General features: G+C 65.2%; 58 protein-coding genes (2 of these 58 running past the window's edge). 12 read left to right on the top strand and 46 right to left on the bottom strand.

What is annotated here, in order from left to right:
• Positions 1-804, top strand: the 3' portion of a protein-coding gene (locus NX068_RS08710) for a polysaccharide deacetylase family protein (protein ID WP_263460874.1). The gene continues 159 nt to the left of window position 1, outside the view; the window shows 804 of its 963 coding nt (coding positions 160-963); its start codon lies off the left edge, out of view; its stop codon occupies positions 802-804.
• Positions 805-819: 15 nt separating this feature from the next.
• Positions 820-2,049 carry a carboxylate--amine ligase gene (locus NX068_RS08705; RefSeq protein WP_263460873.1) on the top strand — a complete coding sequence of 410 codons (1,230 nt, stop codon included), beginning with the start codon at positions 820-822 and terminating at the stop codon, positions 2,047-2,049.
• On the opposite strand, the gene NX068_RS08700 is transcribed toward NX068_RS08705, so the two are convergent.
• The 17 genes from NX068_RS08700 to NX068_RS08620 all read right to left on the bottom strand — a co-directional run bounded on the left by NX068_RS08700 (position 2,029) and on the right by NX068_RS08620 (position 22,168).
• The gene (locus NX068_RS08700; RefSeq protein ID WP_263460872.1) at positions 2,029-3,366 is read right to left on the bottom strand and encodes a putative O-glycosylation ligase, exosortase A system-associated; all 1,338 of its coding nucleotides are present in this window, start codon (positions 3,364-3,366) and stop codon (positions 2,029-2,031) included. The genes NX068_RS08705 and NX068_RS08700 overlap by 21 nt on opposite strands.
• Before the next feature lie 22 nt (positions 3,367-3,388).
• A complete protein-coding gene (locus tag NX068_RS08695) occupies positions 3,389-4,507 on the bottom strand; it encodes a glycosyltransferase family 4 protein (protein ID WP_263460871.1) in 1,119 nt (372 codons plus the stop codon).
• Between the two features lie 11 nt (positions 4,508-4,518).
• Complete coding sequence (locus tag NX068_RS08690; RefSeq protein WP_263460870.1) at positions 4,519-5,754, bottom strand: TIGR03087 family PEP-CTERM/XrtA system glycosyltransferase; 1,236 nt, start codon at positions 5,752-5,754, stop codon at positions 4,519-4,521.
• Entirely contained in the window at positions 5,751-6,953 is a 1,203-nt protein-coding gene (locus NX068_RS08685; protein WP_263460869.1) for a TIGR04063 family PEP-CTERM/XrtA system glycosyltransferase, read from the bottom strand. The genes NX068_RS08690 and NX068_RS08685 overlap by 4 nt, the downstream gene beginning before the upstream one ends.
• Positions 6,954-7,126: 173 nt before the next feature.
• Positions 7,127-8,131: an acyltransferase family protein gene (locus NX068_RS08680; protein WP_263460868.1), complete on the bottom strand. Its 1,005-nt coding sequence runs from the start codon at positions 8,129-8,131 to the stop codon at positions 7,127-7,129.
• Between the two features lie 46 nt (positions 8,132-8,177).
• Positions 8,178-8,453, bottom strand: coding sequence for a hypothetical protein (locus NX068_RS08675; RefSeq protein WP_263460867.1), 276 nt, complete (start codon positions 8,451-8,453; stop codon positions 8,178-8,180).
• Positions 8,454-8,671: 218 nt separating this feature from the next.
• On the bottom strand, positions 8,672-10,609 hold the full coding sequence (locus NX068_RS08670) for an XrtA/PEP-CTERM system amidotransferase (protein WP_263460866.1): 1,938 nt from the start codon (positions 10,607-10,609) through the stop codon (positions 8,672-8,674).
• 16 nt (positions 10,610-10,625) lie between these two features.
• Entirely contained in the window at positions 10,626-11,759 is a 1,134-nt protein-coding gene (locus tag NX068_RS08665; RefSeq protein ID WP_268740104.1) for a TIGR03088 family PEP-CTERM/XrtA system glycosyltransferase, read from the bottom strand.
• 20 nt (positions 11,760-11,779) lie between these two features.
• Complete coding sequence (gene xrtA / locus NX068_RS08660; protein WP_263460864.1) at positions 11,780-13,342, bottom strand: exosortase A; 1,563 nt, start codon at positions 13,340-13,342, stop codon at positions 11,780-11,782.
• Positions 13,343-13,353: 11 nt separating this feature from the next.
• Entirely contained in the window at positions 13,354-14,397 is a 1,044-nt protein-coding gene (locus NX068_RS08655; protein ID WP_268740087.1) for a FemAB family XrtA/PEP-CTERM system-associated protein, read from the bottom strand.
• Positions 14,398-14,422: 25 nt separating this feature from the next.
• Positions 14,423-15,262, bottom strand: coding sequence for an XrtA system polysaccharide deacetylase (locus NX068_RS08650; protein ID WP_263460862.1), 840 nt, complete (start codon positions 15,260-15,262; stop codon positions 14,423-14,425).
• A gap of 1 nt (position 15,263) precedes the next feature.
• The gene (gene wecB / locus NX068_RS08645; RefSeq protein ID WP_263460861.1) at positions 15,264-16,424 is read right to left on the bottom strand and encodes a non-hydrolyzing UDP-N-acetylglucosamine 2-epimerase; all 1,161 of its coding nucleotides are present in this window, start codon (positions 16,422-16,424) and stop codon (positions 15,264-15,266) included.
• Positions 16,421-17,491 (bottom strand): XrtA/PEP-CTERM system-associated ATPase, encoded by a 1,071-nt coding sequence (locus NX068_RS08640; RefSeq protein WP_263460860.1) that lies wholly within the window; start codon positions 17,489-17,491, stop codon positions 16,421-16,423. Before NX068_RS08640 ends, wecB begins: the two co-directional genes overlap by 4 nt.
• Before the next feature lie 11 nt (positions 17,492-17,502).
• Entirely contained in the window at positions 17,503-18,996 is a 1,494-nt protein-coding gene (locus tag NX068_RS08635; RefSeq protein ID WP_263460859.1) for a TIGR03016 family PEP-CTERM system-associated outer membrane protein, read from the bottom strand.
• Between the two features lie 7 nt (positions 18,997-19,003).
• Positions 19,004-19,942, bottom strand: a complete 939-nt coding sequence (locus tag NX068_RS08630; protein ID WP_263460858.1) for an XrtA-associated tyrosine autokinase — start codon at positions 19,940-19,942, stop codon at positions 19,004-19,006.
• Positions 19,943-19,956: 14 nt separating this feature from the next.
• The gene (locus NX068_RS08625) at positions 19,957-21,510 is read right to left on the bottom strand and encodes an XrtA system polysaccharide chain length determinant (RefSeq protein ID WP_263460857.1); all 1,554 of its coding nucleotides are present in this window, start codon (positions 21,508-21,510) and stop codon (positions 19,957-19,959) included.
• A 79-nt stretch (positions 21,511-21,589) separates the two neighbouring features.
• Positions 21,590-22,168 (bottom strand): XrtA/PEP-CTERM system exopolysaccharide export protein, encoded by a 579-nt coding sequence (locus NX068_RS08620; protein WP_263460973.1) that lies wholly within the window; start codon positions 22,166-22,168, stop codon positions 21,590-21,592.
• Between the two features lie 287 nt (positions 22,169-22,455).
• Here NX068_RS08620 and NX068_RS08615 point away from each other — a divergent pair, with 287 nt between their 5' ends.
• A complete protein-coding gene (locus NX068_RS08615; RefSeq protein WP_263460856.1) occupies positions 22,456-23,277 on the top strand; it encodes an N-acyl amino acid synthase FeeM domain-containing protein in 822 nt (273 codons plus the stop codon).
• Here the strand turns inward: NX068_RS08615 and NX068_RS08610 are convergent.
• Positions 23,250-24,575, bottom strand: a complete 1,326-nt coding sequence (locus NX068_RS08610) for a DUF1302 family protein (RefSeq protein ID WP_263460855.1) — start codon at positions 24,573-24,575, stop codon at positions 23,250-23,252. The two genes, NX068_RS08615 and NX068_RS08610, sit on opposite strands and share 28 nt — an antisense overlap.
• A gap of 8 nt (positions 24,576-24,583) precedes the next feature.
• Positions 24,584-25,333, bottom strand: coding sequence for an ABC transporter ATP-binding protein (locus NX068_RS08605; RefSeq protein ID WP_263460854.1), 750 nt, complete (start codon positions 25,331-25,333; stop codon positions 24,584-24,586).
• Positions 25,334-25,390: 57 nt separating this feature from the next.
• Here NX068_RS08605 and NX068_RS08600 point away from each other — a divergent pair, with 57 nt between their 5' ends.
• Positions 25,391-26,182 (top strand): outer membrane lipoprotein-sorting protein, encoded by a 792-nt coding sequence (locus tag NX068_RS08600; protein WP_263460853.1) that lies wholly within the window; start codon positions 25,391-25,393, stop codon positions 26,180-26,182.
• 66 nt (positions 26,183-26,248) lie between these two features.
• The gene (locus NX068_RS08595; protein ID WP_263460852.1) at positions 26,249-27,658 is read left to right on the top strand and encodes an MBL fold metallo-hydrolase RNA specificity domain-containing protein; all 1,410 of its coding nucleotides are present in this window, start codon (positions 26,249-26,251) and stop codon (positions 27,656-27,658) included.
• A gap of 3 nt (positions 27,659-27,661) precedes the next feature.
• Here NX068_RS08595 and NX068_RS08590 read toward each other — a convergent pair whose 3' ends face one another.
• From NX068_RS08590 to NX068_RS08580, 3 genes are read right to left on the bottom strand one after another with little or no spacing between them, the layout of a single operon-like run.
• Positions 27,662-29,068 (bottom strand): sigma-54-dependent transcriptional regulator, encoded by a 1,407-nt coding sequence (locus NX068_RS08590; protein WP_263460851.1) that lies wholly within the window; start codon positions 29,066-29,068, stop codon positions 27,662-27,664.
• Complete coding sequence (locus tag NX068_RS08585; RefSeq protein WP_263460850.1) at positions 29,065-30,633, bottom strand: sensor histidine kinase; 1,569 nt, start codon at positions 30,631-30,633, stop codon at positions 29,065-29,067. The genes NX068_RS08590 and NX068_RS08585 overlap by 4 nt, the downstream gene beginning before the upstream one ends.
• 1 nt (position 30,634) lies before the next feature.
• Positions 30,635-31,162, bottom strand: coding sequence for a PP0621 family protein (locus NX068_RS08580; protein ID WP_263460849.1), 528 nt, complete (start codon positions 31,160-31,162; stop codon positions 30,635-30,637).
• Between NX068_RS08580 and NX068_RS08575 the strand changes: the two genes are divergently transcribed.
• Genes NX068_RS08575 through NX068_RS08565 form a run of 3 tightly spaced genes read left to right on the top strand, consistent with a single transcriptional unit; the run spans position 31,095 to position 34,042 of the window.
• Entirely contained in the window at positions 31,095-32,264 is a 1,170-nt protein-coding gene (locus NX068_RS08575; protein ID WP_263460848.1) for a pyridoxal phosphate-dependent aminotransferase, read from the top strand. The genes NX068_RS08580 and NX068_RS08575 overlap by 68 nt on opposite strands.
• Before the next feature lie 24 nt (positions 32,265-32,288).
• Positions 32,289-33,356, top strand: coding sequence for an S-methyl-5-thioribose-1-phosphate isomerase (gene mtnA, locus NX068_RS08570; protein ID WP_263460847.1), 1,068 nt, complete (start codon positions 32,289-32,291; stop codon positions 33,354-33,356).
• Positions 33,353-34,042, top strand: coding sequence for a class II aldolase/adducin family protein (locus tag NX068_RS08565; protein WP_263460846.1), 690 nt, complete (start codon positions 33,353-33,355; stop codon positions 34,040-34,042). Before mtnA ends, NX068_RS08565 begins: the two co-directional genes overlap by 4 nt.
• Positions 34,043-34,080: 38 nt before the next feature.
• Here the strand turns inward: NX068_RS08565 and NX068_RS08560 are convergent, their stop codons facing one another.
• Positions 34,081-34,950 (bottom strand): NAD(P)-dependent oxidoreductase, encoded by an 870-nt coding sequence (locus tag NX068_RS08560; RefSeq protein WP_263460845.1) that lies wholly within the window; start codon positions 34,948-34,950, stop codon positions 34,081-34,083.
• 10 nt (positions 34,951-34,960) lie between these two features.
• Positions 34,961-35,842: an NAD(P)-dependent oxidoreductase gene (locus NX068_RS08555; RefSeq protein WP_263460844.1), complete on the bottom strand. Its 882-nt coding sequence runs from the start codon at positions 35,840-35,842 to the stop codon at positions 34,961-34,963.
• A 76-nt stretch (positions 35,843-35,918) separates the two neighbouring features.
• On the opposite strand from NX068_RS08555, the gene ybiB reads away from it, so the two are divergent.
• Positions 35,919-36,872: a DNA-binding protein YbiB gene (gene ybiB / locus NX068_RS08550; RefSeq protein WP_263460843.1), complete on the top strand. Its 954-nt coding sequence runs from the start codon at positions 35,919-35,921 to the stop codon at positions 36,870-36,872.
• A 40-nt stretch (positions 36,873-36,912) separates the two neighbouring features.
• Here the strand turns inward: ybiB and NX068_RS08545 are convergent, their stop codons facing one another.
• Both NX068_RS08545 and NX068_RS08540 read right to left on the bottom strand, forming a co-directional pair.
• Entirely contained in the window at positions 36,913-37,788 is an 876-nt protein-coding gene (locus NX068_RS08545; RefSeq protein ID WP_263460842.1) for a pirin family protein, read from the bottom strand.
• 122 nt (positions 37,789-37,910) lie between these two features.
• Entirely contained in the window at positions 37,911-38,510 is a 600-nt protein-coding gene (locus tag NX068_RS08540) for an FMN-dependent NADH-azoreductase (RefSeq protein WP_263460841.1), read from the bottom strand.
• A 170-nt stretch (positions 38,511-38,680) separates the two neighbouring features.
• Here NX068_RS08540 and NX068_RS08535 point away from each other — a divergent pair, with 170 nt between their 5' ends.
• Complete coding sequence (locus NX068_RS08535) at positions 38,681-39,577, top strand: LysR family transcriptional regulator (protein WP_263460840.1); 897 nt, start codon at positions 38,681-38,683, stop codon at positions 39,575-39,577.
• Between the two features lie 67 nt (positions 39,578-39,644).
• A complete protein-coding gene (locus NX068_RS08530) occupies positions 39,645-40,160 on the top strand; it encodes a disulfide bond formation protein B (protein WP_263460839.1) in 516 nt (171 codons plus the stop codon).
• Between the two features lie 144 nt (positions 40,161-40,304).
• Here the strand turns inward: NX068_RS08530 and NX068_RS08525 are convergent, their stop codons facing one another.
• The 6 genes from NX068_RS08525 to NX068_RS08500 all read right to left on the bottom strand — a co-directional run bounded on the left by NX068_RS08525 (position 40,305) and on the right by NX068_RS08500 (position 44,796).
• Positions 40,305-40,619 (bottom strand): PilZ domain-containing protein, encoded by a 315-nt coding sequence (locus NX068_RS08525; RefSeq protein WP_263460838.1) that lies wholly within the window; start codon positions 40,617-40,619, stop codon positions 40,305-40,307.
• 136 nt (positions 40,620-40,755) lie between these two features.
• A complete protein-coding gene (locus NX068_RS08520) occupies positions 40,756-41,127 on the bottom strand; it encodes a sirohydrochlorin chelatase (protein WP_263460837.1) in 372 nt (123 codons plus the stop codon).
• Entirely contained in the window at positions 41,124-41,996 is an 873-nt protein-coding gene (locus NX068_RS08515) for a tRNA threonylcarbamoyladenosine dehydratase (protein WP_263460836.1), read from the bottom strand. Before NX068_RS08515 ends, NX068_RS08520 begins: the two co-directional genes overlap by 4 nt.
• A gap of 10 nt (positions 41,997-42,006) precedes the next feature.
• Complete coding sequence (locus NX068_RS08510) at positions 42,007-42,972, bottom strand: MBL fold metallo-hydrolase (RefSeq protein WP_263460835.1); 966 nt, start codon at positions 42,970-42,972, stop codon at positions 42,007-42,009.
• A gap of 115 nt (positions 42,973-43,087) precedes the next feature.
• On the bottom strand, positions 43,088-43,579 hold the full coding sequence (gene ssb / locus NX068_RS08505; RefSeq protein ID WP_263460834.1) for a single-stranded DNA-binding protein: 492 nt from the start codon (positions 43,577-43,579) through the stop codon (positions 43,088-43,090).
• Positions 43,580-43,614: 35 nt separating this feature from the next.
• Entirely contained in the window at positions 43,615-44,796 is a 1,182-nt protein-coding gene (locus NX068_RS08500) for an MFS transporter (RefSeq protein ID WP_263460833.1), read from the bottom strand.
• Between the two features lie 172 nt (positions 44,797-44,968).
• Between NX068_RS08500 and uvrA the strand changes: the two genes are divergently transcribed.
• Positions 44,969-47,800 carry an excinuclease ABC subunit UvrA gene (gene uvrA / locus NX068_RS08495; protein ID WP_263460832.1) on the top strand — a complete coding sequence of 944 codons (2,832 nt, stop codon included), beginning with the start codon at positions 44,969-44,971 and terminating at the stop codon, positions 47,798-47,800.
• A gap of 160 nt (positions 47,801-47,960) precedes the next feature.
• Here uvrA and galE read toward each other — a convergent pair whose 3' ends face one another.
• The 14 genes from galE to rplF all read right to left on the bottom strand — a co-directional run.
• Positions 47,961-48,980, bottom strand: a complete 1,020-nt coding sequence (gene galE / locus NX068_RS08490) for a UDP-glucose 4-epimerase GalE (RefSeq protein WP_263460831.1) — start codon at positions 48,978-48,980, stop codon at positions 47,961-47,963.
• A 79-nt stretch (positions 48,981-49,059) separates the two neighbouring features.
• Positions 49,060-49,452, bottom strand: coding sequence for a 50S ribosomal protein L17 (rplQ, locus tag NX068_RS08485; RefSeq protein ID WP_068638413.1), 393 nt, complete (start codon positions 49,450-49,452; stop codon positions 49,060-49,062).
• 25 nt (positions 49,453-49,477) lie between these two features.
• The gene (locus NX068_RS08480) at positions 49,478-50,458 is read right to left on the bottom strand and encodes a DNA-directed RNA polymerase subunit alpha (RefSeq protein ID WP_442806714.1); all 981 of its coding nucleotides are present in this window, start codon (positions 50,456-50,458) and stop codon (positions 49,478-49,480) included.
• 39 nt (positions 50,459-50,497) lie between these two features.
• Positions 50,498-51,127 (bottom strand): 30S ribosomal protein S4, encoded by a 630-nt coding sequence (gene rpsD / locus NX068_RS08475; protein ID WP_263460829.1) that lies wholly within the window; start codon positions 51,125-51,127, stop codon positions 50,498-50,500.
• Positions 51,128-51,141: 14 nt separating this feature from the next.
• A complete protein-coding gene (gene rpsK, locus NX068_RS08470) occupies positions 51,142-51,531 on the bottom strand; it encodes a 30S ribosomal protein S11 (RefSeq protein WP_068638411.1) in 390 nt (129 codons plus the stop codon).
• 12 nt (positions 51,532-51,543) lie between these two features.
• Positions 51,544-51,906, bottom strand: a complete 363-nt coding sequence (rpsM, locus tag NX068_RS08465; protein ID WP_263460828.1) for a 30S ribosomal protein S13 — start codon at positions 51,904-51,906, stop codon at positions 51,544-51,546.
• Between the two features lie 53 nt (positions 51,907-51,959).
• On the bottom strand, positions 51,960-52,073 hold the full coding sequence (gene rpmJ / locus NX068_RS08460) for a 50S ribosomal protein L36 (protein WP_004258276.1): 114 nt from the start codon (positions 52,071-52,073) through the stop codon (positions 51,960-51,962).
• 24 nt (positions 52,074-52,097) lie between these two features.
• Positions 52,098-52,316, bottom strand: coding sequence for a translation initiation factor IF-1 (gene infA / locus NX068_RS08455; protein ID WP_002931617.1), 219 nt, complete (start codon positions 52,314-52,316; stop codon positions 52,098-52,100).
• A 1-nt stretch (position 52,317) separates the two neighbouring features.
• Positions 52,318-53,643, bottom strand: a complete 1,326-nt coding sequence (gene secY, locus NX068_RS08450) for a preprotein translocase subunit SecY (protein ID WP_068638409.1) — start codon at positions 53,641-53,643, stop codon at positions 52,318-52,320.
• A gap of 14 nt (positions 53,644-53,657) precedes the next feature.
• The gene (rplO, locus tag NX068_RS08445) at positions 53,658-54,095 is read right to left on the bottom strand and encodes a 50S ribosomal protein L15 (protein WP_068638408.1); all 438 of its coding nucleotides are present in this window, start codon (positions 54,093-54,095) and stop codon (positions 53,658-53,660) included.
• A gap of 1 nt (position 54,096) precedes the next feature.
• Positions 54,097-54,279, bottom strand: a complete 183-nt coding sequence (gene rpmD, locus NX068_RS08440; RefSeq protein ID WP_004332362.1) for a 50S ribosomal protein L30 — start codon at positions 54,277-54,279, stop codon at positions 54,097-54,099.
• Between the two features lie 3 nt (positions 54,280-54,282).
• The gene (gene rpsE / locus NX068_RS08435; protein WP_004332363.1) at positions 54,283-54,807 is read right to left on the bottom strand and encodes a 30S ribosomal protein S5; all 525 of its coding nucleotides are present in this window, start codon (positions 54,805-54,807) and stop codon (positions 54,283-54,285) included.
• Between the two features lie 12 nt (positions 54,808-54,819).
• A complete protein-coding gene (rplR, locus tag NX068_RS08430; protein WP_263460827.1) occupies positions 54,820-55,173 on the bottom strand; it encodes a 50S ribosomal protein L18 in 354 nt (117 codons plus the stop codon).
• Positions 55,174-55,184: 11 nt separating this feature from the next.
• Positions 55,185-55,246 carry the end of a 50S ribosomal protein L6 gene (gene rplF / locus NX068_RS08425; protein ID WP_263460826.1) on the bottom strand. 472 nt of this gene lie beyond the right edge of the window, so the window shows 62 of its 534 coding nt (coding positions 473-534); its start codon lies beyond the right edge, outside the window — the gene reads right to left on this strand; it ends in the stop codon at positions 55,185-55,187.

Here is a 55,246-nt window from a genome sequence, read left to right as displayed (position 1 = left end):
CTGCAGGGCGTGTTCTTCGTCGAGCCGCTCTTCGCCGCGCGCTTTGGTGTCGAGCATCTCGCGGAAGTCACCGCCTTGATTCGCGATGCGGGCCAGGAGGTGCAGATGCATCTGCACCCTGAATGGACCGACGAGATCAGCCCGCCGGTCTTCCCCGACAAACCCTTCAAGCGCCAGCACCTGATCCATTATTCGCGCGAAGAGCAGACCGAGTTGATGCGCCGTGGCCTGGCCCTGCTTGCCGCAGCGGGAAACCCGGAGATCACCGCTTTTCGGGCCGGCAGCTTCGCGGCCAACGCCGACACGCTGGCTGCGGTAAAAGCATGCGGCCTCGGTGTGGATTCGAGCCTCAACATGCTCTATGCCTATTCCGGCCAGGATGTTCGCACGGAAGGGGATTTCTACTTCCCGTATGAGCGGGACGGGCTGCAACTGCTGCCGATGAGCATCTTTCGCGATGGCAGGGGACGGCTGCGCCATGCCCAGGTGGGTGCCTGCGGCGTTGCCGAGCTTTGTCAAGCAATCGAACGCTCGGCCGAACACGGCCACCCCTGCTTCACGATCTTGTCCCACAACTTCGAGATGCTGCGCGCCGGTGCAAGCCAGCCGGACCGCATCGTCGCAGGCCGCTTCGAAAGGCTATGCCGGTTCCTCGGCGCGAACCGGGACGATTTCCCGACTGCCGGGCTCCGGTCGGTGCCGGCCTTCGGCAAGGCGCCGGCGAATGCGCCCCTTGCCGAGGCAGGACGGCTCGCCACCCTTCGCCGCCTTGCCGGACAGGCGGCCCGGCGGCTGCCGATCTGACAGACAAGAACACTGATGAGCGAAACATCCATAACGAACGATCCGCCCTGCTTCGTACTCGGCATCGAAACCCAGATCGGCGTCGGCGTGATCCGCGAACTGGCCCGGGCGGGCGTTCGCGTCATCGGCCTCGCCAGCCGCGAGCGCTCGATCGGGCTCGCTTCGCGCCACCTCGAGCGCGGCGTGGTGGTCGGGCCGGCCCGCAACGATGCCCTCGTCCAGTGCATCCGCGCACTTGGCGAGGAATACGGCGGCGCCATCCTGCTGGGCATTTCGGAGACCGACCTGCAGTGGCTCATGACGCACCGCGACACCTTCGGCCCCGTCAAGGTGATCGCCCCACAGCCTGACACTTTCGCCCGCGTGCTCGACAAGGCCCGGACCCTGGCGCTGGCAGAAAGCGTGGGGATCCGCGTGCCCCGCACCCGCGCTGCCGAAAGCCTGGAGGAATGGGAGGCAGCCTGCGCGGAACTGAACTATCCGGTGGTGGTGAAGTGGGCAGACCCGATTGCCGCCATGCCCCGCCTGCGCGAGCATGGCCTCGCTTTGCAGAAGCTCGAATATGCTACCGATGCGCCGAGCCTGCGCCGGATCGGCGAGCGCTTCGCCGTTGCCGGGATCTGGCCGCTGATCCAGGAATACTGCCCGGGGCGCGGTCTCGGCCAGTTCTTCTTCATGCACGAGGGTCAGGTGGTCCGCCGCTTCCAGCACCTGCGCATCGCCGAATGGCCGCCGGAGGGCGGCTTCTCCAGCGTCTGCGACGTGGTGCCGCTGTCGCAGCATCAGGCGCTGCAGGAGCGCTCGATCGCCCTCCTGCGGGCGATCGGCTGGGAAGGTTGCGCCATGGTGGAGTACCGCCTGGATGAAGCCACCGGCGAGGCGGCGCTGATGGAGATCAACGGCCGCTTCTGGGGCAGCTTTCCGCTCGCGGTGCAGGCCGGTGCCAGCTTCGCCAGCCTCGCCTACCACCTCCAGGGACTCGGCCGCACACCGGCGCTGCCGCCGCTGCGCGAGACCTTGCGCTGCCGCATGGTATCGACCGAAGTGAAGCGCCTGGTGCGCCTCCTCTTCCAGCCCGGCAGGATCCGCGACCCTTTCTTCGACATCCAGCCGGGACGGGAGCTGTGGCGCTTCGCCCGCGACTTCCTCCGTCCGAACACTTGCTACTACCTCTGGGATCGGCGCGATCCCGGCCCCTTTCTCGCCGATATGCGCAACTACGCGCTACGCCTGTCCAAGTCTTGAGCCCTGCGGTGTGACGAGACGATCGCCGAGAAAGAGCGGGATGCCGAAAATACGCCGCTCGGGCACAACGGTGGGTTCACTCTGCCACCCCTTGCTCGCCACCCACACCCGCGCCGCCACGGCGAGCGCCAGCAGGTTGTAGGGCAAGTCGAAATAGGCGAGGCTGAGAAAGGCACCGCCGATGGCGAAACCAACCAGGGACACCTGAATCATCGAGCCGAGCTGTACGCACCATTCGGTTTCGGCTTGCGCGCGGCCATGCTTGCGCAACCAGCCAGCGGTCCTCCAGGTGGACAGCCACAGGCAGAGGTAGATGATCAGGCCCACGAAACCATGCTCGCCGAGGATGTGGAAGTAGATGCTGTGGGCCGACACGATCATCGTCGGATCGGGTGCATACAAACCATAGACGAACTGGTTGTAGATGCTGAAACCGCCGCCGAAGAAATTCTCCTTGGCAATGTTGAACGCCATCCACCAGGCGTTGAGGCGTCCCATCGCCGAACGATCCTCCTCGTAGGTCCGGAGGGTGCCCATACGATCCCACCAGGTGTCGGGCATGAAGGACAAGAAGACCACTCCGCACAACAGCATGACGACCGCCGTAGCGAATTTGTTTTTGCCCCGCCACCAGAGCAGCATCAGCATCGCGCTGACCCCAAGCAAAGCGCCACGCGATTGCGAGCCCAGAATCGACACCCCGCAGAGCACCATCGCGACCGTCATCGCGTGCTTGTGCCAGGCCTTGTGCAGCGTGGTCTGGAGGAAGCGGAGCAAGGGCAAGGTCATGATCAGCGCCACCGCCAGCGAGTTGTTCTCCTCGATGTAAGACCCCGAAGGCCCGCGCACATGGAACGCCCCACCGGTAGACAAGGTGAAGATGCCGCCCTTGACGCCGAAAAAAGCCACCGAGAGCGCGAGCACCCACGCAAACACCATCATTTCCCGCTTGGTCCGGACCAGCATCAGGGTGACAAGGACCATCAGATCGATCTTCAGCACCTTCTCGAGCATGCCCAGGCTCGCCGCAGTATCGAAGGCGAACACCGTGGTGATGCACATCCAGCCGATCAGGATCACCAGCCAGGTCACCGGAGCTCCGATGAAAGGGTTGCGCTTCTCCTTCGACGCAAACAGCCCGACCAGGGTGCAGACGGCGATGAACATCGCCACCGGCGCATTGAACATGAAACCCCAGGACAAACGGTGCGGGTTCATGATGCTGAACCAGGTCCACATCATGGCGCCGACGAAGGGATGCCGGAGCGCCAGCAGCCCCCCCGGAACGACGATCATCAGCAGGATCAGGTCACGCATTCGAACTCATCCTCGAATCGATTCAGCCGCGGCCGCGGCGTGCAACCGCGCGGTAAAGACGAAGCCACTGCTCGCGTACGGCAGGCCATGCGTAAGCGCCGGTCGCCTCCCTTCCGGCTGCGCGCAGCCGGCCGGCGAGTGCGGGATCGCGCAATACATCGACTGCCGCCCGGCCCATGGCCTCGACATCGGCCACAGGCACCAGCAGGCCGGACACACCCCGCTCGACCACGTCAGGAATGCCCCCGGCGTCGGTGCTGACGACCGGCACGCCGCTGGCGAAAGCCTCCAGAATCGAGATCGGCATGTTGTCGACGGTACTCGGGTTGAGCATGCAGTCGGCCGCATCGTAAAGGGAGGGAATGTCGGCATTATCCACCCGGCCGCAGAAATCGACGCTGGACGCGAGGCCGAGTTCCGCCACCAGGGCCTGCAGCCGCGCCAGCTCCGGCCCGCTGCCGGCGACCGTGAGGCGGGCGCCGGGAAAGGCTTCGCGAACGATGGCAAAGGCCCGGATCGCGGTCGGAATGTCGTAGATCGGCTCGAGGTTGCGGGTGACGATCAGGTGGGGCGCATCGCCGAAGGGCGGGCGCTCGCGCAGATGAAAGCGGGACAGGTCGACGATGTTCGGGACGATCGTCGCCTCGAGCCCGTAGCGGGCGAAAACGCGCTGCAGGAAGCCCGAGGGCGTGACCCGCGCATCCGCCCGGGCAAGCGTGGCCAGGACGTGACGCGGTGCATTGGCAAAGAAGCGGTCGGCATTGCCGCCCCGGTAGTTGATGATCACGCCGGCGCCCCGGGCACGGCCGATCCAGGCTGCGGGCGCGGCGAAAAGATGCCAGGCCCAGCCGGAATTGGCGAGGATGTGCATGACCTCGACCCGCCCCGCCGCCGCCCATAGCTGCCACAGGTAGGGAAGGAGGCGGAAAAGCGCACGCAGCACTGGGACACGGCCGACCCACTGCGGCCGATAGGGCGGATTGTGGCGCACGAGTTCGACCTCGAGCCCATCACCGCGGAGCAGGCGAACGAGCTGTTCGCACTGGTTTGCCATGCCTCCGGACGGCGGCGGCAGCGGCCCAACGACACACACCGTGGGCATGGCTTCGCCTGCGGCCATGGACGAGGAAACTTCAGACATCCTGGGCTGCGTCATGCCGCCCCTCCGGCAGCCGCAGCCGCTCCCTCGGCGAGGACTTCGTCGAGCAGGCCGAGATGGGCCTGCCAGCTGTAGTGCTTCAGTACGCATTCGCGCGCCGCACGCCCCATGTCCTGCCGCCCGCTGGCGTCGGCCAGCAGGCCGACCACGCCTTCGGCGAATGCCTCTGCGTCCTCGGCCACCACGCAGTCCCAGCCGTCCTCCGCGGCGAGCCCCACCGCAGGTGCTGCAGACAGCACCACCGGGCGTGCCATCGCCATCGCCTCGAGCACCTTGTTCTGGATACCGCGCGCGATGCGCAGCGGCGCCACCACGACATCGGCGTGGGCCAGGTAGGGACGCACGTCCGGAACAGTGCCGGTGACGGTGACCGCCTCGCCCGCCAGTTCGAGTACCGCCGGCGCCGGGTTCATGCCGACGATCCAGAAGCGGACCTCACCGATCCGGGAGCGCGCCAGGGGCAGGATCTCCTTGGCGAACCAGCTCACCGCGTCGATGTTCGGCCAGTAATCCATTGCCCCGGTAAACAACAGCACCGGTCCACCGGGCGGATAGGGTGAGGCAAAGCCGACATCGGGCGAAAAATAGCTGGAATCGACCCCGTTCTGCATCACGCGAACCCTGTCCCCAGCTTCCGGGGCCGCGCGCCGGAACAGCGCAGCCTCGGCTTCGGTGACGAACAGACTGCGGTCGGCCCGGCGCGCGGCGGCGCGCTCGAAGGCGAGCAGCCGTGCCCCCTCGCGCCGGTAGAGCCAGGACAAGGGCCAGGGACGCTCGGCCGCATATTGGGTCCATTTGGCGGAATCGACGTCGCAGAAATCGACCACCGTGCGCTCGAGCCGCAGCGGCTTGAGGTACTGTGCCATCGGCCCCGAGAAGGTGACCGCCCGGGCGATGCGCTCGCGGTTCACGGTGGCGCGCACCCACTCGGCGAGACGCGCATCCCGATAATAGGGCAGGCTCAATGCCTCACTGCCGAGCAGCGCAGGCAGGCTCGCGATGCGCTTCCAGCGCGGGTTCAGCTCGATGGCGCAGACATCCTCGCACCATTCCTTAAGCCGCTCGACATGCACGCGGTCATCGGGATGATCGACGAAGGTGCCGAGGAAGACCCGGTGCCGCTGCGCGAGCTGGCGCAGGATATTGAAGGAGCGCACCTTGTCGCCCTTGTTCGGCGGATAGGGGATGCGGTGTACCAGATAGAGAATGGGCGGGCGCACGTCACTCATCCCTGCCCCCGGGCGAGTCGACGATAGACCGGTACGTAGTTGGCCACGCTGTTCTTCCAGTTGCGCACATTCTCGACGAAAGCACGGCCTGCGGTACGCATCCCGGGCCAGCGTTCGCGATGGGCAAGCATGTCGTCGATCCCCGCGGCCAGGGCATCGGCAGAACCCGCCTTGAACAGCTTGCCGGTCTCGCCATCGCTGATCAGTTCCTTGTGGCCACCGACATCGGAAGCCACGAACAAGCGGCCCTGTGCCATCGCCTCCAGCGGCTTGAGCGGCGTGACCAGTTCGGTCAGGCGCATCGAATGACGCGGATAAGCCAGCAGATCGATCTGATCGTAGTAGCGGCTGACCTCGCTGTGCGGCACGCGACCGGTGAATACCACCTTGTCAGCGACACCGAGCTGCTGTGCCTGAGCCTTGAGATTGGCGTCCTGCGGCCCCCCGCCGACCAGCAGCAGGCGCAGATCAGGGCGCTTCTGCAGCAACGCGGGGAAAGCATCGAGCAGCAGGTCAAGGCCTTCGTAGGCATAGAAGGAGCCGACGAAGCCCACCGTGGTGCAACCTTCCAGGCCGAGTTGGCGGCGCAGCTCGGGGTCGGCTTCGCCGGAGAGCTGGAAGCCTTCGACATCGACCGCGTTGGGAATCACGGTGACCTTGCTTGCCGGATTGCCGCGCGCCACGATGTCGGCCCGCAGGCCTTCGCAGATGGTGAAAGCATGATCGACGCGCTTGAGCGCCCAGCTTTCCAGCGCCCGCGTGGCACGGTAGCGCAGGCTGCCTTCGAGGGTCGTGCCGTGATCGACGGCGGCGTCTTCCCAGAAGGCACGAATCTCATACACCACCGGAATACCCAGCCGCCTGCCAACCCGGATCGCCGGAATGGCATTGAGCACCGGCGAATGGGCGTGCAGCACATTCGGTTTGAGTTCGCGCGCGAGCTGCTCCAGCCGGGTTTCGGTGGCGCGGATCAATCGCAGTTCGTTGATGCCTGCCGGCCCGGCTTCAGGAACGCTGCTGCGGTAGAAACGCAGCCCGTCCACGTCTTCGACCTCAGCTGCGGTCGCGCCCTGCTTGGGCGAAGTCAGATGAAACGTCTCCCAACCCAGTGCCCGCTGCTCGCGCAGGATGGCCGCAGTGCGGAAGGTGTAGCCGCTGTGCAGCGGAATGGAGTGATCGAGGATATGAAGGATGCGCATGAAGGGGAAGCTATCAGCATTTATTCTGTGGGACTGTGACAAGGTGCTCGACAGCACCCAGCCCGCCCCTACCGACGGCACAGGTGTGCAAGCCCAACACAGGCTGTTGAAATACAGCAACAGGCGAAACAGCGCATCTCAGATAAAGAATATCAGAGCAGGAAAACATGACATCAGACCCCGATCCACTGCCGGCTCTGCCCCGGAAGAACGAAGCGAACCACCTGAACCACAAATATGCTTAGAACCATTGCAGAGATGCTTGCCAGAAAATAACCGACCAAGGAGCCCGTCGGAAGGCCACCTGAGAACCGCTCAATCAACAGCTTCGCCGATGATATTACATAAGAATGTAAAAAGAAGAGACCGAAGCTCAGAGTTCCAGCCAGCCCGAACCACTTCGCCCCTCTCTCTCCCCAACGTCTGAACATTTCATACAAGCACAGCGTAAGCACTATTTTACCGATGCTGCTATACCAACTGTGGGTACCCTTTGCAAAAGCCATTTCACATGCAAACAATATTGCAAACACAACCATCAATGGCCAAAGTAAATATTTGAGCCATTTCGCCGCCACCTCCCGGTAGCGACTGCAGGCCATACCGAGCATCCACACCGGGATAAAGTGAACAAAGGATTTCAGCGGATCCAGATACCCTCTTGAAACAAACACAGGAATAAGCAATGCCAAGGGAAGCAAATAATAGAACCAGCCTTGCCGATCGAGCCAATGAAGCGCAGGCGAAGCCAGATAAAAAAGAATGATTGTCGGAATAAACCAGAAAGGAGCCAGATGACTTCCCGTTACTAGAAAAAACCCCACCTTTTCCCAAGGCTGAAAATCATAAAAATAGCTCGGCATATCCGGCCGCGGCATCACCACTGTAAACACAATCAGAGCCGGTAGGGACACTATGATGTACGGTAAAACTACGTAACGCGCTTTCTTCAACAGGTAATCAGATACCTGATATCGATCCGAGAGATGCTGAAACAAGAATCCCGCAATAAATAAAAACAAAATCGTTCCATTTGCGACCAAACGCTTAAGAACGCTCTCCATCAAGGGACTTGCAGACCAATCGAAACCGCTCAAACAATGAGTTGCGATGATCAAAGCAATAGCAAACCCACGAAAGTTATGCAGATGAACAAGATGAGCAGAAGATTTCGTCATGACATAACCTTCAAGCTTTCTTCATATATCGATACGTAGTTGTTGGTCACGCGCTTCTTCCAATAGCGCACATTCTCGGCGAAGGTACGGCCGGCGACGCGTGACCGGCAAATATCACCTTATCGGCGACATCGGGCTGCTGTGCTTCAGCCTTGAGATTGTTATCCTGCGGATTTCGGCCGATCAGCAGCAAGCGTAGATCAGGGTCTGCGCCTTCCGAGAGATGAAAGCCTTGGACGTCCATCAGGTTAGCAATCACCGTAATTCTGCACCACGATGTCGCTCCGAAGTCCTTCACTGTTGGTGAATGCATGGCCGACATGTTTTAGTGCCTAACGCCCACTGCTCGCGCAGGATGGCCGCAATATGAAGGGTGTAAGCGCTATGCAGTGGAATGAAATGATCGAGGATGTGGAGGATACGCATCGGATGGTCTCGGAAAAATTCGAGAAAGGGCTTGGTGGGTGGCGAGCAGACATGCTCAGCGGTGATCAGTCGCCCCACCCAAATCTTTCCGCCCCATGTATGAATCCGGTCAAATCAAACCACTGCGGCTAGGGCCGGTTCGCTCGTCGGCAGCACGTCGTCACGATGCAGGTTCCGCATGAAAGCCTCGAACATCAGCAGACTCCACAAAGGTGCGCTGTAATCGCGCGCGCCCGACTGATGAGCATCGACCAGATGCTGCAGGTAATCGCGGTTGAACATGCCTGTTGCAGCCAGCGTTTCACCCAGTACGGCCTCTTGCACGCGCTGCTTGAGCGGGCCGCGGAACCAGCGCGCGAGCGGCACGGCAAAGCCCATCTTCCGCCTGTAGAGGACGTCATCGGGCAGCAACGGCTCCATTGCCTTCTTGAACAGGTACTTCCCTTCGTTGCCCTGGATCTTCAGCGAGGACGGCAAGGTGGCGAGCCATTCGACCAGCTTGTGGTCCATCAGCGGCTCGCGTACTTCCAGCGAATGCGCCATGCTGGCGCGGTCGACCTTGGTGTTGATGTCGCCGACCAGATAGGTCTTGAGATCCAGGTACTGGATCAGCGCCAGTGCATCGTCGGTGTCGGCCTTGGCCGCATGGCGGCGGAACACGTCGAGCGCATCGTAGCCACCGAGCTTGCGATGGAAATCGGTACTGAACAGCTTGCTGCGCATCTCGCCGCGCAAAATCGACACGCTGTGGAAATAGGCTTCGACGGAATCGCGCGCCATGGCCTGGAACGTGGTCTTGGCGCGGAACACGCGTGGCGCCCAGTCGGCCTTGGGATAGACGCGGCCCAGCATGCCGAAGAGCGGCTGCCGGACGGCTTGCGGGAACGCCGCACGCAGACGCTCCTCCATCAGGTGCGAACGATAGCGCCGGTAGCCGCCGAAACTTTCGTCGCCGCCGTCGCCCGACAGCGCCACCGTGACCTTCTTGCGCGCAAGCTGGCACACGCGGTAGGTGGGGATCGCCGAACTGTCGGCGTAGGGCTCGTCGTAGAGCGCGGCCAGGGTGTCGATGAGGTCGAAGTCGTCGGACTTCACGATCTCGACAAAATGATTGGTGCGGTAGCGGCCCGCGACCATCTGCGCGAATTCAGATTCATTGAACTTCGGATCGTCGAAGCCGATCGAGCAGGTATTGACCGGTTCATCCGACAAGCCCGCCATGGTGGCGACGACGGCGCTGGAATCCACTCCGCCGGACAGGAAGGCGCCCAGCGGCACTTCGGAGATCATGCGCAGGCGCACGGATTCGCGCAGGCGCTCGGTGAGCTCGGCAGTAGCATCGCCAAGCGACAGCGGATTGTCGAGCGTGAAGCGCACATCCCAGTACTGCTTCGGTTCAGACACCGGCTGGCCGCGACGGATGCACAGCGATTCGCCCGACCCCAGTTTCTTCGCGCCGAGGAAGATGGTACGTGGTTCGGCCACGTAGCCCAGCGCGAAATATTCCTCCACCGCCAGCGGATCGATGCGGCGGTCCAGCCCGGGGTGCTGCATCAGCACCTTCAGCTCCGAGCCGAAGGCCAGCGTGCCATCGTCCAGCAGCGCGTAGAACATCGGCTTGACCGCCAGGCGGTCGCGCGCCATGAACAACGTGTCGCGCTTGCGGTCGTGAATCGCGAAAGCGAACATGCCGCGCAGCCGCTGGACGCAGTCCTCGCCCCAGGCCTGCCAGGCATGAACGATGACTTCGGTGTCGCTGCGGGTGCGGAACACATAGCCCAGCGCCTCGAGCTCAGGCACGAGTTCCTGGAAGTTGTAGATCTCGCCGTTGAAGACGATGGCGACCGAGCCGTCGTCGTTGAACAGCGGCTGCTGGCCGGTGGCAAGGTCGATGATGGACAGCCGGCGATGCGCCAGCGCGACACCGGGCTCGAAGTGGTAGCCTCCTTCGTCCGGCCCGCGATGGTGCTGAATATCATTCATGCGCCGCATCAATTCACGGTCGAAGTCGCGCTTGCCGCGCGTGTCGAAAAGGCCGGCAATGCCGCACATGCTCAGTCATCCTTGCTCAGTGAGAACGCCGCTGCAACAAACGTTCGTAAAGTTCGGTATAGCGCGCCACCATGCCATCGAGGCTGAAGCTCTGCTCCGCCCGCAGGCGGCTGGCCAGTCCATGTGAATTCCGCAGCGCAGCATTCGAAGCGTAGCACATCAGCGCCTCGGCCATCGTGACCGGTTCCTCCGCCGGAACCAGAAGGCCTGTGCGCTCCGTCTCGACCAGTTCGCCATTGCCGCCCACATCGGTCGCCACCACTGGCAGACCACTGGCCATTGCCTCGAGGATGGTGTTGGAAATGCCTTCCGCCCTGGATGGCAGAGCGAAGATGTCCAGGCTGCGCATCACATCGGGCACGTCCTTGCGTTCGCCCGCCATCCATACGACGTCGGCCAGGCCTTGCTGCCTGATTTCGTCCTCGATCGCGGACCTGAGCGGGCCGTCTCCGGCAATGACGAGCCGCAGGCGCGCCGCAGCCTCGCCCCCGTCCCGGCGCGCAATGGCAAAGGCGCGGACGAGGTTGAGCTGGTCCTTGACGACCTGCAGACGGCCGACAGTGCCGACGACGAGCACCTCCCCGGTACCGAAGGGGCTGCCCTCGAGCGGAATGCGTGCGCCCCCGGGTGCGGGATGAAAGCGAACCGTATCCACACCGTTGCAGATGCGCTCGACGCGCTCCGCCACCACACCGACGCGCTCCACCAGATAGCGCTCGATATGCCCTGAGAGGGCGACATAGTGTTTGACGAAAGGACTGTAGGCGCGGCGAATGCGCTGATTCTTGCGCAGCGTGCCACCAGGATCGGACACATCCCAGCCGTGTTCGCCATGCACACGTGCCCGCACACCAGCCGCCCAGGCCGGTACCGCTGCTTCCAATGCGGCGAGGTTGCGCGTATGGACGATTGCCGGCCGGTACTGGCGGAACAGCCGGAACAGACGCGGATACAGCTTGATCCCATGACCAGGCGGCTTGTTCAGAGAGATAAACTCGACACCGGGAGCATGTACCCGATGCGTGAAGCCCGGATCGCATTCGGTCAGCGCAACGACGCAATGCCTGAAACGCGATTCAGGCATGTGATTGATCAGGTTCACCACCCCATTTTCAAGGCCACCGACACTGAAACGGTAGACCACATGCATGAGCAGAACCTGCTGAACGCTCACCTTCGCTCCTCGACGTCACGCAGTTGCGCCTGCAGGGCAGTCCAGTGGTGTGCAAGGAAATCCTCGATCATCTCCCTCGTATCGCCTGCCCCAGCCTCATTCTTGACCGTGATGACGATCACCGCGGAATCGTCCTTCCTCCCCGTCAGTCGATCGATGGCCAAGAAGATCTTGGCAAAATAATCGTTGGCGACGATCCGGTCATTAATCCAGTACCAGCTCCAGAGACTCAGGACATCGTTACCACGACGCAACCCTGCGTGGCGAACCTCACCAATGGACAGCTTTGCATTGGCACTGGCGGTTCTCACCCAACCTGACTCCTGCTGGCCATTCAAGCTATTGCCGAACATGACGAGTTCATAACCGTCACGTTGCTCCGCATAATATGCGAAATAGAGCCCAAGCTCGGCGCCATCATCACGCCGATAAGTCTGGAAGATGTCGCCACGATGCCCATGGAAGCTCGGCCGGAAATCATGCGTCGTCCTCTCCTCGACGGCCTGCCAGTTACCTGCTGCAGGTGGAACTTGAAGGCCAACAGTAAAGGGTTCGATCGGTGCATTCAGCGAAGCTGCGATCAGCGGGAATATAGCAACACAGACGGCAAGAGGTGCCAACGGCCACCACCTGGATTTGGCGGTCATGGCCCGATCAGGCTCTCCGGCTCCAACCACAGCCAAGACCTCTGGCTGCTCTTCCCTCCAGCGGGCCCCGATCAGGAACATGAGGAAAATGACAATGCCAAAGAACACCCAGCCATAGACTATGTGGATGAAACCTTCAACGAATTCACTACCAAAGTGGTATCCCACCATGACTGTGATGTAGGCACGTATCCAGTTGGCGACAATCGGCACTGCAAGCGCCACCAGCATGAACATGAGCCGCCGCTTGAGACTCACGTAGTTGATGTACGCATAGAGCGAACCGACCATCAACGAAGCAATGAGATAGCGCAAGCCACTGCATGCCTCGACCACCGACCAGCGTCCGTTGGGAACGATGAAGTGCAAGCCTTCCTGATAGACCGGTACGCCGGTCGCACGCAAGGCTATTACAGTAAAGTCGGCCGTGTGAGCCATCAGTACCGGAAGCAGAAACTCGCCAACTGGCACACCAAAGAACAGGAACAGCAGAGGAAACAACAGCACTCGGGACAAGCGCCAGCCAAGCACGGCAACGAATGCCGCAACCAGCATGGAGACGAGCGCCACATGAGAAACCGCGGCAACACTTACGACTTCCCCGATGAGCCATGCCAGGCCAATCACGAACATAGCCCCGATCAACGAGACAGCAGGCTCCGGCATGTTGCGTACAACAAGTTCACGCTTCTGCCAGACAAGCCAGGCGAAGATCGGCAGCACCACCAGTCCATGTGCAAAAGTATCCGATTTCCACCAAATGGCCGCCATGTCTGCTGCCGTCTTGAAGTACCAGCCGACCACCCAGGCAAACGTCGCCAGCATCAGTCCTGCAACAAGCCAGAATTGCCCTCCGATTCCGGCGCGGTCGACCTGGTTGTGCGATGCAAGCACTTCGTTTCGAGACTGCATGAAAAGAACCTTTACCCCAGGTTGCGCACGATGTGCGGGCCGATGGCGTTCGCCATCCCCAGCGGCAGACGCTTCCACAAGGCGATGAAGGCACGGTACTTGGGGTTCATCGGATTGTTCTGCGGCACGCCGTCACGCTTGTACAGACGGTACTCGTATGACAGCGGCTGAGGCTCGAACCCCCAGTTCTTCTTGAAACTGTACGGGCCGGTGCCGATCTTGCTGCGACCGTAGTCGAACACCTTGCAGCCGCGCTCACAAGCGCGACGCATCAATTCCCAGTACTTGAAGTCGTTGCCAGCGAGTTCGCGCGCGGCGACATCGTCGCCGGCGTAATAGGGCAGCACCTCGTCGCGGAAGTAGAAGCTGAGCACGCTGGAAAGCGGCCGACCGCCGGCATCGGTGACGGTGAGCACTTCGCAATCGTCGCCGAACGTGGCCTTCAGGCGCTGGAAGAACTTCTTCGGCAATGCCGGCGTGCCGTGGCGCAGCACGTTGTCGGAGTACAGCGCAAAGAAGCGCTCGACGTCTGCATCGATCTGGCTGACGAGTCCGTTCTTGATGCCCTTGCGCACCATGGCCCGCTGCTTGCGCGGAATCGCGAGCATGTTGGCTTCGACCTCGGGCAGGATTTCCTTGCGAAAAGTCACGTAGAGATCCTGGCGCGGCCAGTCCTCGTGGCGAATACGGTCGAGATTGCGGTATTCCAGATGCTGCACGCCGAGTTTGCGGGCGAGGGCGTCAGCCTCCTGCTCGAGCAGGGCGACCGCCTCGTCGCCCGCATCCTCGGCCGCGGCGATGCCGCCGTACACGCAGAACGGCAGCGAAGTCAGGGCGTGGCCGAAGAGCCGGCTCTTGACTTCGGCCAGCGGCAGCACGGCGATGATGTCGCCGTCGCGCTCGGCAAACAGGAAGAAGGTTCGATGACGGAACACCGTGCGCACGATGTCCTGCCACGCCGACAGGTGGAAGAAGGTCGCCTGCGGGCAGGCGCGCACGAAGGCGTCCCAGCGCACGGCGTGCTCAGGTGAAAGCGGTTTGATCTTGATGGGCATGCGATACACTTGTCCTGCCAGCCGTTCAGGCTGCGTCGCGGAAAACCTCATCCGCACGCCCCCAGGCAAAATCGGACAACAGGCGGTCGAGGCGCGCGGCGGTGCGCTCCAGATTCACGTAGTGGCGGAAGCGCGTCTTGGCACTGGCTTCCTGCACGCGCGGCTGCTCGGGGTCGATTTCCCACGGATGGAAATAGAAGATCGCCGGGCGCCTGTCATCGGCATTGACGCGCGCGATCTGCCAGCGCGACAGCGAATACGGCAGCAGGCGGAAGAAGCCGCCGCCGCCTGCCGGCCAGTTGCGGCCGAAGGCGCGCACCGTGGTGACCGGCACTTCCACCAGACCATTGGCGAGCCGCCACGGAAAGCGCGGCGCGTCGGGAATGCCGTAATGGTCGTGCTTGACCGGGTAGACGCTGGAGCTGTATGCGTAGCCGGCCTCGGCGATGCAGTCGTGTGCCCACAGATTGCCGGTGCCGATCGAAAAGCTCGGCGCACGGTAGCCGGAGACGAACTGGCCGGTGATGTCTTCCAGCACCGCCTTGGCCAGGCGGATGTCGGCGGAAAACGCTTCGGGCGTCATCGCGCTGGCGCGCTCGTGGCTGTAGCCGTGGCTGGCCACTTCGTGGCCGTTGTCGGCAATGCGCCGGACCAGTTGCGGGAAGCGCTCGGCAATCCAGCCGAGCGTGAAGAAGGTGCCACGCGCACCATGGCCATCGAGCATCTCGAGGATGCGATCGACGTTGCGTTCGACGCGGCAGGGTACGGCATCCCAGCCTTCGCGCGGGAAGTGCGGCGCCAGCGCGGAAACCTGGAAATAGTCCTCGACGTCGCAGGTAAAGGCGTTGGTGATGCGATCGTTCATGTCAGACCTTCGTTGCGTGAGCTTCGGCCGCCGCCAGCCAGCCGTGCAGATGGGCAGCGATGCGCTCCGCAGTATGCCCATCCCAGAATTCAGGAATGCGGCCTGCCTTGCCGCCCGTACCCAGTACTTCGCGTGCGGCAGCGATGATGGCTTCCGGGTCGATGCCGACAAGCGTATTCGTACCCTGCTCGACCGTGATCGGGCGTTCGGTATTCTCGCGAATCGTGACGCAGGGCACACCGAGCGCGGTGGTCTCTTCCTGGATGCCGCCCGAATCGGTCAGCACCAAGCGGGCGCCGGACATCAGGCCGAGCATTTCGAGATAGCCCTGCGGCGGCAGGACCAGGAAGTTGCCCTGCTCCACCCGCTCGAGCATGCCGAAGCGTTCGAGGTTGTTGCGGGTGCGCGGATGCAGGGCGAAGACCAGCGGCAGTGATTCACTGACCTGCTTCAGCGCATCGATGATCGGGCCGAGGGAGTCGGCATCGTCCACATTGGACGGTCGATGCAAGGTGACCACGCCGTAGCCGCCGGCAATCCGGCCGGCATCGAGGCCCGCCGCGGCAAGCAGATCGGCCGCCGGCACCGCCTTGGGCAGGCTGGCGCGCAGGCTGTCGATCATGACGTTGCCGACGAAGACCGCACGTTCGGCCGCGATGCCTTCGCGAACGAGATTGTCGTGGGCGCTGCGTTCGGTGGTGTAGAGGATGTCCGAGAGCTGGTCGGTCAGGATGCGGTTGATTTCCTCCGGCATGCGGCGGTCGTTGCTGCGCAGGCCGGATTCGACATGAACCACCGGAATATGGCGCTTGCTGGCCACCAGCGCGCAGGCAAGCGTCGAATTCACGTCGCCCACCACCAGCACTGCCCGGGCACCGTGCTCATCGATGACCGGTTCGAAGCGTTTCATGACTTCGGCCGTCTGCACCGCATGCGAACCCGAGCCGACGGCCAGATTGACGTCCGGCTCGGGCAGATCGAGATCGGCGAAGAGGCGATCCTTCATCGCCGGATCGTAGTGCTGGCCGGTGTGCACCAGCAGCGTCGGAATCGGCGGCTGGTGGGCGGCGAAGGCACGAATGATCGGCGCCACCTTCATGTAGTTGGGGCGTGCGCCGACGACGCAGATGACGGGCGCGCTGGATGAAGCAGAAACGGTCATGAGGCCTTCTCTTCGGCAGGTGCATCGTTGCGCACCGCCTGCAATAGCTGATTGAGTACGTTCAGAGTGGCGGACACCGAATGCTCCAGGCTGGTCAGGCGCGCCTCGATGCGCTGGATATCGGTGTTGGCGGCCATCTCCGCAACCTGGTTCACGAGTTCGGGCGATACCTGCAGCCGCTCGAGCGCAAGCTGGTCGATCGCAAGACCCTGGGACAGCTGCACAGGTGTTGCGGCATCCGACGGGCGCGAGGCGGCGAACTCTTCTTTCAGTTCGTCGATGGTTTCGCGCACGTCGGCTTCGCTGACCGTATGGCGCTCCGCCAGATAGGCGCCGAGCAGCAGCCTGTCACACAAGGTATTGATCTTGCGCGGAATGCCTCCCGTATAGCCGTAGATCGCGGTGTAGGCGCCGGGCTCGAAGATAGGGTCGCCGCTCCAGCCGACATGGCGGAGGCGATGCTCGATATAGCCTGTGGTCTCCTGCGAATCGAGCGGTCCGAGATGATACGAGGCAATCACGCGCTGGCGCAGTTGCTGCATCCGGCCGCTTTGCATGATTTCGCGGAACTCGGGCTGGCCGATCAGAAAGCTCTGCAGCAGGGCGTGATCTTCGAGCTGGAAGTTGGACAGCATGCGCAACTCTTCGACCGCTGCCGGCGTCAGGTTCTGCGCTTCGTCGACGATCAGCAGCGCACGCTTGCCGGCTGCGGCAACCGACACCAGGAAGGTCTCGAGCGCAAGCAGCAGCCCGGCCTTGTCCAGATTGCCGGCCGGCACGCCAAAAGCCGCGGCGACCATGCGCAGCATGTCGCTGGCATCGATCTGCGTACTGACGAGGTTGGCCGCGACGACCTGCGCCGGGTCGAGCTGTTCGAGTAGGCTGCGCACGATGGTGGTCTTGCCCGCGCCGATCTCGCCGGTGATGACGATGAAGCCCTCGCTCTGGTGCAGGCCGTACTCCAGGTAGGCCATGGCACGCTTGTGCCCACGACTGCCGTAGAAGAAGGTCGGGTCGGGGTTGAGCTGGAAGGGCTTGCCCCTGAACTTGAAGAATGATTCGTACATCTGCGATCTGCTCAGAAACTCATCCCGAGAGTGGCTCTGATGGAGTTCTCGGTATAGTCGTTCGTGCCTGTGGTCTTGTTGTGACGATAATTGAGACCAAGCGTCGTGTCCGGACTGAGCTGGCGCGTGACGCCGATGTTGAAGATCAGGCGATCGACGTCGCGATTACTGACCCCACGCCCCTCAGTGTTGGAACGGGTGATCGAACCGTTCAGGTTCGATGTACCCGTCAGCTGATGCAGCAGCGTGACTGAGGCCGAACGGGTATCGGTGTACTCGAACTCGGCGAAATCGTCGGTAGCGAGAAAGCCTGAGAGGGTATTCAAGCGCTCACGTTCGGCACGCCGAACGGAGAACGACAGGGTGTTGCGAGCGCCGGTAAAGGACACACCAGCACCGATCGCACGCTGCAGGAAGTATGCATTGGTACGAATGCCGACACCGCCCACACGTTCATACAAAGCCCTCGCCTGCCGCATGAGTTCGGCTTCGGACAGGCCCGGATTGGCAAGGCCAAGCAGGTAGTAGATGTTCTGGAAGACGGGGTCCAGCACCTCGCCCCCCGCGAGTTCATCGAGAGTCGATGAGATGTCGCGGCTGGCCGAGAAATTCCATGTGGACCGGGCCATGCGATGCCGAAGCTGGACGTTGTAACCGGTGCCGAACATCCGGTCCTCGCCCGTGGCGGAAAGACTGGTGCGCTCGGTCGGATACCAGTCGAAACCCGCCCCCCAGATGGAGCCTTCCTCTCCCCCCACCAGGTCGTAGTCGTTGGACTCATAGCCACCGATCAGCCGCAGCCTGAATTGCGGATCGATGTTGACGAACAAGGTGGCGCGACCGATTTCCTGGGTGACGTCCCGGCCCGAACCCTGCTCGAAGGTCGTGTCTGTGTGCGCTAGGTCGATCCCCCAGCCGAAAAGACGCAAGGCGCTTGGGTCGGATACCGCCACCGTCCAGCGTTCCTGCCGGGTATCTGCCAAGGTTCCACTGCCGCCCTGCAGCCAGCGGGATTCGTAGCCCAGGCGCCCCATGCCCGCGTCACCGAACCTGAACTGGTAGCGCGGCGCGATCGACCACATGCGCGTTTCGTCGGCCTTGTCCGCGCTGAGCGAATCGTCGCCGCTGCGACGGCTGAATGCCGAAGTGTCGGTGCGGCTGATCGAGCCCGCCAGAGCGATGAACACCGCGTCCTCGATGGCCTCGAATTCACCGTTGCCGCGGAAGGCCAGATAAGTCTTGTTCTTGTCGGTTTCCTGGGCATAAACCAGGTTGCGCAGGCTGACATTCAGGTAACCGCGAAAACGCCCTGATGCACGGGATATACCGATGCCTGGCGATATTTCGGCGATCCAGTCCTGCTGGGCATCGTCCGAGGTATCGACATTGTCCGTCCATGTCAGACGGGTATCCAGACGAGGAGTGATGGTCACAGTCTGCGCCGCCGCCGGCGCCGCCATGGAGATGGCAAGCGCAAGTATCGATAGCGCAGGCGTCATCCGCATACGCATCTCAGGCCGCCTGCTCACGCGGTGCGTCGCCATACCCGTAACCATAGCCATAACCATAGATCGAATCAGCCCCTTGCCCCCGGGACTTGTTCAGCACCATCAGCTTGATGGGGCAGCTCTCGATGGTGGAGAGCGCCTGCTTGACCGTGGCATGCGTGGTGCGTTCGGCTTCCACCACCACGACGATCTGCCCCATGTGCGTCGCCAGCACGCGCGATTCGGTGGTCACCAGCAAAGGCGGCGAATCGAACACGATGATCCGGTCCGGATAACGGCTCGCCATCTGCTCAAGCAGGCGCGTCATGGCATCGGACGCAAGCAGCTCGGTCGCACGCTGATGCGGCATGCCCGCGGGCAGAATCGAGAGCTTTTCGATATTGGTGCGCATCAGGACTTCGCTGAGGTCGGTGACGTCCCCGGCCAGCACGTCCATCAGGCCCTTCTCCGGCGGCAGTCCGAGCTGCCTGAGCACCGAAGGGCGCGACACGTCCGCATCGACGAGCAGGACCGTGTAATCGAGCTCCATCGCCATGCTGATGGCAAGATTGACCGCATTGAAAGTCTTGCCTTCGCCCGGCAGGGCGCTGGTCACCATGATCAGGTTGCCGTCGTCGATCTTGGCCGCACCGCTTGCCGTCGCATTGCGCAGCAAGGGGCGCTTGATGACCCGGTACTCTTCGGCGATGCTGCTGCGCGGATGATCGGGCGTCACCAGGCCGAGGGTATGCAAGCGCTGCAGGTCGATCTGCGCAACCCGCGACACGACGCGGCTGAATGCATGGCCGGCAGCTGCCTTGGGCACCTCGGACGACCGGATGGCGGCCGTTTCGGCCTCGGGTTTGTCGACCGTGGAGGGCTGAACCGGCAACTCGGCTGCGGACTCGCCCGAGGCCTGCTTCAACTGGTCAAGGCGTTGTGCCGCTTTTTCGATAAGACTCATCGTGTCGTTTCCATTCAACCCTGGATCAAGTTCAGTACTGCGACGGCAACGGCAAAGCTCGCGGCATAGGCGACGACCCCCCCACCGAACGCCGCCAGACCACGTCGCCGCTTGCTCCTGCGTTCCACGGTCTGCAACATCGATACCGTCCCCAGGATGGGAAGCCCGGTGATTTCACGCAGGCTGCGGCCATCGGCAAATGCGGGGCGCAGCTGGCTGATCAGGAAAGTCAATGCGAAGCCTGCCGCCAGACCGGCCAGCGCGGCCAGCGGCAGTAGCAGGATACGGTTCGGCGCCGAAGGCGCAGTGGGCAAGGTGGGCGGATCGATGACGCGGAAATCGGCGACCCCACCCTGGGCATCCATCTCGACCGAGATCGTGGCCGACTCACGCCGCGCCACGAGGCTGTCGTAGTTGGTCTTGTGCACGGCGTAGTCGCGATTGAGCTGTGCCATCTCGGCTTCGATCTCGGGAACACGCTTGGCGAGCTCGCGCAATTGATCCAGCCTTGCCTGGTACTCTCCGACGCGCGCACGCATCGACGCGACACGAGATTCGGACTCGGCCAGCGCCAGCTTCATCTGCTGGAAAACCGGATTGGAATTCAGCGCTCCGAACTGGGAACCGCCTCCAAAGGCGCGCATTTCCTCGATCTGCTTGCGCTTCTGCCCTTCGAGCTCCTCGATGACGCGGCGCGCTCCGATCACGTCGGGGTGCTGTTCGGTGTAGCGCTGGAGCAGATCATCGAGATTGCGCTTGAGGGCATCGATACGGCCATCGATCTCCGGAATCGCGACCGCCGAGTTGGGCGGAGTCTGCGGCAGCAGGACGGGCTCCTCGCCCACCAGTTGGCGCTGCATCGCATCACGCGCATTTTCCGCCTCGCGCAATTCGAGCTGGGCCTGCTGAAGCTGCCCGGTCATCATGGCGATCTGCGTGACGTAGTCCCTGGCACCATCACCTAGCAACGTCATGTTGCGCAGACGGAACTCCTTGACGCGGTTTTCGGCCTCGACCAGCTTCTGCTCGTAGTTGCGGATCTGCTCTTCGATGAAGCGGCGCGCAGCATCGGAATCCTGGCGCTTGCCGCCCAGGCCTGATTCGACGAACAACGAAACCAGGGACTGCACGACGCGCTGGGCGCGCTCCGGCCGGGTATCCGAGTAAGCGAGCGTGAAGAGATTGGTGCCGGCCGCAGCCGCAGAGCGGATCTGCAGATCCTTCATGAGCCTGCCGATCAGCGCCTCGCGCTGCTCGGGCGTACGCACGTCGAGATCCAGATCCGCCATCGTGATCAGCTTTTCGACGTTGGGCCGGCTGATCAATGTCCGGCTCAGCATGGCAATCTGCTGGTCGATGTTGGGCTGAACGGCAAGGCCGGACATCAGCGGCCTCAGCACCGACTGCGTATCGACGTGGATACGCGCTGTCGACTCGTACCTGTCGGGCATGAAATAAACAATGGCGCCCGCGGTGACCCCCACGACCCATGCGAATGCCAGCCCCCACCAGCGAAAGCGCCACATGCCGCGCAGGTAACCGACGATTTGTGTTACGAGTTCTTCCATCAGACTTCTTCATCGACACGAAGCCCGCCACCGGGCGCAGGCGCGCCGAGCGGACTCCGGAGGTTGGCGGGCTGGCGAATCAGAACCAGCTTTGCGGAATGATCAGGACGTCGCCCGGACGCATCTCGACGTTTGCCGAGACATCGCCGCGCTTGACCAAGTCACGGATGCGGACGCTGTACTGTTTGTTGCCTTCGGCGGTACGCAGGATGGTCGCATTGTTGCCGTCGGCGAACTCCGTCATCCCGCCGACCGCGATCATGACGTCGAGAAGCGTCATCTTCTGGTTGTAAGGCAGGATCTTGGGCTCGGCCGCTTCGCCGATCACCCGGATCTGCTCGCTGTAGGGGCCGACGAAACCGGTGACGATCACGGTCACCACCGGATCGCGAATGAACTTGGCGAGCTCCTGCTCGATGTCTCGCGCCAGCGTGGATGCATCCTTGCCCATTGCAGGCAGATCCTCGACCAGCGGCGTGGTGATCTTGCCATCAGGCCGCACAGGAACCGACATCGACAGCTCGGGGTTGCGCCAGACGACGATGTTGACGTTATCGCCGGGCCCGATCATGTAGTTGTACTCCGAGTCGGCAGCGGCAGCCGGCGCCGGCGGATACGAGCTTGCGCAGGCGGAGAGCAACGCTCCCGCAGCCAGCATGAACACAGCACGCCACACCCAGGCGAGCACACTCGAAGACTTCTGGATCATGTTCTAGTTCCTCCCAGGATTCATAGCCCGTTATGATACGACGACAAGCTTCAGCAAAATGCTACAAAGCTGTGTAATATGTTCCGAGGAACAAATACACACAATCCCTTACACTGCTGTGAGCGTCTGCTGGCTAGAGTGCCGTGGTTTTTGAAGAAGCAAGTCGACACCGAAACACGCGCCAACCTAGGACAAGGGCGTAATCGAACGAACGAACGCGAAGGATCGCACTACCCATGGACGCTTCCTCTCAGCGCAGCGCCGTTGATCTGGCGACCCGCTCACATCATGCACTCGCCCTCTTTCCCGGTGCCAGCCTGAATCCAGCACCAACCTGGAAATCACAGCACCCAGCCGACTCCTTTCGCCTGAACCCCGATTTCAGGCTGATCCGGGACGGTTACGAACTCCGCATCGCCAACGGCACGGAGGCACTCAAACGCAACACGGCCCGACTAATCGAACGGATGTATTCCTCGCGCGGCCTTTTCCCCTACGGCCAGGGCGAGAGCCTGGACGAACGGGACATCACGGTCGCAGCCTGCAAGGGCGACCACGCCGTCGCCACTTTGACTTTGTGCCTTGACGCGGGCAAAGGTCTCCTAGCCGACACACTTTATCGCGACGAAATTGACGCGGCACGCAAAAACGGCGGCCAAGTGTGCGAAATCACACGCTTGGCAATGGATCCCGAGCACAGTTCGCATGAAGCCCTGGCTGGCATGATGCAGATCCTGTACATCATCGCCCGCCTGACCTACCGGGTCACGGACGTGTTCATCGAGGTCCATCCACGCCACGCCGGCTTTTATCGGCGCCTGCTGGGCTATCAGATGGTCGGCCCGGAGAAGATCTGCCCGCGGGTCGGCGCCCCTGCAGTGCTGATGCATCTCTGCCAGCAGCGGCTGGATCATCTGATCGACACGCATGCCGGCCGCTCCGATGACGATTCCCGCAGCTTCTACCGGATGTTCCAGAAGCGCACCGAGCTCGAAGCACTGCAGCGCTCACTGGTGGCATCCGGCCCGATTCAGAACCAGCGTCGAACTTCCATATAAACGCGGTCCCGCTCGTCGAAGCGGCCGAACATGCCCTGCTGCGGCCCGTGGAAGATGTCCATGCCCGCAGTAGCACGCCATTCGGGTGCGAATTTCCAGCTCAGCTTGGGACGCAGCATGTAGTCGCTGCGATTGAGGCTGGCCGCGGCCAGAAGCTCGAGTTCGACGGTGCTGCCGATTTCGCGCACGACCTGGAAAGTCACACCGCGCTCCTCGCGGTCGAACCCCATTCTCTCGTCGTGCCTGTCGAGCCAGCGGGCGAAGTACTGCAGGTTTAAACGCCACACATCCCGGTACGGAACATCCACGCCAAAGGCATAGTCGAGCATGTCGGTCTTCTCCAGACCGATCCGCCCACCTTCCAGGAAAGTGCTCAGGCTGCGGCCGCTGGTATGTACGGCTTCGCCCTTGAGGACAAAACTGCCCATGTCCTTGCTGAAGGTGCCACCGATCTGGCGAATCCGCTCATGCGTCAGTTCGAGGCCCATCGTGGCGGGGTTCAGGCCCAGAGTCGGCGTGATGTCGCTGCTGCGATAGTAGAACGCACTGATGTCCCAGCCGCCGATCAGCCTTGAAACCCGCAGACCCCAGTTACTGTTCGAAAGGCTGTCCGAGGGCTCCCGTTCCTTTACCCGGGCACCGGCGGGCAGACGTGGGTACATGTAGAAATCCGAACCCGGCTTGCCGATATCGTCGTAGCTCGGACTCGGAATCCAGATCATCTCGAAATGTGTCTCCCCGCCGAAGTACTCCGCCCTCGCAGCCCATTGGGCGATGCGCATGGCCTCCAGCTCGGGCAGCAGGAAATCGCGCATGTCCCGGGCGGACACCACGTCGGCAAAGAAGAAGCCGACCATCTCACCCCAGATGATGTGCTGGCGGCCGAGCCGGAACTCCCAGTCGCCCGCGCCGAAATCGACCCAGGCTTCGCGCAGGATGGCATCACGGCGCTGATCCCTGCGGACGGCGGACGGGTAGTAGTCATCCTCGAGATCGAAAGCGCCGTCGGCATCCGTCCGTGCGGACAGCTTCCAGCGCGCCCGCTCCCCCAGCCTGCCGCTGGCGGCCAGCTCGAGCCGGGCGCGCAGCCGCGACCAGCGCTCGTCGTCGGCATAGGTATAGGCGGCACCCAATTCGCCGTAGCCCGACAAGCGGACGCCTGAACCGCTTTCGCTGGCGGTCCCGATATCCAGCAGGGCATCGAGTTCGGCATCCTCCACAGTCTGCTCGGCCGCGAACCCGGAAAGCATGAAAGAGGCACAGGCGAGCGCCAGTGCAGTACGGCGAATCAAAGACATGAATGCTCCTAAATCTCAGGCTCGTTTTCGCCCCTGAGGCCGTGATCCTGAACGAACACCCACTGATCGTCCGAACGCATGCCCAGCGCGATGATTTCGCCGTCCGCGATGCGCACGAGGCGGTCCGCCATGTTCATGACCTTTCGATCGTGGGTGGAGAAGACGAAGGTGGTGCCCGATTCGCGATTGATCCGCCGCATCAGCTTCAGGATGCTCGTCCCCGTCTTGCTGTCGAGGTTGGCGGTCGGCTCGTCGGCAAGCACGATCTTGGAATGCGTCGCCAGCGCACGCGCGATCGCCACGCGCTGGCGCTGCCCGCCGGACAGCTGGTTGGGGCGGTGCGAGGCGTACTTGGTCAGGCCGACGACTTCGAGATAATGCTTGACCCGTTCCTGTCGCTGAGCCTTCGACAGCTCCTTGAGCTGCAACAAGGGATATTCGACGTTTTCCGCTGCCGACAGCACCGGCAGCAGATTGAAGGTCTGGAAGATGAAGCCGATGGTTCGCGCCCGCACGTCGGCGAGCTGGTCCGGCGTCCTACCCGACACGTCATGGCCGTCGATGATGACGCGTCCCGAAGTCGGCGTATCGATGCAACCGATGATGTTCAGCAGTGTAGACTTGCCGCTGCCGGACGGACCGGCGATGGCCAGAAAGACTCCGGGCTCGATCGCGAGCGACACATTGGTCAGCGCCTTCACGTCCTGGTCACCCAGACGATAGTGCTTGCTGACGTTTTCGACCCGAACAATAGCCATCTGGATGGTAACGAATTGATGAAAACCGCCAAGAGGATAGCATCCATGAGCCACGCGATGAATCATGAACGCCGATTGCGCCGCAGCGTGCTCGGCCTGCTGGCCGGCGCCGTGCTGCTGCCTGCCTGGATGCAGGTGCATGCCCAGGCTTCGGACGCGCAATCGGCAGCGACGCCCGAAGCCATCGAAATGGTCAGGCGCGCCGACGAAATCCGCTTCCCGCGCGAAAGTTTCCAGACCGAAATCACCATTCGCAACCTGAGCGACGGTCAGCAGACGGATCAGCGCAAGTTCCGCATCCTGTCGCGCGGCAACGACAACACCATCGTGCTGACCACCGAGCCCGCCTCCGAGCGCGGCCAGGCGCTGCTGATGCGCGGCCGCGACCTGTGGATCTTCATGCCCAGCGTCTCCCAGCCCGTGCGCCTGTCGCTGGCCCAGCGCCTCACCGGCCAGGTGGCCAACGGCGACCTGGCCCGTGCCAACTTCGCCGGCGACTACACGCCCAGCATCATCGGCGAGGAAACGCTGGACGGGCAGGCGGCGATCGTGCTCGACCTCGTCGCGGTGGATCGCAGCGTCACCTATTCGAGGGTCAAATACTGGATCGCCGAGCAGGACAAGCGCCCGCTGAAGGCCGAGTTCTATGCCCTGTCCGGGCGCCTGCTGAAGACTGCCCTCTACGAGGACTTCAAGGAACTGGCCGGCCGCCTGCGCCCCACCCGCCTGGTGATGGAAGACGCGCTCAAGCGCGGTGAAGTCTCCGTCCTCACCTACGAAACGATGAACATCCGCGACCTGCCCGAACGCATGTTCACACGCGAATACCTGCGCCGCCTCGAGCAATGAGGATGACAAAGTACTGAGCAGCTATCCCGATGGCAAGCCAGGGTTCATGACGGATAGAATCACCGCATGAACCCTCGCATCCTCCATCACGGCGCGCGGCACGGTGTCACGGGCTCGTGCCACCAACTCTTCATCGACGGCGACCAGAGCGTCCTGATCGACTGCGGCCTCTTCCAGGGCGCGGAAACCTCTCCCGACGGCAGCGCCGGCGCAGACCGGCTCGACATTCCCTTTCCGGTGTCGAACATCGGCGCGCTGATCCTAACGCACGTCCACATCGACCACTGCGGCCGCCTGCCGTGGTTACTGGCCGCCGGCTTCCGCGGACCGATCTTCTGCAGCGAACCCTCTGCGCGCCTGCTGCCGACCGTGCTCGCCGACGCTTTCCAGGTCGGCGTGAGCCGAGACAGGGCACTGGTCGAACGCTATCTACAGATGGTCGAAGCGCGCATCCGCCCCCTGTCCTACCGCCAATGGCACACGCTCTATCGCGGTGCGAACGCCACCTGCCGGGTCCGGCTGCAGCGCGCCGGCCACATCCTGGGTTCGGCCTACGTCGAATTCGACCTCTCCGGCAAAGCCTGGCCGCAACGGCGCCGGGTGCTGTTCTCGGGTGATCTCGGCGCGCCCCATGCGCCGTTGCTGCACGCGCCGCGCCCGCCCTGGCAGGCGGATATCGTCGTGCTCGAAAGCACTTACGGCGACCGCGTCCACGAAGACAGGCGGCATCGCCGCGAACGTCTGCGCCGCGTGGTCGAACGCGCCCTGGAGGATGGCGGCACGGTGATCATCCCGGCCTTCAGCATCGGCCGCACGCAGGAGCTGCTGTACGAGTTCGAGGACATCCTGCATCGCCAGCGCCGCAAGCCCGGGCGCCATGCGGCACGCTGGGAAGCGCTGAAGATCCATCTCGACTCACCATTGGCCAGCCGTTTCACCCAGCTCTATCGTGAGCTCCAGCCATTCTGGGACGCCGAGGCGAAAGCGCGCTTGCGCGCCGGGCGTCAGCCGCTGAGCTACGCACAACTGGTGGCGATCGATGGCCACGACGCCCATCTCGCCAACGTCCAGCGTCTCGCCCGCAGCGGCGAACCTGCCATCGTCATCGCCGCCAGCGGCATGTGCGCGGGCGGACGAGTGATGAACTACCTCAAGGCCATGCTCGGCGACGTCCGCCACAACGTCGTCTTCGTCGGCTACCAGGCGCGCGGCACGCCGGGCCACGCCATCCAGACTTTCGGCCCGCGCGGCGGCTACGTCGATATCGACGGCGAGCGCATCGGCATCCGTGCCGGCATCGACACGCTGTCGGGCTACTCGGCGCATGCCGACCGGGACGACCTGACCCGCTTCATCACCCGCATGCGCCATCTTCCGGCCGAAGTGCGGCTGGTGCATGGCGAAGACGAAGTCCGCGCCGCCTTCGCCGCGCACCTCATCCAGGCGACCAGCGGCAAGGTCCGTGTACAGGCCTGAACATCACTCCATGCCCCACTTCTGCAGCCGGTAGCGCAACTGGCGCAGCGTCATGCCGAGCTTGCGCGCCGCCGCGCTGCGGTTCCAGCGCGTCTGCTCCAGCGCCTGCAGCACGCGCAGACGCTCGATCTCGCCATCGGCCTCGGGATCGTAGCCACCAACGTCGGCCATGCCCGGCTCCACTGCTGCACCGGGGCCAGGCATCGCTGCAGGTACGGCCACCGCCGGCGACGCGAACTCGACCGGCAGCAGGTCGATGTCCTCGACACCGATCTCGTCCCCTTCACACAAGGCGCAGGCGCGTTCGAGCAGGTTCTCCAGCTCACGCACGTTGCCCGGAAAGGAATGGCGCTGCAGCGCCGCCAGCGCAGCGGGCGACAGACGACGCGGTGTCGTGCCCTCGCGCTCGGCGACGCGGTCGAGGATGTGTTCGGCCAGCGCGGGAATGTCCTCGCTGCGCTCGCGCAGCGGCGGAACACGCAGCGTGATCACGTTGATGCGGAAGAACAGATCCTGGCGAAAGCGGCCTTCGGCCACCAGCCGCGCCAGATCCTGGTGAGAAGCCGACAGGATGCGCACATCCACCGCCTCCTCGGCATGCGCACCGACCGGGCGCACGGCCCGCTCCTGCAGCGCGCGCAACAGCTTGACCTGCATCGACAGCGGCAACTCGCCGATCTCGTCGAGAAACAGGGTGCCGCCGCGAGCAGCCTGGAACAGGCCTTCCTTGTCGCTGGCCGCGCCGGTGAAACTGCCCTTGCGATGACCGAAGAACTCGCTCTCCATCAGCTCGGGCGAGATCGCGCCGCAGTTGACCGGAACGAACGGCCCGTTGGCGCGCGCCCCGAGCGCGTGGATCAGGCGCGCGATGACTTCCTTGCCGGTACCCGACTCGCCGTGGATGAACACCGGCGCCTGGTTGCGCGCCAGCTTCTCGGCTTGGCTACATAGTTGCTGGAAAGCCGGCGAAGCGCCGATCAGCTTGCGTCCGCCCGGTGCATCCGCCCCGGCGCCCGGTTCGAGCTTGAGCGCATGGCTGACGAGTTCGCGCAGCACCTTGAGCTCGATCGGCTTGGTGACGAAATCGAAGGCACCGAGCTTGAGCGCGCGGATCGCGGTGTCGATGCTGCCGAACGCCGTGATCACCGCCACCGGCAGACCGGGCAATTGCTGCTGGATGTACTCGACCAGCTCGAAGCCTTCGCCATCGGGCAGGCGCATGTCGGTCAGGCACAGGCGGTAGCGCCGCTGCTCCAGGCAGGCACGCGCCTCGGCCACCGAGCCGGCCGTGTCGCAGGCCAGCCCCATGCGCAGCAGCGACAACTCCAGCAGTTCGCGGATGTCGTCCTCGTCATCGACGACGAGGACGTCGATGGAGGCAGGACGGTGGCGGCGTTCATGGATGCTCATGGTTTCTGGCGCCCTTCAAGGACGAAATCCGCGCCCGGGCCGTCCGCCGTGAGTTCGAGCGTGGCGTCGTTGGCCTCGGCCAGCTCGCGTGCGATGTACAGCCCCAGGCCGGTACCCTTGGCATGGGTCGTGAAGAAAGGTTCGAACAGATGCAGGCGCGTCTCCTCGTCGAGCCCGGGGCCATCGTCGCGCACATGCAGCGCGACACGCTCGCCCGCCAAGGCCACCGCATGCAGGCGTATCGCCGCAGGCTTGCCCGAGCAGTAGCGCCGCGCATTCGCTAGCAGGTTGTCGAGGATCTGGTGCAGATGCGCCCGGTCGATGGCGAAGCTGAGCGAGGGCTCGATCTCGATCGCATACAGGTCGCACTCGGCAGGATCGCTGAACACCCGCGCCTCGATCACTTCGGCGGCGAATTGCGCCAGCGGCAGCGCTTCGGGCAGGGCCTGCTCGCGCCGGCCGAGCGCCAGCACGTCGCGGATCATGCGCTCGATGCGATGCGCGTTATCGTTGATGATGCGCACCAGCCGCCCCTGCATCTCGCCGCGCTTCTCGTCGCGCAGCAGTTCGGCCGCCTGGGTCACGGCCGACAGCGGATTGCGGATCTCGTGCGCCATGCTGGCGGTCAGGCGCCCCAGCGCCGCCAGCTTGGTCTGTTGCAGCTCGCGCTGGATATCCTCGAAATCGGTCAGGTAGATCAGGAAGTCGCCCCCCTCGGCGCCTTCCTGCTCGCCATACACCACGCGGCAACGCATCAGGCGCCCGCCCGGACCGATGCGCAGCAGGCGGCCGTCCGGATGGCGGCCGCACATCAGTTCGTCGAACACCGGATCGACATCCGTCAGCTGCAGCCCTTCGAGCGAACCCGAAGCGGACGCATCCATGCCGAGCAGCACGGCCGCCTGCGGGTTCGACTGCAGCACGCGGCCCTTTGCGTCGGCGACGATCACGCCATCCTGCATGTCGCGGATGATGCGTTCGTTGACCGCCTGCTGCTTGGCCAGCGCTTCGCCGCGTTCCGCCGCGAGCGAGGCATTGGCCTGCGCCCGCGAGGCGAGCAGGCGGGCGATCAAGGCGATGCCGAAGAAACCGGTGCAGAAGATGCCGACCTTGAGGAAATCGACCGGCTGATCGCCGACTGCCAGGCGCCACACGTTCTCGATCAGCACCGCGATGGTCGCCAGCGCAGCGAAGAACAGCACCATGCGCCCTTCCGCGACCAAGCCGACACCGGCCAGCATCACCATCATCAGCACCGGCAGGCCGCTGCCGTAGCCGCCGCTCGCCCACATCATCAGCGACAGCGCCGCGACGTCGATCACGGCCTGCAGCGCGATCATGCGCGATTCGCCCAGGTAGCCGGACACTTCGCGGAAACCGAGCACCAGGGCGCTCGCCACGTAGCCGTATGCAACGGCGCGAAATACTGCCGGCATCTCGCTCCCCAGCCCCAGCTCCTCGCCCGCGACGACGAACAGCCCCGCCAGCACCAGCCGGAACAGGTTGAGAAAATGCAGCGAGGCGAGGCGCGAACGCTCGATGGCGATCGACGCAGCCGCGCTCATTTCACTCCCGCGGCCCGGCGAGCCGATGCGCATCGGAGCAGTAGAAGCGGCCGTGCTCGCGCACGCCTTCTGACTCGGGCACGTTGAGGCCGCAATGCGCGCACTCCAGCACGCGCTCGGCCACGGCATCCGCCTGGCCATTCTTACCCTTGGCCGGCTTCTTCCCGATCCGCGCCATCGCCCGCCGAATCCACCAGATGCCGGCAAGAACGAGAATGAGGATCAGCAGATTGCGCACGGTAGGCAGGGCGAAAAAGGCATCGCCGGACAGGATGAAGACGCGCCGGATTCTAGCACGCCACCCCTCGCCACCCTGCGGCGACGGCTTGCCGCCATGGTGTCCGGCATGGCCTGCCGGCAAAGTCCGTCGCCATGCCGGCCGCTGCAGTCTGCCAACGCTGTACTGCCATCTCCGTGCGCTCTTTGCGACAATGGCGGCTCCGTCCGCTCTCCTGCCCGCCATGCCGCACTTTCCCGCTCCGCTCGGTTCGCGCCTGCCCGCCGTCGGCACCACGATCTTCACGGTCATGTCGCGCCTGGCGCAGGAATGCCGGGCGATCAATCTGTCGCAGGGCTTTCCGGACTTCAACGCCGAGGACGTCCTGTTCGAACGCGTCGCGCACTGGATGCGTGCCGGCCACAACCAGTATCCGCCGATGGCCGGCTGCCTGCCGCTGCGCGAAGCCGTTGCAGCCAAGATCGAGACGCTGTACGGCACGCGCTACGACGTCGAGGCGGAGATCACCATCACCGCCGGCGCCACCCAGGCATTGTTCACCGCAGTCGCGGCCTGCGTGCATCCCGGCGACGAAGTGATCGTGTTCGAGCCGGTCTATGACTCCTACGTGCCATCGATCGAGCTGGCCGGCGGCAAGGTCGTGCGGCTGCGGCTGGCCGCACCCGACTACCGCCCGGACTGGACGGCGGTGGCGGCGGCGATCACGCCGCGCACCCGCATGATCATGATCAACACGCCGCACAACCCGACCGCGACCGTCTGGCAGCGCACCGACCTCGACCGCCTTGCCGAGCTGGTTCGCGGCACCGGCATCGTCATCGTCGCCGACGAAGTCTACGAGCACATCGTTTTCGACGGCGTCGCCCACGCCAGCTGCGCCGCCCACCCCGAACTCGCCGAGCGCAGCTTCGTGGTCTCGAGCTTCGGCAAGACCTACCACATCACCGGCTGGAAAGTCGGTTACGTGGTCGCGCCGCGCGAACTGATGGCGGAATTCCGCAAGGTGCACCAGTTCAACGTCTTCACCGTGAATACGCCGGTGCAGCTCGCGCTCGCCGACTACATGGCCGACGCTTCGCGCCACGCCGGCCTGGCCGCCTTCTACCAGGCCAAGCGCGACTTCTTCCGCAACGCGCTGGCCGGCTCGCGCTTCGAGCTGCTGCCCTCGCGCGGCACCTACTTCCAGCTCGCCCGCTACGACGCGATCTCGGACCTGGGCGACACCGCCTTCTGCGAGTACCTGACCCGCGAAGTCGGCGTCGCCGCGATCCCGGTGTCCGCCTTCTTCGCCGACGGCCACGACGACAAGGTCGTGCGCTTCTGCTTCGCCAAAAACGAAGCGACGCTGGCCGCCGCCTGCGAAAAGCTCGACGCCGCCTTCGGCACCGCCTGAATCCGGCGCAGACGGGATCCCTGAATGTTCGAACAACCCATCCCCACGCTGCGCCGCGACGGCGACGCGGTCCTCATCCTCGACCAGACGGCGCTGCCCTTCCGCGCCGAAACCCTGCGCCTCGCCACACTGGCCGACGCCGCCCGCGCCATCCGCGACATGCAGGTGCGCGGCGCGCCGCTGATCGGCGCCACCGCCGCCCATGGCGTCGCCCTCGCGCTGCTGCACGACAGCAGCGACCCGGCGCTCGAGCATGCCCTGCAGGCACTGGCCGCCACCCGGCCGACCGCAGTCAACCTGCACTGGGCGCTGGCGCGCATGGCGAAGCTGCTGCGGCCGCTGCCCGCCGGCGACCGCCTGGCCGCTGCCTGGGCCGAAGCCGAAGCGATCCGCACCGACGACGCCGCGACCTGCGACGCCATCGGCCGCCACGGCCTGACACTCATCGAAACGATCGCGACCCGCCGCCCCGGCCCGGTACGGCTGATGACACATTGCAACGCCGGCTGGCTCGCGACCTGCGGCGCCGGCACCGCGCTGGCGCCGGTCTATGCCGCGCAGGCCGCAGGCGTTGCCGTGGAAGTCTTCGTCAGTGAAACCCGGCCGCGCAACCAGGGCCTGCTGACTGCCTGGGAACTGGCTGCCGCCGGCGTGCCACACACCCTGATCGCCGACAACGCCGCCGGCCTGCTGCTGATGCGCGGCGAAATCGACCTGGTGATCACCGGCGCCGACCGCATCGCCGCCAACGGCGACACCGCCAACAAGGTCGGCACCTGGCTGAAGGCGCTCGCCGCACAGGCCAGCGGCGTACCCTTCTACATTGCCGCGCCGCATTCGACGCTGGACTTCGGCTGCGCGGACGGGCCGTCCATTCCGATCGAAGACCGTGGCGCGGCAGAGCTCTGCATGCTGCGCGGCATCGACGCCAGCGGCGGCCTCGCCGAACTGCGCCAGGCAGCGCCCGGCACCCGCGTTGCGAACCCCGCATTCGACATCACGCCGGCATCGCTGATCACTGCGATCGTCACCGAGCGCGGCATCACCGCCCCCGGTCAACTCGCCGACCTCTACCCCGAGGCCGCACGATGAGCGCCGAAGCTGCCGCACAGCCAACCCCGCCGGACGCCGACGCCGGTCCGGAGCTACGCGCCGCCCTGCTCGACACCATGCGCGCGATGGGCACCGCAGGGCTGAACGTCGGCAGCGCGGGCAATGCCAGCGTGCGCCTGCCGTCGCCGGCCTGCATGCTGATCACGCCGAGCGGCCTGCCTGCCGAACGCTGCCGGCCGGAAGACATGGCCGTCGTCGGCACCGGCGGCAACTGGCGGGGCCTGTTTGCGCCTTCGTCCGAATGGCAGCTGCACCGCGACATCTACGCCGCCTTTCCCGCCGCCGGCGCGATCCTGCACGCCCATGCGCCCTTCGCCACCGCGCTCGCCTGCCAGCGCCTCGACATCCCGCCTTTCCACTACATGATCGCGCGCTTCGGCGGCAGCACCGTGCGCTGCGCGCGCTACGCCACCTTCGGCACCCAGGCGCTGTCGGATGCCGCCGTCGCCGCCCTGCACCAGCGCAGCGCCTGCCTGCTGGCGAACCACGGCATGGTGGTGCTCGGCCGCGAGCTGCAGCACGCGCTGGCACTGGCGATCGAGTTCGAAACCCTGTGCGAGCAGTACTGGCGCACGCTGCAGCTCGGCCCGCCGGTACTGCTGTCCGCCGAGGAAATGGCGGAAGTCATCGAACGCTTCCGCTGGTACGGCAAGCCGCGCGGCTGAGCCTACCGTCCCCGAAGCGGCTTCTGCGCGAAGCTGGCCTACCGATCCGAGCTTTCCAGCAGCCGCAACAGGCTGGCGGTGTCGTCCCTCCCCCAGCCCGCCCGCATCAGCGCATTGAGCTGCTGCCAGACCTGAGCGGCCACCGGCAGCGGCGCGCCGAGCCGGGCCGCCTCGTCCATCAGCAGGGCGAAGTCCTTGTGGTGCAGCCGTGCCTCGACGCCCGCGGCGAAGTCGCGCCCGATCATCTTCGCCCCCATCACCTCCAGCACGCGCGACGCCGCCGACCCGCCCATCAGCGCGCTGCGCACCGCCGCCGCGTCCACGCCGTGCGCATTGGCCAGGCTGAGAGCCTCGGCGCAGGCCTGGATGGCGGAGACCATGATCATCTGGTTGCAGGCCTTGGCCACCTGGCCGGCTCCCGGCGGGCCGATGTGCACGATGCGCTTGCCCACCGCCTCGAGCAGCGGCCGCACGCGCGCCAGCACGGCCTCGTCGGCGCCGGCCATGATCGCCAGCGCCGCCTCGCGCGCGCCCTGGCCGCCGCCGGACACCGGTGCATCGACGAAGCCGATGCCGCGCGCGGCGTAGCGCTCGGCCAGCGAACGCGCCATCGCCGGCGCGATCGTGCTCATGTCGACGTGGACGGCGCCGGGCGCGAAGCCGGCGGCCAGGCCCTGCTCGCCGAAAGCCAGCGCATCCACGTCCGCGCTGGCGGTGACGATGGTGATCACCGCGTCGCAGCGCGCCGCCAGCTCGGCAGGCGTGGCGCACACCGGCACGCCTTCGGCGGCCAGCGCTGCCGCCGACTCCGGCCGGCGCGCCCACACCGCCAGATCATGTCCCGCCGCACGCAGATGGCGCGCCATCGGCTCGCCCATCACCCCCAGTCCGATGAAACCGACTTTCATGTCCGCCCCCTCACTTGCCGCTGCCGCCGCTCATGCCTTCGAGCAGCTTCAGCATCGCCACCGAGTCGTCTTCGCCCAGGCCGCTGCCGACCATGGCGTTGAACATCTGCGCCGTCGCTGCCGACGACGGCAGCGCCAGGCCGAGGCGGTGCGCCTCTTCCATGACGATGCGCATGTCCTTCTGGTGCATCCAGGCCTTGAAGCCCGGCTTGAAGTTGCGGTCGAGCATGCGCTGGCCGTGATTCTCGAGCACGCGTGAATAGGCGAAGCCGCCGAGCAGCGCCTCGCGCACCCTGGCGGCGTCGACGCCGCTCTTGTTGGCGAAATTCAGCGCCTCGGCCACCGCCGCCACGCCGACACCGGTCAGGATCTGGTTGCAGGCCTTGGCGACCTGGCCCGCGCCGCTGTCGCCGATGCGGGTGACGGACTTGCCCATGGCCTGGAACAGCGGCAGCGCACGTTCGAACGCCGCCGCGTCGCCGCCGGCCATGATCGTCAGCGTGGCGGCGATGGCGCCGACTTCGCCGCCGGACACCGGCGCGTCGATCATGCTCACGCCGCGTTCGGCCAGGCGGGCCGCGATCGACTGCGCCGCCGCCGGCGCGATCGTGCTCATGTCGATGTGGATGTGGCCGGCAGAAGCGCCGTCGGCGACACCATCGGCGCCGAGCGTGACCTGCTCGACATCGGGTGCGTCGGCGACGATGCTGATCGTGATCGCCGCACGGCGGGCGACTTCGGCCGCGCTGGCGGCGTCATTCGCGCCGGCGTCGAGCAGCGGCTGCATCGATTCACGCCTTCTGCTCCAGACATGCACCGTGTGGCCGGCCTTGATCAGGTTCAATGCCATGGGCCGGCCCATGAGGCCGAGACCGATGAATCCGACTTCCATTCTGTATTCGCTCCGTATTCGGGGTTGGCACAGGGCGGGCTGGTGAGCGGCTGCAAACATGCCCATAATCGCCGCCATGAACTACGGCCCAATCATCAAGGAAATCGGACGAGGCGCCAAGGGCGCGCGTTCACTCGACACTGCCACGGCGGCAAGCCTGTTCGGCGACATCCTCGACGGCAAGGTAGCGGACATCGAACTCGGCGCCATCCTGATCGCCTTCCGCATCAAGAGCGAATCGCTCGAGGAGCTGATCGGCTTCAAGCAGGCGATGGATGCGCGGACGGTGCAGCTGACGGTGCCCGACGGCCCGCGCTGCGTGGTGCTGCCCACCTACAACGGCGCCCGCCGCCAGTCCAACCTGATGCCGCTGGTGGCGATGCTGCTGGCGCGCGAAGGCGTGCCGGTGCTGATCCAGGGCCGGCACGATTTCGACACCCGGGTGAGCCCTTTCGAGCTGCTCGCCGCCCTCGGCCTGCAGCCTGCCGCCGATGCCGAAGATGCATCGCGGCAATTGGCGGCCGATCGCCTGGCCTGTATCCACGTCGACGGTCTATTGCCCGGGCTCGATCCGCTGCTGGCGCTGCGCACGCGCATGGGCGTGCGTGCCAGCGGCCACATCGTCGCCAAACTGCTCGACCCCTGCCACGGCCGCAGCGTGCGGGTGGTCGCCGTCACCCACCCCGAATACCTCGAGCGCATGGACGCTTTCCTTCGCACCGATACCAGCCCAGGCGGCCGCGCCTGTGCCGGCCGCGCCCATACCGGCCGTGCCATGCTGTTGCGCGGCACCGAAGGCGAAATCTACGCCAACCCGCGGCGCTGCCCGGAAATGAAGGTCTATCGGGACGGCATCGCGTCGATCGGCGTGGCAGGCGAAGAAGGCGGCGCGCCGCCGCTCGGCACGCTGCCGGACGCCCCCTCGGTGGCGGACAACGCGGCGCAGATCCGTGCCATGCTGGCCGGCGAGATGCCGATTCCCGCACCGATCACCGCCCAGGTGGCGGCGCTGAAGGCACTCGCCGGCTAGCCGCCTACACCGGCCCTCCCCGGCCCGGACGCAGCCGGCGTCAGGCGCCGGCCAGCGTGCCAGCGCGGTAGTCGGCCAGTGCCTGGTAGATCTCCTGCTCGGTATTCATGACGAAAGGCCCGTACTGCGCGATCGGCTCGTTCAGCGGCCGGCCGGCGATCAGCAGCGCACGCGTTTCCACGCCGGCCGCGTCGACGACCACGCCGTCGCACTCCGCATCGTTGGCGAGGATGGCCATGCGCCCGGCAGGCACTGCCGTGCCGGCGACGTCCAGTTCTCCGCGATAAACGTACAGGAAAGCGTTGTGCCCGGCCGGCAAGGGCTGGCTGAAGCGCGCGCCGGCCGGCAGCTGCAGGTCCAGATACAGCGGCGCGGTCGCCTCGCGCGTCACCGCGCCGGCCGTGCCGTGGCTTTCACCGGCGATCACCGTCGCCTGCACGCCGGCATCGGTGGTGAAGCGGGGCAGTTCGCCACTGGCGAAATCGCGATACCAGGGCACGCACAATTTGTCCCGCGCCGGCAGGTTCAGCCACAGCTGAAAGCCCGCCATCAGGCCTTCCTGCTGCTGCGGGATCTCGGCATGGATCACGCCGCGCCCGGCCGTCATCCATTGCACGCCGCCGTTTTCCAGCAAGCCTTCATGGCCGGCGCTGTCGCGATGCAGCATGCGGCCGGCGATCATGTAGGTGATGGTCTCGAAGCCACGGTGCGGATGGTCGGGAAAACCGGCGATGTAGTCGTCGGCCTTGTCGCTGCCGAAGGCATCCAGCATCAGGAAGGGATCGAGCCGGCGCTGCAGCGGCTGCGCCAGCACGCGGGTGAGCTTGACGCCGGCGCCGTCGGACGTGGCCTGGCCGACGACCAGGCGCTCGACGTCGCGCGGACGGGAAACGGTTTCGCTCGGGCGGATGCTCATGTCGGTACTCCTGCTAGGAACTGCGGCTGGCCAGGTGCGGCCGGCGAGGTGCGGCAGGCCGGATGAAGCGGCGGGGCCAGTCAGGCGCGGCCACCGGCAAGGCCCAGCCTGCCGCCAGGTTTTCAGCCCAGAACGGCTTCGATGTCGGCCTCGGCTTCGGCGAAACCCTGCTTTGCCGCTTCCTCGCCCATGTTCAGGCCTTCGGCATAGACGAAGCGGACGTCGGTGAGGCCGACGAAACCGAGCACGGTCTGCAGGTACGGCGTCTGCGTGTCGGTCGACGTACCACGGTAGCGGCCGCCGCGAGCGCAGGCGACGAAGACCTTCTTGCCCTTCAGCAGGCCTTCGGGGCCGTTCTCGGTGTAGCGGAAGGTGACGCCGGCGCGGGCGATGGCATCGATCCAGTTCTTGAGCTGGGACGAAATGGCAAAGTTGTACATCGGCACGCCGAGCACGATGACGTCGGCAGCCTGCACTTCGGCGATCAGCGCATCGCTTTCGGCGACGCGTACGGCTTGCTCCGGCGTACGCTGCTCAATCGGTGTGAACAGTGCGCCGAGCGCGGCTTCGTCCACCACCGGCGCGGGATTGCGCGCCAGATCGCGCAGCACGACGCGGGCGCCGGGGTCCGCTGCCAGCAGACGGGCGATGATGCTGTTGGCAACACGGGTGGAGTTCGCGCCTTCGCTGCGGGCGCTGCCGTTGATCTGCAGGATGTTCATGTCTGTTCTCCGTGGGGTCGAGGGGTTTGCCGAAGTCCGGCCGGAATCCGCCTGACGCGAGGTCGAGGTCACGATGCCGGGACTGCAGCCTTGTTCGATGACGACGATCAGAGTCTAATCATGTCGCCCGTCTTCATTAATCCAGCAGAACGCATAACATTGTCCCTCATATGGAACAGTACAGCCCCAACGACCTGTTGATCTTTGCCCGCGTGGCCGAGACCGGCAGCTTCACGGCGGCGGCCGAACGCCTCGGCCTGCCCAAGTCCACGGTTTCGCGCCGCGTCTCGCAACTGGAAGAGCAGCTCGGCGAACGCCTGATGCTGCGCACCACGCGGCGGCTGACGCTGACCGAGTTCGGCACCGCGCTGCTGGAACACGCGCGCCAGGTGGCCGATGAGATCGAGGCCGTGAAGGCATTGGCCGAAAGCCGCCAGGCCAGGCCCAGCGGCCGCCTGCGGGTGTCGATGCCGAGCGATTTCGCCAGCCTGCTGCTGGTCGACATGCTGTCGGCCTTCACCGCGATGCACCCTGCGGTGTCGCTGGAGCTGGATCTGTCGCCACGCCGGGTGGACCTGCTGGGCGAGAACTTCGACGTCGCCATCCGCATGGGCGAACTGCCCGACGACGCCCTGCTCGCCGCGCGCCGCCTGGCGGTCTTTCCCAGCGGGCTGTATGCCTCGCCCGGCTATCTCGCCGAGCACGGCGAACCCGGGCACCCCGAGGCGCTGAACGCGCACCGTGCGCTGCGTCTGCTGACGCGCAGCGGCGAGGCACTCGGCTGGACGCTGATGCGGGACGATGAGCGCTGGCAAGGCACGCCGCCCGGCAGCATCACGGCCAATTCGCCCGAACTGCTGATCCGCTTCGCCCGCGCCGGCGCCGGCATCGCCGCGGTGCCCGTTTATTTCGCTGCACCCTACGTGCGCCAGGGGGAGCTCCGCCGCGTGATGGCGGACTGGTGCCTGCCTGCCAACACCGCCTGGGCGGTATTCCCCGGCCGCCGGCTGATGCCGGCCAAGACGCGGGCCTTCCTCGACATGCTGCAGGCGGCACTGGGAACCTGAGGCCGTCCGCCGCGCTCCGAGGGAATATCCCCTACAATGGGCGCCCGCCCAGCAATACCGGATCGAGATGCCCCTGCTCCAGACCCTGCTGCGCCTGCCGGCGCGCACGCTTTACCTTGCCCTGTTCGCCACCGCCATCGGCCTGCTCGGCTTCGGCCTCTACCTGCAGCATGTGAAAGGCCTCGAACCCTGCCCGATGTGCGTGATGCAGCGCTACGCCTTCCTCGCCGTGGCGCTGATCGCCCTGGTCGGCGGCATCCACGGGCCGGGCCGCACGGGCAGCCGGGTCTATGCCGCGCTGATCGGCCTGGGGGCGCTGGCTGGCGGCGCCATCGCCGCGCGCCAGACCTGGATGCAGCTCGATCCCCCGGCGATTCCCGAATGCGGCCCGGGGCTGGAATTCATGCTGGAGAGTTTTCCGCTCGGCGAAGCGCTGCCGATGATCTTCCGCGGTGCGGGCGACTGCGCGGCGGTGGATTGGACTTTCCTCGGCCTGTCGATCGCCAACTGGTCGCTGCTGAGCTTTTCGGCGACGGCGGTGTTCGCGCTGTGGATGCTGCTGCGCCGGGCAGACAGGCCCTGAGCGGTATCGATGGGCCTTGTACTGTGGCCCCCCTGTAGCGGCTTCTGCCGGGGCCGCCGAGCCGCAAAAGCAGACCCCGTCGGGGAAGCTATCGCGCCCTGTCGCGGCTGAAGCCGCTCCTGCAGAAAACCGAGCCGCTACGCGTCAATCGACCACGCGCATCATGCGGCCGCCGATCTCGTAGCGGCCGTCGCCCAGCGCGTTGCAGCGCGTGACTTCGAGCTTGCCGACCAGCGGCGGGCGATCGGCCACGGGCGAGCCCTGAGGCCCGAGCACCGCGACGTCGAGGACTTCGTTCTGCTCCGGCACGTAGGCGGCATGCAGGGTCATCCCGCCGACGCCGATCTCGATGCACACCGCCTCGATGCGCTGACCGCCGCGCAAGGCGATGAAAGCCGGGCAGCCGAGCGGCAGGCGCCGGTCGAGGCGCCGGTTCTGGTGGGGCGGAATGTCCTTCATGCTGATACGTCCAAGGCAAGCGATGCGGATCACCCGATTCTAGCCCCGCATCCCCGGTCGACAGCACTCGTTACGCATGCCGGACGTGCATCAGATCACGCCCCGGCGATCGTCCCCGCTTTGCACCGGCCTGCCGTCATGCCGCGCAGCTGCGGGCGTATTCGGCCATCGCCGCGATCACGCCTTCGGCTTCGCCCGCAGCGACGGCGAGCATGATCTCGCATTCCGGATGTGCGGCGCGGGCGGCGTCGAGCAGCACCGGAAGGTCGCGCTTCAGATGCCCGTTCTGGGCCAGGAAGACCGGCACGATGGCGATGCGCCGCATCCCGGCGTCGGCCAGCGCGGCGATGGCTTCGGCCAGGGTCGGCTGCATGAACTCGAGAAAGGCCAGCTCCACGCGCGGCGCGCCGGGCTGGGCCAGCATGTGCTGGCGGATCCGTTTCATCGGCCCGGCCCATTCGGGATCGCGCGCACCATGGCCGAACAGGATCACCGCGACGTCGCTCATGCCTCGGCTCCGGTCATGGTCTCGGCCCGCTCCGCTGCACCCGCACGCGCCTGGCCGGCGCGCAACAGGTGAAGCAGCGCACGCGAAGCGCAGAACAGCCCGACACTGGCGGTCATCGCCATGCTCGAACCGTAGCCGGCACAGGCCAGGCCCTGCGGCCCGCGGCTGCGCCCAGCTTCTGCCTCGCAGGCCGGCGCGGACGGATGGCGCAGCGGCTCGGTGGAAAACACCGCTTCGATGCCGAACTTCCTTTTCGGCTCGCGCGGAAAGCCGTGCTCCTTGCGCAGGCGGGCACGCACCTTGGACAGCAGCGGATCCTGCAGCGTACGGGCCAGATCATCGACGCGGATCAGCGCCGGATCGAGCTTGCCGCCCGCGCCGCCGGCCATCACCAGCGGCATCTGCCGCGCCCGGCAGAGCGCGGCGATCGCCACCTTGGCCCGCACGTTGTCGATGGCGTCGACGACGACATCGAAACCCTGCAGCAGGCTTGCGGCATTTTCCGCCGTGAGGAAATCCTCGACCGTGTCGACCCGGCATTGCGGACTGAAGGCAGCGATGCGATCCGCCATCGCCTGGACTTTCGCCTGCCCGAGAGTGGCATCGAGCGCATGGGCCTGGCGGTTGATGTTGGACTCGGCGACGTGGTCGAGGTCGATCAGCGTCAGCCTGCCCACGCCGCTGCGCGCCAGCGCCTCGACGGCCCAGGAGCCGACACCGCCGATGCCGATCACGCAGGCATGGGAAGCCGCCAGCGCATCCGCGGCCCCCATGCCGTAAAGGCGGTCGATGCCGCCGAAACGACGGGCGCGGTCCACGTCCTCCACCCGCTCGTTGGCCCCGCCGCCATCCACCCGGCTCACGTCCATCGTCCTTCCGTCAGGCCGGCTGCGGCTCGGCCACGCGCTGGCTGTCGAGCCAGATGCCCAGGCCTTGCGCGTTGAGTTCGAGGTCCATGCGCAGCAGTTCCAGCGTCTGCTCCTCGTCCAGCGCCCAACCCTGGCGCCCCGCTTCCTCGCGGACGACCTGCTCCAGGCCGGCGAGGATCTCGACGTGGCGCGCCACCTCGTCGCCCCGCGCCGCCCGTGCCACCGCGACCATGGCGTCGATCAGGCGGTGGAGGTCGGCGCCGAGCCGCGGCACGTCGGTCACGCGGCCGTAGTGGGTCAGGTGCATCGCCTGCGGCTGCATGGAAAGCATGCGGTCGATCGACTCGTGCATCGCCTCCGGGTCGAACTGCGTCGGCGTGGTGGTCGGCAGCACGAAGACCCGGCCATCGACGTCGAGCTCGCGGTAGGACAGGCCGAAGGTGTCGCCGGTGAAGAAGGCGCGCGCGCTGTCGTCCCAGATGCAGATGTGGTGGCGGGCATGTCCCGGCGTGTCGAACACGCGGAACAGGCGCTTGCCCATGCGCAGCTCCAGGCCGTCGGTCGCCGGCACGATGCGCTCGGGCGGAATCGGCACCAGCCGGCCATAGAGCTGGTAGGCACGCTCGGCGCCATAAACGGCGGCAGTGCCCTCCCACAGCTTGGACGGATCGATCATGTGGCGCAGGCCGCGCGGATGCACCAGCAGGCGGGCCTTGGGCAGCGCGCACATCAGGCTGCCCGCCCCGCCGGCGTGGTCCAGATGGATGTGGGTCAGCATCACCCATTCCACCTTGCCGGGCTCGATGCCGAGCATCGCCAGCGTACTCAGCACGCGGGGCACGGAATCATTGCAGCCGGTATCGACGATCGCGGCACGCCCCTCGTCGACCACGAGGTGGATCGCCGCCAGCTGCGGCCGGCCGTAGCCGGACTCCAGCGCATGGATGCCATCCGGATAGCTGATGAGCTCGTTCATGGAAATCCCCTCCTCTTGTCGCTTCTTCGGGTCGAACGCCCGATCTCATGTTAGCGATGATCCGCAGCCGCAGCCCGGGCGCAAGTCACGCTGCAAGAAGCCCCTGCTCCCGCTTTCAGAACGGGATGTCGTCGTCGAAATCGCCGAAGCCGGACGAGGACGCCGCCGGCGCCTGCGACTGCGGGCGCGGCGCAGCCGCCGGTGCCGGACGCGATGCCGGCGCCGGCGCGTCGTAGCCGCTGTCCGGCGCGCGCATCGGCGCGTCGCCGCCTTCGCGCCGGCCGAGCATCTTCATCTCGTCGCCGCGGATTTCGGTGGTGTAGCGGTCCTGGCCGTTCTGGTCCTGCCACTTGCGCGTCTGCAGGCGGCCTTCGACGTAGATCTGGCTGCCCTTGCGCAGGTACTGGGCAGCGACTTCGGCGACGCGGCCGAAGAACACCACGCGGTGCCATTCGGTGGCCTCGCGGCGTTCGCCGCTGGTCCGGTCCTTCCAGACTTCGGTGGTCGCCACCGTCAGGTTGCAGATCGCGTCGCCGCTGGGCGCGTAGCGCGTCTCAGGATCGCGGCCGAGATTGCCGATCAGAATCACTTTGTTCAGGGATGCCATCCCGTTCTCCTTTCAAATGAATGCCGTGCGGTGGTTCATGCCCTTTCGGGCGCCGGCACCGCACGTACCGGAGGTGGGGTCATGCTCGATGCCAGCAGCAGCCAGAGAAGCGCCAGCGCGCCACAGACCAGACTGACCGCGCCGGCCCCGAAACGTTGCCCGAGCCAGCCGCCGAGCAGCCCCCCCAGGAACAGGCCGACCGACTGCAGCGTGTTGTAGACACCCAGCGCCGTCCCCTTCGAATGTGCGGGCGCGATGCGCGAAATCCAGGACGGCTGCGTCGCTTCCAGCACGTTGAAGGAAACGAAGAACAGGGTCAGCAGCAGCGCCAGCGGCAGCAAGCCGTCGCCGAACAGCCACAGGCCGAACTGCACCAGCGCCAGCAGGCAGATCGCGGCGTTGAACACCGGCTTCATCAGGTTGCGCCGTTCGGCGACGATCACGGCAGGCACCATGACGACGAAGGACAGCAGCACCGCGGGCAGATAAACCTTCCAGTGCTCGGGCATCGGCAGCCCTGCGGCGACCAGTCCCACCGGCACCATGACCCACATCGTGGTCTGGATCAGGTGCAGCGCAAAGACGCCGAAGTTCAAGCGCATCAGCTGGCCGTCGCGCAGCACGTCGATGAAGCGGCCGCCGTTGGCACGCGGCACCGGCGGCGCGGCCGGCACCACCCACAGCACGACGGCGATCGCCGCACAGGCCAGCGCCGCGGTCAGCCAGAAGATGCCGCTCATGCCGATCGCCGCATACAGCAGCGGCGCCGCCACCATCGACAAGGCGAACACCAGCCCGATCGACGAGCCGATCATGGCCATGACCTTGGTCCGGTGCTGGTCACGCGTCAGGTCGGCCGCCAGCGCGGTGACCGCCGCCGAGATCGCCCCGGCACCCTGCAGCACGCGGCCGGCGATGATCATGTGGATGTCGGCCGCGAGCGCCGCGACCGCGCTGCCGACGACGAACAGCAACAGGCCGAAGACGATCACCGGCTTGCGGCCGAAGCGATCGGAGGCCGCGCCATAGGCGATCTGCAGGCAGGCCTGGGTCAAGCCGTAGGCGCCGATCGCCAGGCCGACCAGGGTCAGGTCGTCGCCGCCCGGAATGCCTTCGGCGTAGACCGCGAACACCGGCAGGATCAGGAACAGACCCAGCATGCGCAGCGCAAAGATCGCCGCCAGGCTCATGCCAGCCCGGCGTTCGGCGGAAGTCATCGGATCGTGCGGCGGAGCGGACATGCGGGAAGATGGGCTTCGATAAAGCGGTCAATTCTAGCATCGCGCCACCCCGGCATCGCGCACTGCAGCTTCTCCCGGCCGTTCCGGATTGGCTCGCACCTGCGTTCTCTCTTATAGTTTCGGGTTCCCTACCGCCAGCCGTGCAGCCATGGACGAAATCCGCATCCGCGGTGCCAGGACCCATAACCTGAAGAACATCAACATCGATCTGCCGCGCAACCGGCTGACGGTGATCACCGGGCTGTCGGGTTCGGGCAAGTCCTCGCTGGCTTTCGACACGCTGTACGCCGAAGGCCAGCGCCGCTACGTCGAGTCGCTGTCGGCCTATGCCCGCCAGTTCCTGCAGTTGATGGAAAAACCCGACGTGGACCTGATCGAAGGCCTGTCGCCGGCGATCTCGATCGAGCAGAAGGCCACCAGCCACAACCCGCGCTCGACGGTCGGCACCGTCACCGAGATCCACGACTACCTGCGCCTGCTGTACGCCCGCGCCGGCACGCCCCACTGCCCCGACCATCCCGAGCACGCGCTGGAGGCGCAGAGCGTGGCGCAGATGGTAGACCACGTGCTGGCGCTGCCCGCCGAGACGCGGCTGATGATCCTGGCTCCCGTCGTTGCCGGCAGGAAGGGCGAGCAGGCCGACCTGTTCGCCGACCTGCGCGCCCAGGGTTTCGTCCGCGTCCGCGTCGACGGCGAGGTGATGGAGCTGGACGCGATGCCGCCACTGGAAAAGGGCCGGCGGCACAATGTCGAAGTGGTCATCGACCGCCTCAGGGTCCGCGAGGACCTGCGCGACCGGCTGGCGGAGTCCTTCGAGACCGCGCTGACCCATGCCGACGGCCGCGCGATCGCGGTCGAGATGGACGGCGGCCGGGAACACCTGTTCTCCGCTCGCTTCGCCTGCCCGGTGTGCAGCTTCGCGCTGGCCGAACTCGAACCCCGGCTGTTTTCCTTCAACAATCCGGCCGGCGCCTGCCCGAAATGCGACGGCCTGGGCCAGGTCGAGTTCTTCGACCCGGCGCGCGTGGTCGCCCACCCGGAACTGTCGCTGGCCGCCGGCGCGATCCGCGGCTGGGACAGGCGCAACCAGTTCTACTTCCAGATGCTGACGAGCCTCGCCGGCCATTACGGCTTCGACGTCGAGGCCGCTTACGAAACGCTGCCGGCCAAGGTGCGCGAGATCGTGCTGCACGGCTCGGGCAAGGAAAAGATCGCTTTCCGCTACATGGCGGACAACGGCCGCACGGTGCTGAAGGAGCACCCTTTCGAAGGCATCATCCCCAACCTCGAACGGCGTTTCAGGGAAACCGACTCGATCGCCGTGCGCGAGGAGCTGACCAAGTACCGCGCCACCCAGCCCTGCCCGAGCTGCAAGGGCAGCCGGCTGCGCAGCGAAGCGCGCCACGTGCTGATCGGCGGGCAGGCGCTGCATGAGATCGGCCACCTGCCGCTGGGCGAATGCCGCGACTTCTTCGCCGGCCTCAAGCTCGAGGGCGCACGCGGACAGGTCGCCGACAAGATCGTCAAGGAGATCGCCGACCGCCTGAGCTTCCTGATCAACGTCGGCCTCGACTACCTGTCGCTGGACCGCTCGGCCGACACCTTGTCCGGCGGCGAGGCCCAGCGCATCCGCCTGGCGAGCCAGATCGGCTCGGGCCTGACCGGTGTGCTCTACGTGCTCGACGAACCTTCGATCGGCCTGCACCAGCGCGACAACGACCGCCTGCTGGCCACGCTCGGCCAGTTGCGCGACCTCGGCAACACGGTGATCGTCGTCGAGCACGACGAGGACGCGATCCGCCATGCCGACTACCTGGTGGACATGGGCCCCGGCGCCGGCGAGCACGGCGGCCGCATCGTCGCCCACGGCACGCCGGCCGAAGTCATCGCCGACCCGGCGTCGGTGACCGGCGACTACCTGTCGGGCCGGCGCTCGATCGCCGTCCCCTCCCGCCGCACGTTACCCGACGAAACGCGCATGCTGCGCATCGTCGGCGCCCGCGGCAACAACCTGAAGAACGTGGACGTCGCCCTGCCGCTCGGCCTGCTGACCTGCGTCACCGGCCTTTCCGGTTCGGGCAAATCCACCCTGATCAACGACACCCTCGCTGCCGCGGCCAGCCGCCACCTCTACAAGTCGGCCACCGAACCCGCGCCGCATGACGCGATCGAGGGTCTGGAAGCCTTCGACAAGGTCATCAACGTCGATCAGTCGCCGATCGGGCGCACGCCGCGCTCGAACCCCGCGACCTACACCGGCATGCTGACGCCGATCCGCGAACTCTTCGCCGGCGTCCCCGAGGCGCGCGCACGCGGTTATGGTCCGGGCCGCTTCTCGTTCAACGTCCGCGGCGGACGTTGTGAGGCCTGCCAGGGCGACGGCCTGGTCAAGGTCGAGATGCACTTCCTGCCCGACATGTACGTGCCTTGCGACATCTGCCACGGCAAGCGCTACAACCGCGAGACGCTGGAAATCCGCTACAAGGGCCGCAGCATCCAGGAAGTGCTGGAAATGACGGTCGAACAGGCGCTGGCCTTCTTCGCCCCGGTGCCGGCCGTCGCGCGCAAGCTCGAGACGCTGATGGACGTCGGCCTGGGCTACATCCGCCTGGGCCAGAGCGCGACGACGCTGTCCGGCGGCGAGGCCCAGCGGGTGAAACTGGCCCTGGAACTGTCGAAGCGGGATACCGGCCGCACCCTGTACATCCTCGACGAACCGACGACCGGCCTCCATTTCCAGGACATCGAGCTGCTGCTGAAAGTGCTGCACCGCCTGCGCGACCAGGGCAACACGATCGTGATCATCGAGCACAACCTCGACGTCATCAAGACTGCCGACTGGATCGTCGATATGGGCCCCGAAGGCGGCGCCGGCGGCGGCATGGTGGTGGCCTGCGGCAGCCCGGAAACCGTCGCGGCGAACCCCGCCAGCCACACCGGGCGCTACCTGCAGAAGGTACTCGCCGCAACGGCACGCTGAAACGATCCGCGGGAAGCGGCTTCAGCCAGGGGCGCCCAGCCGCGAAAGGGTGCGACAGCGCCTTTTCTCGGCGAGGCAGGCCTGTGGCCTGCATTCGCGGCTCAGCACCCCCCGGCTGAAGCCACTCCTACGGAAAACTGCGCTACCGCAGCCTCCCGCCTCAGCTCCGATAACCCTTCGGGTTGCTGCACTGCCAGCGCCAGGCATCTTCACACATCGCCGCGAGATCACGCTCGGCTCGCCAGCCCAGCACCTCCGCCGCGCGGTTTGGATCAGCCCAGCAGGCGGCGACGTCGCCGGGGCGCCGATCGACGATGTCGAATGGCACTTCACGCCCCGAAGCCTGCTCGAAAGCCCGCACCATCTCCAGCACGCTGTAGCCGCGCCCGGTGCCGAGGTTCAGCGTCGTCACCCCGAGCAGCGCCTCGATGCGCTCCAGCGCCTTCAGGTGGCCGAGCGCCAGATCGACGACGTGGATGTAGTCGCGCACACCGGTGCCGTCCGGTGTCGGATAGTCGTTGCCGAAGACCCTGAGGCGCTGGAGGCGGCCGACAGCCACCTGGCTGACGTAAGGCATCAGGTTATTGGGCAGGCCGTCCGGATCCTCGCCGATGCGGCCGCTCGCATGCGCCCCCACCGGATTGAAGTAGCGCAGCAGCACGATGTTCCAGCGCGGATCGGACACCGCGAGATCCCGCAGGATCTGCTCGCCCATCAGCTTGGTCCAGCCGTAGGGATTGGTCGCCGTGGTCGGAAAACCCTCGTCGATCGGCACGCTGGCCGGATCGCCGTAGACGGTTGCCGACGAACTGAACACGATCCGCCGGCACGTCGCGGCATCCATCGCCTGCAGCAGGCGCATCAGGCCGAGCAGATTGTTATCGTAGTAGGCCAGCGGCTGCTCGACGGATTCGCCGACCGCCTTCTTGGCGGCGAAATGGATGACGGCCTCCACCGGATGGGTGCGAAACACCGTCTCGAGCAGCGCGGCATCCCGCACATCGCCCTGGATGAAGGCGCGAAGCGGGCGCCCCGCGAGCTCCTCGATCCGGCGCACCGCTTCGGGAGAAGCATTCGACAGATCATCCAGGACGACGACATCGCGCCCCGCGGACAGCAATTCGACGCAGGTATGCGAGCCGATGTAGCCGGCCCCGCCAGTCACCAGGGTCACGCTCATGAATCGGTTCCTCCAGGTAGCGGAGATGGACGAAAAAAAACCGGGCAGAGCCCGGCTTTTTTCGCTGAAGCCAGCCCGATCAGGCTGCCTCGTCGACTTCGACGGCTTCGCCCTCGGGACGGTCGAGCAGCTCGACGAAAGCCATCGGCGCATTGTCGCCGTCACGGAAGCCGCACTTCAGGATGCGCAGATAGCCACCGTTGCGGGTAGCGTAGCGCGGACCCAGCTCATCGAACAGCTTGACGACCATCTCGCGGTCGCGCAGGCGGTTGAAAGCCAGACGGCGGTTGGACAGGTTGGGCTTCTTGCCCAGCGTGATCATCGGCTCGACGACGCGGCGCAGTTCCTTCGCCTTCGGCAGGGTCGTCTTGATCACTTCGTGGCGCAGCAGCGAGTTGGCCATGTTGCGGAACATCGCCTGGCGGTGGCTGCTGGTACGATTCAACTTGCGAAGACCATTGCGGTGACGCATTTCAATTCCTCACTTGCCCGGCGTCTCAACCGAGCTTTTCAAGCCCGGCCGGCGGCCAGTTTTCCAGTTTCATGCCAAGGGTCAGGCCGCGGGAGGCCAACACTTCCTTGATTTCGTTCAGCGACTTGCGGCCCAGGTTCGGGGTCTTCAGCAGCTCGGTTTCGGTCCGCTGGATCAGGTCGCCGATGTAGTAGATGTTCTCTGCCTTCAGGCAGTTGGCCGAGCGCACGGTCAACTCGAGATCATCGACCGGGCGCAGCAGCACCGGATCGATCGTCATCTGTTTCTCGATCGGCGCCGACACCGGCGTCCCTTCGAGTTCGGCGAACACCGACAGCTGGTCCATCAGCACGCGGGCGGCGTAGCGGATGGCCTGCTCGGGATCGACCGCGCCGTTGGTCTCGATATCGACCACCAGACGGTCCAGGTCGGTACGCTGCTCGACGCGGGCGCTCTCGACCAGGTAGCTGACGCGACGCACCGGCCCGAACGAAGCGTCCAGCACGATACGGCCGATCGTCTTGCTCTCGGCGTTGACCGGACGAACGTTGCCGGGCACGTAGCCACGGCCTTCCTCGACCTTGATCTGCATGTCGAGCTTGCCGCCCGGCGCGATGTGGGCGATGACGTGATCGGGATTGATGATCTCGACGTCGTGACCGACTTCGATGTCACCCGCCCGCACCACGCCTTCACCCGACTTCGTCAGGCGGAGCATGGCCTCGCTGCGGTTGTGCAGCTTGAACACGACGCCTTTCAGGTTCAGCAGAAGGTCGACCATGTCCTCGCGCACGCCGTCGAGCGTGGAGTACTCGTGGAGCACGCCTTCGATCGACACTTCGGTCGCTGCGTGACCGGGCAGCGACGACAGGAGGATGCGCCGCAGCGCATTCCCCAGCGTATGGCCGAAGCCACGCTCGAACGGCTCCATCGTCACGCGCGCCTGAACCGGCGAGCTGCTCTGGACGTCGATGATGCGCGGTTTCAGCAGTGCATTGCTTTGCATCAGCATTCCCTCGGAACTAGAAGAGGATCAGCCTCCCGATCAACGGGAGTACAGTTCCACCACCAGGCCTTCGTTGATCGTGGGGGGAAGTTCGGCGCGCGCCGGGTAGGCCTTGAAGACGCCCTTGCCAGCCTTGGCATCCACTTCCAGCCACTCGGGGAAGCCACGCGACGAGGCGGCTTCCAGCGCGGCCTTGACGCGGAGGTGGGCGCGAGCGCGTTCGCTCAGCTCGACCACGTCGCCCGGACGCACGACATACGACGGAATATTGACGCGCTTGCCATTGACCAGCACGCCATTGTGGCGGACGACCTGGCGAGCTTCGGCGCGCGAACCGCCGAAGCCCATGCGGTAGGCGACGGAGTCCAGACGGCCTTCGAGCAGTTGCAGCAGGTTCTCACCGGTCTGGCCACGGCGGCGATCCGCCTCGGCGTAGACCTTGCGGAACTGGCGTTCGAGCACGCCGTACAGGCGGCGGATCTTCTGCTTTTCGCGCAGCTGCACGCCATAGCCCGACAGACGCTGGCCCGAGCGCTGGCCGTGCTGGCCAGGCGCATAGGCGCGGCGCTCGATGGCGCACTTGTCGGTGAAACACTTTTCAGCCTTCAGGAACAGCTTTTCGCCTTCGCGACGGCACTGACGGCACTTGGGATCGAGATTACGAGCCACTTATCAACTCCTTGTCAGATACGGCGCTTTTTCGGCGGACGGCAGCCGTTGTGCGGGATGGGGGTGATGTCCGTGATGCTGGAAATCTTGATCCCCAGCGCGTTCAGCGCACGCACGGAAGATTCGCGGCCAGGACCGGGGCCCTTGATGCGCACTTCCAGGTTCTTGATGCCGCACTCCTGCGCCACCTTGCCGGCAGCCTCGGCAGCCACCTGGGCTGCGAACGGCGTGCTCTTGCGCGAGCCCTTGAAGCCGGCGCCGCCGGAGGTCGCCCACGACAGCGCATTGCCCTGACGGTCGGTGATGGTGATGATCGTATTGTTGAAGCTCGCGTGAATGTGGGCGATGCCTTCGGCCACATTCTTCTTGATCTTCTTACGAACCTTCGTTCCAGTCTTAGCCATTATCGGTTCCTATTACTTCTTGCCGGCGATCGCCTTGCGGGGACCTTTGCGGGTACGCGCATTTGTACGGGTACGCTGACCCCGCAGCGGCAGGCCGCGACGATGGCGGACGCCGCGATAGCAGCCCAGGTCCATCAGTCGCTTGATGTTCATCGTCACTTCGCGGCGCAGATCGCCTTCGACGACGAACCTGCCCACTTCGTCGCGCAGCTTTTCCATGTCCGACTCGGTCAGATCCTTGATCTTGACCGAGCGCACGATGCCCGCGGCGTCGCAGATTTTCTGAGCACGCGTACGGCCGATCCCAAAGATTGCGGTCAACGCGATCTCGGCGTGCTTGTGATTGGGAATGTTTACCCCAGCAATACGGGCCATCCGTCTACCCCAAAACGCTAAACATTAAATTTTAATAGCTAGAGTTGACTTAATCAACCCTGGCGCTGCTTATGCCGCGGATCGGTGCAGATGACGCGCACGACACCCTTGCGGCGGATGATCTTGCAGTTGCGGCAAAGCCGCTTGACTGACGCCTGGACTCGCATGTTCTTGCTCCTGTTTCTCTATTCTCACTTGGTCCGGAAGACGATCCGGCCCTTTGTCAGGTCGTAAGGGGTGAGCTGCACCGTCACCTTGTCACCAGGAAGGATGCGGATGTAGTGCATCCGCATTTTTCCGGAGATGTGGCCGAGAACCATGTGGCCGTTCTCGAGCCTGACACGAAACGTTGCATTGGGCAGGTTTTCCGTGACCTCGCCCTGCATCTCGATGACATCTTCCTTCGCCATGTTACCTGGTCGGGAAACCCGCCCCTTTGAAGTTCGCCTTCTTCAGCAGACTCTCGTACTGGTGCGACATCACCGCCGCCTGAACCTGCGCCATGAAATCCATCGTGACGACCACGATGATCAGCAGCGAAGTGCCGCCAAAGTAGAACGGGACGTTCCACTTCAGGATCAGGAACTCGGGCAGCAGGCAGACCAGGGTGATATACACCGCGCCAGCCAGCGTCAGCCGCATGAGAATCTTGTCGATGTAACGCGCGGTCTGATCGCCCGGCCGGATACCCGGAACGAATGCACCGCTCTTCTTCAGGTTGTCTGCCGTCTCCCGCGCATTGAACACCAGCGCGGTATAGAAGAAGCAGAAGAACACGATCGCCAGCGCATACAGCATCACGTAGATCGGCTGGCCGGGAGACAGCGTGGAGGCGATGTCACGCAGCCAGTACATCCCTTCCGACGAACCGAACCACTGCCCCAGCGTCGCCGGGAACAGGATGATGCTCGAGGCGAAGATCGGCGGAATCACCCCCGACATGTTCAGCTTCAGCGGCAGATGGGAACTTTGCCCGCCGTAGATCTTGTTGCCGACCTGGCGTTTGGCGTAGTTCACCAGGATCTTGCGCTGGCCACGCTCGACGAACACCACGAAACCCGTCACCAGCACCACCAGCACGCAGATGAACAGCGCCGTGAAGGGGTGCATCGAACCCGTGCGCACCAGCTCGAACAGTCCGCCGATGGCACTCGGGAGGCCCGCGACGATACCGGCGAAGATGATGATCGAGATGCCGTTGCCGATCCCGCGCTCGGTGATCTGCTCACCCAGCCACATCAGGAACATCGTCCCGGTGACCAGCGTGGCGACGGTCACGAAGCGGAAGGTCAGGCCCGGATCGAGCACCAGCCCGGGCTGGCCTTCGAGTGCGATCGCCATGCCCAGCGACTGGGCGAAGGCGAGCACGAGGGTGCCGTAGCGCGTGTACTGCGTGATCTTCCTGCGCCCTGCTTCGCCTTCCTTCTTCAGCGCCTCGAGACTCGGCACCGCCACGGTCATCAACTGCATGATGATCGAGGCCGAAATGTAGGGCATGATGCCCAGGGCGAAGATGGTGAAGCGCGACAGCGCCCCACCGGAGAACAGGTTGAAAACCCCGAGGATGCCGCCGGCCTGAGACTGGAACAGTTCGGCCAGTTGATCCGGATCGATGCCGGGGACGGGAATATGAGCGCCCAAGCGATAGACGATCAGCGCGCCCAGCAGGAACAGCAGGCGACGCTTGAGGTCGCCGAACCGTCCCGGATTGCCCAGCGTGGCGGAAGGATTGGCCACAGCTCGTCCCTTTATTACTCAGCCGACACCGAGCCGCCGGCAGCTTCGATCGCCGCCTTGGCACCTTTGGTCGCGCCGACGCCACGCAGTACGACCTTGCGGTCGATCGCGCCGGACAGCACCACCTTGGCCGACAGCGCATCGCCCGGCACCACGCCAGCCTGCTTCAGCGTCAGCAGATCGATTTCCTCGACCGGCACGGCCGCCAGTTCGGACAGGCGCACTTCGACGTTGCGGGCACGCGTCAGCGACACGAAACCGCGCTTCGGCAGACGACGCTGCAGGGGCATCTGACCGCCCTCGAAACCCGTCTTGTGGAAACCGCCTGCACGCGACTTCTGGCCCTTGTGGCCGCGGCCGCAGGTCTTGCCCAGGCCACTGCCGATGCCCCGGCCGACGCGCTTGGCGGCCGACTTGGAGCCGGCACCCGGCTTGATGTTATTCAGGCGCATATCAACCCTCACGCTTGAGCAGGTAGGACACCTTGTTGATCATGCCGCGCACTTCGGGCGTATCCGCCAGCTCGACCGTGTGGTTGAGACGGCGCAGGCCCAGACCGCGAACGGTGGCGCGGTGCGACTGCTTGGTGCCGATCACGCTCTTGACGAGCGTCACCTTGATTTTCTTGTCCGACATCGCTTACCCCAGGATCTCTTCGACGGTCTTGCCGCGCTTGGCCGCAATTTCCGCCGGGGTGTTGATCGCCATCAGGCCGTTGATGGTGGCACGCACGACGTTGTAAGGATTGGCCGAGCCAATGCACTTGCAGATCACGTCGGTGACGCCCATCACTTCGAACACGGCGCGCATCGGGCCGCCGGCGATGATGCCGGTACCGGCCGGCGCGGGCTGCATCAGCACCGAGGCGGCGCCATGCTTGCCGATCACCGTGTGCTGCAGGGTGCCGTTCTTCAGCGAGACCTTGCGCAACTTGCGACGCGCTTCGTCCATCGCCTTCTGCACCGCCACCGGCACTTCGCGCGACTTGCCCTTGCCCATGCCGATCGCGCCGTCGCCGTCGCCGACCACGGTCAGTGCGGCAAAACCGAGAATCCGGCCGCCCTTGACGACCTTGGTCACGCGATTGATCGCGACCATCTTCTCCCGCAGGCCGTCATCGCGCTCGTCGGAGGCTTGCGCACGTTTGGTTTGCTGCTTAGCCATTCGATTCCTCGCTTAGAACTTGAGGCCGCCTTCGCGGGCAGCCTCGGCCAGCGCCTTGACGCGGCCGTGATACAGGAAGCCCGAGCGGTCGAACGCGACCTGCTCGATGCCGGCGGCCTTCGCACGCTCGGCGATCAGCTTGCCGACGAGTTCCGCGGCAGCCTTGTTGCCGCCGTTCGGCGCCTGGGCGCGGACATCGGCTTCGACCGTCGACGCTGCGGCGAGCACCTTGGAGCCGCAGCCCGAGATGACCTGGGCGTAGATGTGGCAGTTGGACCGGAACACCGCGAGGCGAACCGCCTTGAGCTCCGCGAGTTTGGCGCGAGTTTTGCGCGCACGGCGAAGACGAGTTTCTTTCTTGTTCATGACGAACCGCCTTACTTCTTCTTGGTTTCCTTGAGAACCACCACTTCATCCGCGTAGCGGACGCCCTTGCCCT

Origin of the sequence: Thauera carbonicopians, from assembly GCF_025699485.1 — a bacterium.
GTDB lineage: Bacteria > Pseudomonadota > Gammaproteobacteria > Burkholderiales > Rhodocyclaceae > Thauera.
This window is presented reverse-complemented; position numbering and strand designations above follow the sequence as displayed.

What these genes read in the sequence shown, in the direction of transcription:
- NX068_RS08705 (WP_263460873.1), top strand. Translation starts at nt 820, where the DNA reads ATGAGCGAAACATCCATAACGAACGATCCGCCCTGCTTCGTACTCGGC.
- NX068_RS08700 (WP_263460872.1), bottom strand. Translation starts at nt 3,366, where the DNA reads ATGCGTGACCTGATCCTGCTGATGATCGTCGTTCCGGGGGGGCTGCTG.
- NX068_RS08695 (WP_263460871.1), bottom strand. Translation starts at nt 4,507, where the DNA reads ATGTCTGAAGTTTCCTCGTCCATGGCCGCAGGCGAAGCCATGCCCACG.
- NX068_RS08690 (WP_263460870.1), bottom strand. Translation starts at nt 5,754, where the DNA reads ATGAGTGACGTGCGCCCGCCCATTCTCTATCTGGTACACCGCATCCCC.
- NX068_RS08685 (WP_263460869.1), bottom strand. Translation starts at nt 6,953, where the DNA reads ATGCGCATCCTTCATATCCTCGATCACTCCATTCCGCTGCACAGCGGC.
- NX068_RS08680 (WP_263460868.1), bottom strand. Translation starts at nt 8,131, where the DNA reads ATGACGAAATCTTCTGCTCATCTTGTTCATCTGCATAACTTTCGTGGG.
- NX068_RS08675 (WP_263460867.1), bottom strand. Translation starts at nt 8,453, where the DNA reads ATGTCGGCCATGCATTCACCAACAGTGAAGGACTTCGGAGCGACATCG.
- NX068_RS08670 (WP_263460866.1), bottom strand. Translation starts at nt 10,609, where the DNA reads ATGTGCGGCATTGCCGGCCTTTTCGACACGCGCGGCAAGCGCGACTTC.
- NX068_RS08665 (WP_268740104.1), bottom strand. Translation starts at nt 11,759, where the DNA reads ATGCATGTGGTCTACCGTTTCAGTGTCGGTGGCCTTGAAAATGGGGTG.
- xrtA (WP_263460864.1), bottom strand. Translation starts at nt 13,342, where the DNA reads ATGCAGTCTCGAAACGAAGTGCTTGCATCGCACAACCAGGTCGACCGC.
- NX068_RS08655 (WP_268740087.1), bottom strand. Translation starts at nt 14,397, where the DNA reads ATGCCCATCAAGATCAAACCGCTTTCACCTGAGCACGCCGTGCGCTGG.
- NX068_RS08650 (WP_263460862.1), bottom strand. Translation starts at nt 15,262, where the DNA reads ATGAACGATCGCATCACCAACGCCTTTACCTGCGACGTCGAGGACTAT.
- wecB (WP_263460861.1), bottom strand. Translation starts at nt 16,424, where the DNA reads ATGACCGTTTCTGCTTCATCCAGCGCGCCCGTCATCTGCGTCGTCGGC.
- NX068_RS08640 (WP_263460860.1), bottom strand. Translation starts at nt 17,491, where the DNA reads ATGTACGAATCATTCTTCAAGTTCAGGGGCAAGCCCTTCCAGCTCAAC.
- NX068_RS08635 (WP_263460859.1), bottom strand. Translation starts at nt 18,996, where the DNA reads ATGCGGATGACGCCTGCGCTATCGATACTTGCGCTTGCCATCTCCATG.
- NX068_RS08630 (WP_263460858.1), bottom strand. Translation starts at nt 19,942, where the DNA reads ATGAGTCTTATCGAAAAAGCGGCACAACGCCTTGACCAGTTGAAGCAG.
- NX068_RS08625 (WP_263460857.1), bottom strand. Translation starts at nt 21,510, where the DNA reads ATGGAAGAACTCGTAACACAAATCGTCGGTTACCTGCGCGGCATGTGG.
- NX068_RS08620 (WP_263460973.1), bottom strand. Translation starts at nt 22,168, where the DNA reads ATGCTGGCTGCGGGAGCGTTGCTCTCCGCCTGCGCAAGCTCGTATCCG.
- NX068_RS08615 (WP_263460856.1), top strand. Translation starts at nt 22,456, where the DNA reads ATGGACGCTTCCTCTCAGCGCAGCGCCGTTGATCTGGCGACCCGCTCA.
- NX068_RS08610 (WP_263460855.1), bottom strand. Translation starts at nt 24,575, where the DNA reads ATGTCTTTGATTCGCCGTACTGCACTGGCGCTCGCCTGTGCCTCTTTC.
- NX068_RS08605 (WP_263460854.1), bottom strand. Translation starts at nt 25,333, where the DNA reads ATGGCTATTGTTCGGGTCGAAAACGTCAGCAAGCACTATCGTCTGGGT.
- NX068_RS08600 (WP_263460853.1), top strand. Translation starts at nt 25,391, where the DNA reads ATGAATCATGAACGCCGATTGCGCCGCAGCGTGCTCGGCCTGCTGGCC.
- NX068_RS08595 (WP_263460852.1), top strand. Translation starts at nt 26,249, where the DNA reads ATGAACCCTCGCATCCTCCATCACGGCGCGCGGCACGGTGTCACGGGC.
- NX068_RS08590 (WP_263460851.1), bottom strand. Translation starts at nt 29,068, where the DNA reads ATGAGCATCCATGAACGCCGCCACCGTCCTGCCTCCATCGACGTCCTC.
- NX068_RS08585 (WP_263460850.1), bottom strand. Translation starts at nt 30,633, where the DNA reads ATGAGCGCGGCTGCGTCGATCGCCATCGAGCGTTCGCGCCTCGCCTCG.
- NX068_RS08575 (WP_263460848.1), top strand. Translation starts at nt 31,095, where the DNA reads ATGCCGCACTTTCCCGCTCCGCTCGGTTCGCGCCTGCCCGCCGTCGGC.
- NX068_RS08580 (WP_263460849.1), bottom strand. Translation starts at nt 31,162, where the DNA reads ATGACCGTGAAGATCGTGGTGCCGACGGCGGGCAGGCGCGAACCGAGC.
- mtnA (WP_263460847.1), top strand. Translation starts at nt 32,289, where the DNA reads ATGTTCGAACAACCCATCCCCACGCTGCGCCGCGACGGCGACGCGGTC.
- NX068_RS08565 (WP_263460846.1), top strand. Translation starts at nt 33,353, where the DNA reads ATGAGCGCCGAAGCTGCCGCACAGCCAACCCCGCCGGACGCCGACGCC.
- NX068_RS08560 (WP_263460845.1), bottom strand. Translation starts at nt 34,950, where the DNA reads ATGAAAGTCGGTTTCATCGGACTGGGGGTGATGGGCGAGCCGATGGCG.
- NX068_RS08555 (WP_263460844.1), bottom strand. Translation starts at nt 35,842, where the DNA reads ATGGAAGTCGGATTCATCGGTCTCGGCCTCATGGGCCGGCCCATGGCA.
- ybiB (WP_263460843.1), top strand. Translation starts at nt 35,919, where the DNA reads ATGAACTACGGCCCAATCATCAAGGAAATCGGACGAGGCGCCAAGGGC.
- NX068_RS08545 (WP_263460842.1), bottom strand. Translation starts at nt 37,788, where the DNA reads ATGAGCATCCGCCCGAGCGAAACCGTTTCCCGTCCGCGCGACGTCGAG.
- NX068_RS08540 (WP_263460841.1), bottom strand. Translation starts at nt 38,510, where the DNA reads ATGAACATCCTGCAGATCAACGGCAGCGCCCGCAGCGAAGGCGCGAAC.
- NX068_RS08535 (WP_263460840.1), top strand. Translation starts at nt 38,681, where the DNA reads ATGGAACAGTACAGCCCCAACGACCTGTTGATCTTTGCCCGCGTGGCC.
- NX068_RS08530 (WP_263460839.1), top strand. Translation starts at nt 39,645, where the DNA reads ATGCCCCTGCTCCAGACCCTGCTGCGCCTGCCGGCGCGCACGCTTTAC.
- NX068_RS08525 (WP_263460838.1), bottom strand. Translation starts at nt 40,619, where the DNA reads ATGAAGGACATTCCGCCCCACCAGAACCGGCGCCTCGACCGGCGCCTG.
- NX068_RS08520 (WP_263460837.1), bottom strand. Translation starts at nt 41,127, where the DNA reads ATGAGCGACGTCGCGGTGATCCTGTTCGGCCATGGTGCGCGCGATCCC.
- NX068_RS08515 (WP_263460836.1), bottom strand. Translation starts at nt 41,996, where the DNA reads ATGGACGTGAGCCGGGTGGATGGCGGCGGGGCCAACGAGCGGGTGGAG.
- NX068_RS08510 (WP_263460835.1), bottom strand. Translation starts at nt 42,972, where the DNA reads ATGAACGAGCTCATCAGCTATCCGGATGGCATCCATGCGCTGGAGTCC.
- ssb (WP_263460834.1), bottom strand. Translation starts at nt 43,579, where the DNA reads ATGGCATCCCTGAACAAAGTGATTCTGATCGGCAATCTCGGCCGCGAT.
- NX068_RS08500 (WP_263460833.1), bottom strand. Translation starts at nt 44,796, where the DNA reads ATGACTTCCGCCGAACGCCGGGCTGGCATGAGCCTGGCGGCGATCTTT.
- uvrA (WP_263460832.1), top strand. Translation starts at nt 44,969, where the DNA reads ATGGACGAAATCCGCATCCGCGGTGCCAGGACCCATAACCTGAAGAAC.
- galE (WP_263460831.1), bottom strand. Translation starts at nt 48,980, where the DNA reads ATGAGCGTGACCCTGGTGACTGGCGGGGCCGGCTACATCGGCTCGCAT.
- rplQ (WP_068638413.1), bottom strand. Translation starts at nt 49,452, where the DNA reads ATGCGTCACCGCAATGGTCTTCGCAAGTTGAATCGTACCAGCAGCCAC.
- NX068_RS08480 (WP_442806714.1), bottom strand. Translation starts at nt 50,458, where the DNA reads ATGCAAAGCAATGCACTGCTGAAACCGCGCATCATCGACGTCCAGAGC.
- rpsK (WP_068638411.1), bottom strand. Translation starts at nt 51,531, where the DNA reads ATGGCTAAGACTGGAACGAAGGTTCGTAAGAAGATCAAGAAGAATGTG.
- rpsM (WP_263460828.1), bottom strand. Translation starts at nt 51,906, where the DNA reads ATGGCCCGTATTGCTGGGGTAAACATTCCCAATCACAAGCACGCCGAG.
- rpmJ (WP_004258276.1), bottom strand. Translation starts at nt 52,073, where the DNA reads ATGCGAGTCCAGGCGTCAGTCAAGCGGCTTTGCCGCAACTGCAAGATC.
- infA (WP_002931617.1), bottom strand. Translation starts at nt 52,316, where the DNA reads ATGGCGAAGGAAGATGTCATCGAGATGCAGGGCGAGGTCACGGAAAAC.
- rplO (WP_068638408.1), bottom strand. Translation starts at nt 54,095, where the DNA reads ATGCGCCTGAATAACATCAAGCCGGGTGCCGGCTCCAAGTCGGCCGCC.
- rpmD (WP_004332362.1), bottom strand. Translation starts at nt 54,279, where the DNA reads ATGTCGGACAAGAAAATCAAGGTGACGCTCGTCAAGAGCGTGATCGGC.
- rpsE (WP_004332363.1), bottom strand. Translation starts at nt 54,807, where the DNA reads ATGGCTAAGCAGCAAACCAAACGTGCGCAAGCCTCCGACGAGCGCGAT.
- rplR (WP_263460827.1), bottom strand. Translation starts at nt 55,173, where the DNA reads ATGAACAAGAAAGAAACTCGTCTTCGCCGTGCGCGCAAAACTCGCGCC.